54 protein-coding genes, 1 tRNA gene and 1 riboswitch (1 of these 56 only partly in view) are annotated in these 55428 nt (G+C 73.2%); of the genes, 27 read left to right on the top strand and 28 right to left on the bottom strand.

Features of this window, described 5'->3' with window-relative positions; genetic code table 11:
• Positions 1 to 213 precede the first annotated feature (213 nt).
• On the top strand, positions 214 to 1107 hold the full coding sequence (locus ACIP67_RS18075) for a hypothetical protein (protein ID WP_401692741.1): 894 nt from the start codon (positions 214 to 216) through the stop codon (positions 1105 to 1107).
• Here the strand turns inward: ACIP67_RS18075 and ACIP67_RS18070 are convergent.
• Positions 1097 to 1381, bottom strand: a complete 285-nt coding sequence (locus ACIP67_RS18070; protein ID WP_389521368.1) for a DUF4031 domain-containing protein — start codon at positions 1379 to 1381, stop codon at positions 1097 to 1099. The genes ACIP67_RS18075 and ACIP67_RS18070 overlap by 11 nt on opposite strands.
• A 7-nt stretch (positions 1382 to 1388) precedes the next feature.
• On the bottom strand, positions 1389 to 1817 hold the full coding sequence (locus ACIP67_RS18065; protein WP_401692927.1) for a hypothetical protein: 429 nt from the start codon (positions 1815 to 1817) through the stop codon (positions 1389 to 1391).
• 142 nt (positions 1818 to 1959) lie between these two features.
• On the opposite strand from ACIP67_RS18065, the gene ACIP67_RS18060 reads away from it, so the two are divergent.
• The 3 genes from ACIP67_RS18060 (at position 1960) to ACIP67_RS18050 (ending at position 5846) form a co-directional block, all read left to right on the top strand.
• A complete protein-coding gene (locus tag ACIP67_RS18060) occupies positions 1960 to 2856 on the top strand; it encodes a MurR/RpiR family transcriptional regulator (RefSeq protein WP_401692740.1) in 897 nt (298 codons plus the stop codon).
• 136 nt (positions 2857 to 2992) lie between these two features.
• The gene (gene murQ / locus ACIP67_RS18055; RefSeq protein WP_401692739.1) at positions 2993 to 3928 is read left to right on the top strand and encodes an N-acetylmuramic acid 6-phosphate etherase; all 936 of its coding nucleotides are present in this window, start codon (positions 2993 to 2995) and stop codon (positions 3926 to 3928) included.
• 16 nt (positions 3929 to 3944) lie between these two features.
• Positions 3945 to 5846: a PTS transporter subunit EIIC gene (locus ACIP67_RS18050; RefSeq protein WP_401692737.1), complete on the top strand. Its 1902-nt coding sequence runs from the start codon at positions 3945 to 3947 to the stop codon at positions 5844 to 5846.
• Here the strand turns inward: ACIP67_RS18050 and ACIP67_RS18045 are convergent.
• Complete coding sequence (locus ACIP67_RS18045) at positions 5797 to 6006, bottom strand: hypothetical protein (RefSeq protein ID WP_401692736.1); 210 nt, start codon at positions 6004 to 6006, stop codon at positions 5797 to 5799. The two genes, ACIP67_RS18050 and ACIP67_RS18045, sit on opposite strands and share 50 nt — an antisense overlap.
• A 220-nt stretch (positions 6007 to 6226) precedes the next feature.
• Here ACIP67_RS18045 and ACIP67_RS18040 point away from each other — a divergent pair, with 220 nt between their 5' ends.
• Complete coding sequence (locus ACIP67_RS18040) at positions 6227 to 6793, top strand: hypothetical protein (protein WP_401692734.1); 567 nt, start codon at positions 6227 to 6229, stop codon at positions 6791 to 6793.
• Between the two features lie 92 nt (positions 6794 to 6885).
• Here the strand turns inward: ACIP67_RS18040 and ACIP67_RS18035 are convergent, their stop codons facing one another.
• Positions 6886 to 7536, bottom strand: a complete 651-nt coding sequence (locus tag ACIP67_RS18035) for a response regulator (RefSeq protein WP_401692732.1) — start codon at positions 7534 to 7536, stop codon at positions 6886 to 6888.
• A complete protein-coding gene (locus ACIP67_RS18030; RefSeq protein WP_401692730.1) occupies positions 7533 to 8714 on the bottom strand; it encodes a sensor histidine kinase in 1182 nt (393 codons plus the stop codon). Before ACIP67_RS18030 ends, ACIP67_RS18035 begins: the two co-directional genes overlap by 4 nt.
• A gap of 157 nt (positions 8715 to 8871) precedes the next feature.
• Here ACIP67_RS18030 and ACIP67_RS18025 point away from each other — a divergent pair, with 157 nt between their 5' ends.
• Both ACIP67_RS18025 and ACIP67_RS18020 read left to right on the top strand, forming a co-directional pair.
• Positions 8872 to 9507 carry a VanZ family protein gene (locus tag ACIP67_RS18025; RefSeq protein ID WP_401692729.1) on the top strand — a complete coding sequence of 212 codons (636 nt, stop codon included), beginning with the start codon at positions 8872 to 8874 and terminating at the stop codon, positions 9505 to 9507.
• Between the two features lie 163 nt (positions 9508 to 9670).
• On the top strand, positions 9671 to 10411 hold the full coding sequence (locus ACIP67_RS18020) for a DUF4232 domain-containing protein (RefSeq protein ID WP_401692727.1): 741 nt from the start codon (positions 9671 to 9673) through the stop codon (positions 10409 to 10411).
• A gap of 72 nt (positions 10412 to 10483) precedes the next feature.
• Here the strand turns inward: ACIP67_RS18020 and ACIP67_RS18015 are convergent, their stop codons facing one another.
• Positions 10484 to 12031: a carboxylesterase/lipase family protein gene (locus ACIP67_RS18015; protein ID WP_401692726.1), complete on the bottom strand. Its 1548-nt coding sequence runs from the start codon at positions 12029 to 12031 to the stop codon at positions 10484 to 10486.
• Positions 12032 to 12355: 324 nt separating this feature from the next.
• The gene (locus tag ACIP67_RS18010; RefSeq protein ID WP_401692724.1) at positions 12356 to 13483 is read right to left on the bottom strand and encodes an NADH:flavin oxidoreductase; all 1128 of its coding nucleotides are present in this window, start codon (positions 13481 to 13483) and stop codon (positions 12356 to 12358) included.
• Between the two features lie 317 nt (positions 13484 to 13800).
• On the opposite strand from ACIP67_RS18010, the gene ACIP67_RS18005 reads away from it, so the two are divergent.
• Positions 13801 to 14694: a glycerophosphodiester phosphodiesterase gene (locus ACIP67_RS18005; RefSeq protein ID WP_401692722.1), complete on the top strand. Its 894-nt coding sequence runs from the start codon at positions 13801 to 13803 to the stop codon at positions 14692 to 14694.
• A gap of 196 nt (positions 14695 to 14890) precedes the next feature.
• Here the strand turns inward: ACIP67_RS18005 and groL are convergent, their stop codons facing one another.
• The 4 genes from groL to thrC form a co-directional block, all read right to left on the bottom strand.
• The gene (groL, locus tag ACIP67_RS18000) at positions 14891 to 16513 is read right to left on the bottom strand and encodes a chaperonin GroEL (RefSeq protein WP_401692721.1); all 1623 of its coding nucleotides are present in this window, start codon (positions 16511 to 16513) and stop codon (positions 14891 to 14893) included.
• Positions 16514 to 16901: 388 nt separating this feature from the next.
• Entirely contained in the window at positions 16902 to 17105 is a 204-nt protein-coding gene (locus ACIP67_RS17995) for a cold-shock protein (protein ID WP_004986573.1), read from the bottom strand.
• Between the two features lie 452 nt (positions 17106 to 17557).
• Positions 17558 to 17833 carry a MoaD/ThiS family protein gene (locus tag ACIP67_RS17990; RefSeq protein ID WP_401692719.1) on the bottom strand — a complete coding sequence of 92 codons (276 nt, stop codon included), beginning with the start codon at positions 17831 to 17833 and terminating at the stop codon, positions 17558 to 17560.
• A gap of 88 nt (positions 17834 to 17921) precedes the next feature.
• Positions 17922 to 19235 (bottom strand): threonine synthase, encoded by a 1314-nt coding sequence (gene thrC / locus ACIP67_RS17985; protein WP_401692718.1) that lies wholly within the window; start codon positions 19233 to 19235, stop codon positions 17922 to 17924.
• Positions 19236 to 19253: 18 nt separating this feature from the next.
• Positions 19254 to 19423: riboswitch (SAM riboswitch) on the bottom strand.
• A gap of 169 nt (positions 19424 to 19592) precedes the next feature.
• On the opposite strand from thrC, the gene ACIP67_RS17980 reads away from it, so the two are divergent.
• On the top strand, positions 19593 to 20537 hold the full coding sequence (locus ACIP67_RS17980; protein ID WP_389521341.1) for a glucosyl-3-phosphoglycerate synthase: 945 nt from the start codon (positions 19593 to 19595) through the stop codon (positions 20535 to 20537).
• Positions 20538 to 20645: 108 nt separating this feature from the next.
• Positions 20646 to 22064 carry a trehalose-6-phosphate synthase gene (locus ACIP67_RS17975; protein WP_401692717.1) on the top strand — a complete coding sequence of 473 codons (1419 nt, stop codon included), beginning with the start codon at positions 20646 to 20648 and terminating at the stop codon, positions 22062 to 22064.
• On the opposite strand, the gene otsB is transcribed toward ACIP67_RS17975, so the two are convergent.
• From otsB to ACIP67_RS17960, 3 genes are all read right to left on the bottom strand, one after another.
• Positions 22028 to 22912: a trehalose-phosphatase gene (gene otsB, locus ACIP67_RS17970; protein WP_401692716.1), complete on the bottom strand. Its 885-nt coding sequence runs from the start codon at positions 22910 to 22912 to the stop codon at positions 22028 to 22030. The two genes, ACIP67_RS17975 and otsB, sit on opposite strands and share 37 nt — an antisense overlap.
• A 146-nt stretch (positions 22913 to 23058) precedes the next feature.
• Positions 23059 to 23298 carry a DUF3263 domain-containing protein gene (locus ACIP67_RS17965; protein ID WP_401692715.1) on the bottom strand — a complete coding sequence of 80 codons (240 nt, stop codon included), beginning with the start codon at positions 23296 to 23298 and terminating at the stop codon, positions 23059 to 23061.
• A gap of 22 nt (positions 23299 to 23320) precedes the next feature.
• Entirely contained in the window at positions 23321 to 24544 is a 1224-nt protein-coding gene (locus ACIP67_RS17960; protein ID WP_401692926.1) for an extracellular solute-binding protein, read from the bottom strand.
• A 306-nt stretch (positions 24545 to 24850) separates the two neighbouring features.
• On the opposite strand from ACIP67_RS17960, the gene ACIP67_RS17955 reads away from it, so the two are divergent.
• The 3 genes from ACIP67_RS17955 (at position 24851) to ACIP67_RS17945 (ending at position 28058) form a co-directional block, all read left to right on the top strand.
• Positions 24851 to 25792, top strand: coding sequence for an ROK family protein (locus tag ACIP67_RS17955; protein ID WP_401692714.1), 942 nt, complete (start codon positions 24851 to 24853; stop codon positions 25790 to 25792).
• Complete coding sequence (nagA, locus tag ACIP67_RS17950; protein ID WP_401692712.1) at positions 25792 to 27000, top strand: N-acetylglucosamine-6-phosphate deacetylase; 1209 nt, start codon at positions 25792 to 25794, stop codon at positions 26998 to 27000. Before ACIP67_RS17955 ends, nagA begins: the two co-directional genes overlap by 1 nt.
• A 137-nt stretch (positions 27001 to 27137) precedes the next feature.
• Entirely contained in the window at positions 27138 to 28058 is a 921-nt protein-coding gene (locus ACIP67_RS17945) for a 1-phosphofructokinase family hexose kinase (RefSeq protein ID WP_401692710.1), read from the top strand.
• A gap of 3 nt (positions 28059 to 28061) precedes the next feature.
• Here ACIP67_RS17945 and ACIP67_RS17940 read toward each other — a convergent pair whose 3' ends face one another.
• Both ACIP67_RS17940 and cdgB read right to left on the bottom strand, forming a co-directional pair.
• Entirely contained in the window at positions 28062 to 29021 is a 960-nt protein-coding gene (locus ACIP67_RS17940) for a carbohydrate-binding protein (protein WP_401692708.1), read from the bottom strand.
• 142 nt (positions 29022 to 29163) lie between these two features.
• A complete protein-coding gene (cdgB, locus tag ACIP67_RS17935) occupies positions 29164 to 30834 on the bottom strand; it encodes a diguanylate cyclase CdgB (RefSeq protein ID WP_401692707.1) in 1671 nt (556 codons plus the stop codon).
• A 467-nt stretch (positions 30835 to 31301) separates the two neighbouring features.
• Between cdgB and ACIP67_RS17930 the strand changes: the two genes are divergently transcribed.
• Both ACIP67_RS17930 and ACIP67_RS17925 read left to right on the top strand, forming a co-directional pair.
• Positions 31302 to 31820: a flavin reductase family protein gene (locus tag ACIP67_RS17930; protein WP_401692925.1), complete on the top strand. Its 519-nt coding sequence runs from the start codon at positions 31302 to 31304 to the stop codon at positions 31818 to 31820.
• 81 nt (positions 31821 to 31901) lie between these two features.
• The gene (locus tag ACIP67_RS17925) at positions 31902 to 32420 is read left to right on the top strand and encodes a GNAT family N-acetyltransferase (protein WP_401692923.1); all 519 of its coding nucleotides are present in this window, start codon (positions 31902 to 31904) and stop codon (positions 32418 to 32420) included.
• A gap of 24 nt (positions 32421 to 32444) precedes the next feature.
• On the opposite strand, the gene arfB is transcribed toward ACIP67_RS17925, so the two are convergent.
• On the bottom strand, positions 32445 to 32882 hold the full coding sequence (gene arfB / locus ACIP67_RS17920) for an alternative ribosome rescue aminoacyl-tRNA hydrolase ArfB (protein WP_401692705.1): 438 nt from the start codon (positions 32880 to 32882) through the stop codon (positions 32445 to 32447).
• 182 nt (positions 32883 to 33064) lie between these two features.
• On the opposite strand from arfB, the gene ACIP67_RS17915 reads away from it, so the two are divergent.
• The gene (locus ACIP67_RS17915) at positions 33065 to 33640 is read left to right on the top strand and encodes a TerD family protein (RefSeq protein WP_401692704.1); all 576 of its coding nucleotides are present in this window, start codon (positions 33065 to 33067) and stop codon (positions 33638 to 33640) included.
• A gap of 103 nt (positions 33641 to 33743) precedes the next feature.
• Positions 33744 to 34406 (top strand): class I SAM-dependent methyltransferase, encoded by a 663-nt coding sequence (locus ACIP67_RS17910; protein ID WP_401692703.1) that lies wholly within the window; start codon positions 33744 to 33746, stop codon positions 34404 to 34406.
• Positions 34407 to 34431: 25 nt separating this feature from the next.
• Here ACIP67_RS17910 and ACIP67_RS17905 read toward each other — a convergent pair whose 3' ends face one another.
• The 3 genes from ACIP67_RS17905 to ACIP67_RS17895 all read right to left on the bottom strand — a co-directional run bounded on the left by ACIP67_RS17905 (position 34432) and on the right by ACIP67_RS17895 (position 35726).
• Complete coding sequence (locus ACIP67_RS17905) at positions 34432 to 34611, bottom strand: DUF397 domain-containing protein (RefSeq protein ID WP_401692701.1); 180 nt, start codon at positions 34609 to 34611, stop codon at positions 34432 to 34434.
• 72 nt (positions 34612 to 34683) lie between these two features.
• A complete protein-coding gene (locus ACIP67_RS17900) occupies positions 34684 to 34860 on the bottom strand; it encodes a DUF397 domain-containing protein (RefSeq protein WP_401692700.1) in 177 nt (58 codons plus the stop codon).
• An 11-nt stretch (positions 34861 to 34871) separates the two neighbouring features.
• Entirely contained in the window at positions 34872 to 35726 is an 855-nt protein-coding gene (locus ACIP67_RS17895) for a helix-turn-helix domain-containing protein (RefSeq protein ID WP_401692698.1), read from the bottom strand.
• 220 nt (positions 35727 to 35946) lie between these two features.
• Here ACIP67_RS17895 and ACIP67_RS17890 point away from each other — a divergent pair, with 220 nt between their 5' ends.
• The 3 genes from ACIP67_RS17890 to ACIP67_RS17880 are packed head-to-tail and all read left to right on the top strand — an operon-like array spanning position 35947 to position 37899.
• Positions 35947 to 36372: an ATP-binding protein gene (locus ACIP67_RS17890; protein WP_401692697.1), complete on the top strand. Its 426-nt coding sequence runs from the start codon at positions 35947 to 35949 to the stop codon at positions 36370 to 36372.
• Positions 36369 to 37349, top strand: coding sequence for a GNAT family N-acetyltransferase (locus ACIP67_RS17885; protein WP_401692695.1), 981 nt, complete (start codon positions 36369 to 36371; stop codon positions 37347 to 37349). Before ACIP67_RS17890 ends, ACIP67_RS17885 begins: the two co-directional genes overlap by 4 nt.
• 49 nt (positions 37350 to 37398) lie before the next feature.
• Positions 37399 to 37899 carry a hypothetical protein gene (locus tag ACIP67_RS17880; RefSeq protein WP_401692694.1) on the top strand — a complete coding sequence of 167 codons (501 nt, stop codon included), beginning with the start codon at positions 37399 to 37401 and terminating at the stop codon, positions 37897 to 37899.
• Between the two features lie 76 nt (positions 37900 to 37975).
• Here ACIP67_RS17880 and ACIP67_RS17875 read toward each other — a convergent pair whose 3' ends face one another.
• Positions 37976 to 38671 (bottom strand): pentapeptide repeat-containing protein, encoded by a 696-nt coding sequence (locus ACIP67_RS17875; protein ID WP_401692692.1) that lies wholly within the window; start codon positions 38669 to 38671, stop codon positions 37976 to 37978.
• Positions 38672 to 38859: 188 nt separating this feature from the next.
• Between ACIP67_RS17875 and ACIP67_RS17870 the strand changes: the two genes are divergently transcribed.
• From ACIP67_RS17870 to ACIP67_RS17860, 3 genes are all read left to right on the top strand, one after another.
• Positions 38860 to 40020 carry an NAD(P)-binding protein gene (locus tag ACIP67_RS17870; RefSeq protein ID WP_401692690.1) on the top strand — a complete coding sequence of 387 codons (1161 nt, stop codon included), beginning with the start codon at positions 38860 to 38862 and terminating at the stop codon, positions 40018 to 40020.
• 44 nt (positions 40021 to 40064) lie between these two features.
• Positions 40065 to 41045: a zinc-binding dehydrogenase gene (locus tag ACIP67_RS17865; protein WP_401692689.1), complete on the top strand. Its 981-nt coding sequence runs from the start codon at positions 40065 to 40067 to the stop codon at positions 41043 to 41045.
• Between the two features lie 109 nt (positions 41046 to 41154).
• Positions 41155 to 42651, top strand: a complete 1497-nt coding sequence (locus ACIP67_RS17860; RefSeq protein WP_401692687.1) for an MFS transporter — start codon at positions 41155 to 41157, stop codon at positions 42649 to 42651.
• Between the two features lie 167 nt (positions 42652 to 42818).
• On the opposite strand, the gene ACIP67_RS17855 is transcribed toward ACIP67_RS17860, so the two are convergent.
• The 4 genes from ACIP67_RS17855 to ACIP67_RS17840 form a co-directional block, all read right to left on the bottom strand.
• Positions 42819 to 44225 (bottom strand): NAD(P)/FAD-dependent oxidoreductase, encoded by a 1407-nt coding sequence (locus ACIP67_RS17855; RefSeq protein WP_401692686.1) that lies wholly within the window; start codon positions 44223 to 44225, stop codon positions 42819 to 42821.
• A 379-nt stretch (positions 44226 to 44604) separates the two neighbouring features.
• Positions 44605 to 45864: a ferritin-like domain-containing protein gene (locus tag ACIP67_RS17850; RefSeq protein ID WP_401692684.1), complete on the bottom strand. Its 1260-nt coding sequence runs from the start codon at positions 45862 to 45864 to the stop codon at positions 44605 to 44607.
• Positions 45861 to 47852, bottom strand: coding sequence for a GMC oxidoreductase (locus ACIP67_RS17845; RefSeq protein WP_401692682.1), 1992 nt, complete (start codon positions 47850 to 47852; stop codon positions 45861 to 45863). Before ACIP67_RS17845 ends, ACIP67_RS17850 begins: the two co-directional genes overlap by 4 nt.
• Before the next feature lie 14 nt (positions 47853 to 47866).
• Complete coding sequence (locus ACIP67_RS17840) at positions 47867 to 48412, bottom strand: hypothetical protein (RefSeq protein ID WP_401692680.1); 546 nt, start codon at positions 48410 to 48412, stop codon at positions 47867 to 47869.
• Between the two features lie 289 nt (positions 48413 to 48701).
• Here ACIP67_RS17840 and ACIP67_RS17835 point away from each other — a divergent pair, with 289 nt between their 5' ends.
• Positions 48702 to 49967 (top strand): hypothetical protein, encoded by a 1266-nt coding sequence (locus ACIP67_RS17835; RefSeq protein WP_401692679.1) that lies wholly within the window; start codon positions 48702 to 48704, stop codon positions 49965 to 49967.
• A 55-nt stretch (positions 49968 to 50022) separates the two neighbouring features.
• Here the strand turns inward: ACIP67_RS17835 and ACIP67_RS17830 are convergent.
• A tRNA-Thr gene (locus ACIP67_RS17830) sits at positions 50023 to 50095 on the bottom strand.
• 206 nt (positions 50096 to 50301) lie between these two features.
• Between ACIP67_RS17830 and ACIP67_RS17825 the strand changes: the two genes are divergently transcribed.
• The 3 genes from ACIP67_RS17825 (at position 50302) to ACIP67_RS17815 (ending at position 53280) form a co-directional block, all read left to right on the top strand.
• On the top strand, positions 50302 to 51390 hold the full coding sequence (locus ACIP67_RS17825) for an ABC transporter ATP-binding protein (protein WP_401692677.1): 1089 nt from the start codon (positions 50302 to 50304) through the stop codon (positions 51388 to 51390).
• Positions 51391 to 51617: 227 nt separating this feature from the next.
• Positions 51618 to 52076, top strand: a complete 459-nt coding sequence (locus ACIP67_RS17820) for a hypothetical protein (protein WP_389521613.1) — start codon at positions 51618 to 51620, stop codon at positions 52074 to 52076.
• A gap of 472 nt (positions 52077 to 52548) precedes the next feature.
• Positions 52549 to 53280, top strand: coding sequence for an NDP-sugar synthase (locus tag ACIP67_RS17815; protein ID WP_401692676.1), 732 nt, complete (start codon positions 52549 to 52551; stop codon positions 53278 to 53280).
• 111 nt (positions 53281 to 53391) lie between these two features.
• On the opposite strand, the gene ACIP67_RS17810 is transcribed toward ACIP67_RS17815, so the two are convergent.
• Positions 53392 to 55278, bottom strand: coding sequence for a DoxX family membrane protein (locus tag ACIP67_RS17810; protein WP_401692921.1), 1887 nt, complete (start codon positions 55276 to 55278; stop codon positions 53392 to 53394).
• A 123-nt stretch (positions 55279 to 55401) separates the two neighbouring features.
• Positions 55402 to 55428, bottom strand: the 3' portion of a protein-coding gene (gene rlmB, locus ACIP67_RS17805) for a 23S rRNA (guanosine(2251)-2'-O)-methyltransferase RlmB (RefSeq protein ID WP_401692675.1). The gene runs 915 nt beyond the window's last position; only the last 27 of its 942 coding nucleotides appear in the window; its start codon lies beyond the right edge, outside the window; the stop codon is at positions 55402 to 55404.

Here is a 55428-nt window from a genome sequence, read left to right as displayed (position 1 = left end):
ACCGGGACAGGCGGTGACGTACGCGCCCCGCACGGGCGGCCGACGCGGGCCGGGCGGCCTACGTGATTGTGCTGCCCGGGCGGCCTCGACCTGGCGTAGGCGGGGCCCAACCTCGGGCTTTCCCCCTCCGCGCTCCCCCGCCCGCTTCCGATAATGCCGTACGGCCGCGCCGTCGCGCGCGGACCGCGTACGCCGGGGGAAGCGGGGAGCGTCATGAGCAGCAACGGCCCGTCCACGCCACCGGACCCGCCCGGCCCCCCGCTGCCGGACCCCGACCACCACCGGCTGGCCCGGCGGAGCGTGCGCTGGACGATCATCGGCGTGGTGATCAGCACGGTCCTCGCCGTGATCGGCCTGTACATCGACGCGGAGCGGTCCGACGGCGCCGACTCGGGGGGTACGACGAGCAGCGGCGGCCACACCGGCTCGGGCGGCACCGACTCCGGCGGGGACGCGGACTCGGGCGGCGACTCCGGCGGCGACGCGGACTCCGGGGAAGACACCGGCCCGAGCGACAGCCCCAGCCCCGTCGACGTCACCGACGGGGGCGGCTCGGACGCGTCAGGCACCTCCGACGCGGGCGGCACATCGGACTCGGGCGGCGCGTCCGGCTCCGGGGACACGTCCGGGGACAGCGGCTCGGACGGCGGCTCGGACGGCCTCACCGACGCCGAGCACGCCCTGCGCGACTCGCTCAACAGCGACCAGTGGTCGCGCGACAGCTGCACGCGCACCCTCTGGCCGGGGTCGGACGCGGCCCTGTTCTGCACGGTGACCACCACGGACGAGTCCGGCGCCGCGTTCACCGGGAAGGCCAGCGTCGTGGCGTACGCGACGAAGAGCGCCCGGGACGCCGTCTTCCAGCAGTACGCCTCCCGGGTGCAGGCGGGCGACTGCGAGACGCAGACCAACGTGTACGGCAGCTGGTCGGAGAACGACAGTCCCGGCGAGGCCGCGGGCGACGTGGTCTGCTACCTGGCGACCTCCGGGCAGTACGTCTTCCTGTGCAGCTACTACGACCGTCCCACCCTCGTCCAGGTCACCGGCCCCGACCAGGGGAGCCTCGTCGCCTGGTGGCACACGATGGACCGGGTGTTCACCGGCTGACGCCGCCGGCCCGCCCCTTCCCCTTGCGCCGCCGCAGGCCCGCCCGGGTCAGCAGCCGCACCACCTCCCGGCTGCCGACCTCCACCGCGCCGGCCGCCACCGCATCGGCGTACCGGTGCGAGGGCAGGTCGTAGTGGTCGCGTTCGAAGGCCCGCCGGGGGACACCCAACCGCTCGGCGAACGCGTGCAGTTCGTCGAAGGAGACGTCACTGACGAGGTGGGACCACAGGCGTCCGTGCCCCGGCCAGGTCGGCGGGTCGATGTAGAGCGTCACCGGCGCCTCACGAGGACGTCCGCCCGCCGGTCGCCGAACCCAGCGCGCCCACCGCCGCGACCCGCACGCCCGCCTTGTGGCACACCCAGTGCGGATCGGGCCCGAGTTCGGGCTCCACGTCGAGGGCGTGCGGGTCGCCGGAGCCGCACACCGGGCACAGCGGCCAGCGCCCGTACCGCTCCAGCAGCGCGTCCTGCACGTCCTGCGCGACCAGCCCCGCGACGAACTCCACGCCGTCCGGCCACTGTCCGACCCACCACCGCCGCTGCGCGACGGAGTCCTCGACCAGGGAGACCACGTCCGCCGCCGCCACCTCGCCCGCGGCCAGGTCGGCGAGCACCAGGGCGCGCGCCGCGTGCAAGGCCTGCTCCAGGGGGCTGACGGGGGTGGGGGACGGCGTCCCGGACGCCGCGTCGGAGGATGCGCCGGAGGGCACGTCGGCGGGTGTGCCGGAGGGCACGTCGGCGGGTGTGCCGGAGGGCACGTCGGAGGATGCGCCGGAGGGCGTGTCGGAGGGGTCCATGTCCCCATTGTGCGCACTCTTGACCGCCGCACCGAGCTGAAAATACGTTTCGGAGGTGACGCAGGACGTGAAGGACGTTTTCGGCGGCGCCCCGGCCTCCGCGCTGGCCTCGAAGATCCGTACGCTCACCCCGTCCCTGACCCGCTCCATGCAGCGCGTCGCCGAGGCCGTCGCGAGCGACCCGGCGGGCTGCGCCGCGCTGACGGTCACCGGCCTCGCCGAGCGCACCGGCACCAGCGAGGCCACCGTCGTGCGCACCGCCCGACTGCTCGGCTACCCCGGCTACCGCGACCTGCGGCTGGCCCTCGCCGGCCTCGCGGCGCACCAGCAGTCGGGGCGGGCGCCCGTCATCGCCACGGACATCGCCGTCGACGACCCGCTCGCCGACGTCGTCGCCAAACTCGCCCACGACGAACGGCAGACCCTCGCCGACACCGCCGCCGGCCTGGACACCGTCCAGCTCGGCGCGGTGGCCGACGCGGTGGCCGCCGCCCGCCGCACCGACGTCTACGGCGTCGGCGCGTCCGGGCTGGTCGCCCAGGACCTCGTCCAGAAGCTGCTGCGGATCGGCCTGGTGGCCCACGCCCACGGCGATCCGCACCTCGCCGTCACCGGCGCCGTGCAGCTGCGGGCGGGTGACGTCGCCGTCGCCGTCACGCACTCCGGGTCGACCGGGGACGTCGTCGAGCCGCTGCGGGTGGCGTTCGAGCGGGGGGCGACGACCGTCGCGATCACCGGACGGCCGGGCGGGGCGGTCGCGCAGTACGCGGACCACGTGCTGACGACGTCCACCGCGCGGGAGAGCGAGCTGCGGCCCGCGGCGATGTCGTCGCGCACCGGACAGCTGCTGGTGGTGGACTGTCTGTTCGTGGGAGTGGCCCAGCGGACCTACGAGACGGCGGCGCCCTCGCTGGCCGCGAGCTACGAGGCGTTGGCCCACCGGCACCGGTGAGCCGTGGACCGTAGGAGTGACCGTTCGGGGCGTCCGCGGGTCCGGCGCGGCCTGTCGCGCGGTTCCCCACGCCCCTTGCGGGCACGCTGCACCACTCCCTGATCACCTTGCACCGCACCGGAGAGAACCTCTTCCCATGACCTCCGCCTCCCGCCCTCACGGCCTCCGCGCCCAGCTCGACTCACTCACCACCGAGGCCTTCCGCCCGGACCTGGCCGAGATCGACCGGCTGCCCACCCTGGACATCGCCCGGCTGATGAACGGCGAGGACGCCGCCGTACCGGCCGCCGTCGCGCGCCAGTTGCCGGCCGTCGCCGCGGCCGTCGACGCGATCGCCGCGCGCATGGCCCGCGGCGGACGGCTCGTCCACGCCGGCGCCGGCACCGCCGGCCGGCTGGGGGTGCTGGACGCCTCCGAGTGCCCGCCCACCTTCAACACGGCCCCCGGCCAGGTCGTCGGGCTGATCGCGGGCGGCCCGCGGGCGATGGTCACCTCGGTCGAGGGCGCCGAGGACTCCCCGGAGCTGGCGGAGGCCGACCTGGCCGCGCTCGCGCTGACCGCCGACGACACGGTGGTCGCCGTCTCCGCGTCCGGGCGGACGCCGTACGCGCTCGGCGCCGTGGCGTACGCCCGCTCGCGCGGCGCCCTGACCGTCGGGCTGGCCTGCAACGCGGGCAGCGCGCTGGCGGCGGCCGCCGAGCACGGCATCGAGGTGGTCGTCGGACCGGAGCTGCTCACCGGGTCCACCCGGCTGAAGGCGGGCACGGCCCAGAAGCTGGTGCTGAACATGCTGTCGACGATCACGATGATCCGGCTGGGCAAGACGTACGGGAACCTGATGGTCGACGTCCGCGCCTCCAACGAGAAGCTGCGCGCCCGTTCGCGGCGGATCGTCGCCCTGGCGACCGGCGCGGGCGACGACGAGATCGAGCGGGCCCTCGCGGCGACCGGCGGCGAGGTGAAGCCCGCGATCCTGGTCCTCCTCGCGGGGGTGGACGGGCCGGCGGCCGCCCGCCTTCTGGAGGAGTCCGGCGGTCATCTGCGTGCCGCGCTCGCCGGGGCACGGCCCTGAGCCGCACCCTCGGGGGGTGCCCAACGATCCCCTTGCCACGGCCGGCGCGATCCTCCCCCTGGTCGGCGGCCCCGCGAACGTCACGTCCGTCGCCCACTGCATGACCCGGCTGCGACTGGGCCTGGCCGACCCGTCCCGCGCGGACGAGGAGGCGCTGCGGGCGCTGCCCGGAGTGCTCGGTCTGGTCGTGGCCGACGGAACGTACCAGGTGGTGCTCGGGCCGGGGGTGGTGACACGGGTGACGGCCGCGTTCGAGGAGCTGGTGGCGCGGCCGACGGCGGAGGAACCGGCAGGCCGGTCGACCGCGGAGGAAGCGGTGGCACAGGGAGACCGGTCCACGGCGGAGGAAGCGGTGGCACGGGGAGACCTGTCGGCCGCGGAGGAAGCGGTGGCACGGGGAGACCGGTCGGCCGCGGAGGAAGCGGTGGCACGGGGAGACCGGTCGGCCGCGGAGGAAGCGGTGGCACGAGGAGGCCGGTCCACGGCGGAGGAAGCGGTGGCACCGGGAGACCGGTCCACGGCGGAGGAAGCGGTGGCACCGGGGGGCCGGTCGGCCGCGGAGGAACTGGCCTCGCGGGGGGCCGCGTTGAAGGAGGAACGGCGGCGGCGCAACGCCACGCCCGTCAGGACGGCGCTGCGCCGCGTCGCCGCCGTCTTCGTGCCGCTCATCCCCGCCCTCATCGGCTGCGGAATCCTGGCGGGTGTCAACGGTCTGCTGCTGAACGCCGGCCTGCTGCCGTGGCTGACGCCCGCGCTGGCCGCCGTCGCCTCCGGCTTCATGGCGCTGATCGCCGTGTTCGTCGGCCACAACACGGCGAAGGAGTTCGGCGGCACACCGGTCCTCGGCGGCGCGGTCGCGGCGATCGTCGTGTATCCGGGGGTCGCGAAGGTCACCGTGGCCGGGGTGACGCTCGCCCCCGGCCAGGGCGGGGTCTTGGGCGCGCTGGCGGCCGCGCTGCTCGCGGCGTACGTGGAGCGGTGGTGCCGGGGACGGTTCCCGGACGCCCTGGACGTGCTGCTGACCCCCACCCTCACGGTCCTGGTCGCGGGCCTCGCCACGCTCTACGGCCTGATGTACGCGGCCGGCGCGGTCTCCTCGGCCGTCGGCACGGCCGCGAACTGGCTGCTGGCGACGACGGGCGCGTTCGCCGGGTTCGTCCTCGGCGGCCTGTTCCTGCCGCTGGTGATGCTCGGCCTGCACCAGGCGCTCATCCCCCTGCACACCGCCCTGATCGAGCAGCAGGGGTACACCGTGCTGCTGCCGGTCCTGGCGATGGCGGGCGCGGGCCAGGTCGGCGCGTCCCTCGCGGTGTACGTCCGCCTGCGCCACGACACGTCCCTGCGCACGACGATCAGGTCGGCGCTCCCGGCGGGCCTGCTGGGCGTGGGCGAGCCCCTGATCTACGGCGTCTCGCTCCCGCTGGGCCGCCCCTTCCTCACCGCGTGCGCGGGCGGGGCGGCCGGCGGGGCGTTCGTCGGGTTCTTCGCGATGCTCGGCGACCGGGTCGGCGCGACGGCCATCGGCCCGTCCGGCTGGGCCCTGTTCCCCCTGCTGGCCGGGAACCGGGGCTGGGGGACACTGCTCGGCATCTACGCGGGCGGGCTGCTGACGGGGTACGCGGTCGGCTTCGCCGCGACGTACGTCTTCGGCGTCACCGACCGCGTGCCGACCGGGTCCGGAGACCCGACCGGGTCCGAAGGCCCGACCGCCCCGGGAGACCGGACCGCTCCCAGAGACCCGACCGGCCTCGGAGACCCGGCCGGTCCCGGAGACCCGACCGGTCCCGGAGACCCGACCGATCCCGGAGACCCGACCGATCCCGGAGACCCGGCCGGTCCCGGAGACCCGACCGGTCCGGGAGGTCCGGCTACTTCCGGCGGGCCGTCCGGTGGCCCGACACCGTCGCGATCCAGGTGATGAAGTCACCCGGGTCCTGGTCGGCGCCGTGGCCGCCGTCCCAGTAGCAGAAGGTGTTCACGTCGTCGCCGAGGTTCTCCAGACGGGTGGCCAGGTTGGAGACGACCGACAGCGAGGTGTCGCTGTCCTTGGTGCCGACGCGCCTCCACATCGCACCCACGCCGGAGGCGCTGAGCCGCGGTGGCGCGGCCCCCGTGGAACGCGGCCCCGCCGACGAGCAGGGTCAGGCCGGCGGTGCGGGCGAGGATGATGCCGGTGCTGCCGCGGTCGCCGGAGCCGGTCTGTCGGTGCGGTGTGCGACGGTGGTGTCATCGCAGTCCGGCGGACGAGTGCGGGAAGCGCACGAGTACGGAAAGCAGCAGGGAACGGAGCCGCTCGCCATGAACCACGCCCAGCTCACCCACCTGGGCCGTGCCCTCCGCCTCCTCGGTGAGCACGGCGAGGCCCTCTCCTCGGACACCCCCGACGCCAAGTTGCACGAGGTCAGAGCCGATCTGCGGCGGGCCCTGGAGCTGCTGGACGAGAGCGCCGGCAGCGCCCCGCCCGCGACCCGTTGCGCCGAGCACCCGAACGGGCCCGTCGACGAGAGCGCCCCCGACCTGTGCCTGCTGTGCGAGACCCGCCGCCGGGCGGCCCGGCGCGCCGAGTTCAACGGCCCCGCCCCGCAGACCCCGCACCCGACCGCCCCCTCCCGCTACGGCACCCGCGCCGACCGCCCCCAGCCCCAGCAGCGCTGGCTGCCGGAGCTGTGGAACGGACAGGAGTGGCAGCTGTGCGGCACGCCCCGCCGCGACCGGCGCGAGGCCGAGGCGTACCTCGCCGCCGCCCGGCGCGGCTCCCGGCCCGCCATGGCCTACCGTCTGGTGCACGAGTTCACCGACTACGAGGTCCTGCGCGTCTGGGGCACCCCGGTCCGCGTGGACATCGAACCGCTGGGGAACGTCTGAGGCCCCTCCGGGCGAGGACGCGACGACCGCATCGGTCCGCCCCGCCCCGTCCCGCCCCGTCCGTGGGGGCCGGGCCGCCCCTCCTGGTCCGGTCAGCGGGCGAGGCCCGACTCCCAGGCCCAGGCCGCTGTCTCGACCCGGTTGCGGACACCGAGTTTGCCCTGGATGTTGGTGAGATGGGTCTTCACCGTGCCCGCGCTGATGTGCAGGGCGGCGGCGATCTCCGCGTTGGTGTGCCCGCGGGAGACGAGCACGGCGACCTCGGTCTCGCGCTGGGACAGGGGCGAGGGCCGGGCCGGGACGGCAGCGGCGGCGGGGCGGGCGAACTGCTGGAGCAGGCGCACGGTGATGGAGGGGCTGATGAGGGCCTCGCCGGAGGCGGCGGAGCGGACGGCCTCGGCCAGCAGGCGGGGCCCCGCGTCCTTGAGCAGGAAGCCGCAGGCACCGTGGTGCAGGGCCTGGTGGACGTACTCGTCGTCGTCGAAGGTCGTCACCATGACGACCTTCGGGATGTGCGCGGCCCCGGGACGGTGCAGGTGCCGCAGCGCCTCGATGCCGTTCAGCCGCGGCATGCGGATGTCCATGAGGACGACGTCGGGGCGGTGCCGGTCGGCCTGCTGGATCGCGGCGACCCCGTCGGCGGCCTGGGCGACGACCTCGATGTCGTCCTCGGCCGCCAGGATCATGGCCATGCCGGTGCGGACGATCGTCTGGTCGTCCGCGAGAAGGACACGGATGGTCATCGGAGCACCTGCCGTAGGGGAAGAGGGAGTTCGAGTGCGACCTGCCAGCCGGCCTCGGGGCCGGGTCCCGCGGTCAGTGTGCCCCCGGCGGCGTCGGTGACCTCGCGCAGGCCGCGCAGTCCGTAGCCGGTGCCGTCGGACGGGCGGTGGTGTCCGTCGTCGGTGATCCGCGCGGTCACCCGGCGGCGGGAGACGTCCAGGTGCACCTGCGCGGTGGTGTAGTCGCGGGCGTGCTTGCGGATGTTCGTCAGTGCCTCCATGACCACGCGTTCCACGAGGTGGGCGGCGTCCGCGGGGAGGCTGTCGGCCGGGCCCGTCTCGGTGAGGCCGACCCGGGCCCCGGGCAGCCGGCAGTCGGCGACGAGCGCGCGGACGGCGTCCGTCCCCGGCGCCCGCGTGTCCGGGACGGTGTCCTCGCGCAGGGCACCGACCATCTTGCGCATGGCGGTCAGCGCCTCCGCCCCGGTGGTCTCGATCAGCTCCAGGGCGTCCCCCACCGCCTGGGGTTTCCTGGCCGCGACGGCACGGGCACCCTGCGCCTGGACCACGATGCCCGATATGTAGTGGGCGACGAAGTCGTGCAGGTCGCGGGCGAAGGCGAGGCGCTGTTCGAGTCTGATCTTCTCCTCGCGCTGCCGGCGGGAGACGAAGACCAGACGGCCGGTGAGGCCGGAGGCCAGGGCACCGCTGGCCACCAGCGTCAGGATGAGCGCGACGACGCTGCTGCCCTCGTCCACCTCGATCACCAGCGGACGCAGGACGACGGCGGTCATGAGCAGCGGCAGGGCGACGGCGGTGCCGACCGGGGACCCCCGCCGCGCCGTCACATGGAGCAGCACCACCAGGGCGGTCGGCTCGAACAGGGTGTAGATGTCGGAGGCCTGGTCCAGGCCCGAACCGCCGCCCGACGCCATGCGCAGCCCGGCCGAGCAGGCCAGCGACACCAGGGCCACGGCGCACGCCGCCCACGCCAGCACCGCCGGGGGCAGCCTGACCCCCGCGGCCGGGAAGGCGACGACCGCCGCCGCGGCCGCCGACAGGTACAGCGACACCCCGGTGCCCTGATGCCCGAGGGCGCCGATGCCGAGGTCGACCAGCAGGGCCACGCCGAGGACGAGAAGCGACAGCGCGCTGCCGACGAACCGGCCGACAGCCGCGGCACGCGGTGATCTGAGCATGATCAGCACCCTATCCACGCCCGCCGACGGGCCCCCTCTGCCGAAAGTCGTAGCCGTACGCCGAGGAATGGATCTTTCGGGAGATCCGCCGGGCCTGGCCCCGGAAGGAAGCTGAACGACGTCAGCGCCGCTCGCCCCGACCGAAGGATCACCCCTCATGGACATCCGCTACCACCTGGACTCCGCACCCGTTCTCGGCCCCGCGCTCGTCCTGTTCGCGGCCGGCACCGCCGTCCAGGTGTGGCGCGGAGCGTGGAACGAACGCCGCGCCCTGCTGCAACTGGCCGCCGCCGTCTACGTCGCCGCCGTGCTGTCCCTGACGATCTTCCCGCTGGAGGTGACGTGGGGTGTGTACGCCAACCAGGCCCCCTGGTACGGCCAGATCAACTTCGTCCCGCTGCTCACCGCGGACATCACCATCGTCGCCAACGTCATCATGATGGTGCCGGCCGGCCTTCTGCTGCCTCTGATGTCCCGGCACGCCACCTCACCGAAGCGGGCGGCCCTGATGACGGCGGCGGCCGGCCTGTCCCTGGAAGCCGCCCAGCTGCTGTCGTACATCGCCCTGAACAACGGGCGTTCCGTGGACGTCAACGACGTCCTCGCCAACACGCTCGGCGGAGTCGCCGGCTACGTCCTGGCCACCCTCGCCCTGCGCGCGCCGGCCCTGCGCGGCCCCCTCCTCACGGCCTCGCTGCCCCGCTCCGCAGCGCTGCAGGACGACCGCCGGCGGACAGCGGCCGCCGGCGGTCCCCAGCCGGCCCCGATCGCGGCGCCCGTCGTCCGTCCCTGACCCCGCCCGCTCCCGCACCACCCCCGCTCCCGCACCACCCCCGCTTCCCGCGGAAAACGGCGGCTCACCCGCCTGCCGTCGAACACCTGCACGTCTCCCCATCCGTGATCACCCTGATCGCCATTGATCGTCCGTGATCGTCCGTAGAAGGAAACACACCATCATGAACCGCCGCCTGCGCAACGCTCTGGTCGTCACCGCCGCCGTCACCGCCGGCTTCCTGATGACCGCCTGCGAGGAGGACATGACCGGCGCCGCTCCCGTCGCCGCGTCCGACACCGGCACCACCGGGGCCACCGGTTCCTCCCCCTCGTCCGGCGAGGACCGGAGCAAGACCTCCACCGACAGCGGCACCGGCGGTTCGACGTCGACCGCGAACTCGTCCTCGGGCTCGGGCTCGGGCTCGGGCTCGGGCTCGGGCTCGGGCTCGGGCTCCAGCGGGGCCACCGGCACCGACTCCGCCGCGGACTCCTCCACGGAGGCCGGGGACAAGTCCGGCTACGGCCAGTCCTGCGGCACCAACGACCTGGTCTGGAGCGCCGAGGAGATGACCCAGGCCGGCGGCTACTACCGGATCAGCGTCAAGGCCCAGCCGGGCATCACCTGCGCCCTGCCCGGCGGCATACCCACCATCGCCTTCGGCTCGGGCGGCACCCAGGCCGGCCCCGCCGAGCAGGTCGCCGGCGACGAGATCACCCTCTCCGGCGACACGACGGCCTACGCCGGCGTCAGCCCGAAGACCACCAACGACGACTCCGGCACCGAGTACGGCACCGTCATCGTCACCGTCACCGACGGCGACCCCAACCCCCTCTCGCTCGAGGTCGGCAGCGTCCTCGTCGACGGGCCCCTCGTCACCAACTGGCACACCGACCCGCAGGACGCGGTCCCCTTCACCTCCTGAGACCCGTCCCTGGAACGGGCCGGGCGGGCGCGCGGTGTGCGGCGACGCACCGCGCGCCCGCTCCCGTCGGTCTCAGGACCCCAGCAGCGGCAGCGGCGGGAAGTCGTGGTCCTCCCACAGGCGGCGCGAGGTCTCCTCCGGGTAGGGGCGGACCTCCGGCCGCGCGTCCAGGACCTGCACGAGCCGCCGTTCCGTGTCGTAGGCCGGCCAGCCCGGGTCGCCGGTGCCCGCGAACGCCGTCCAGGCACCGCGCATGAAGGACGACAGGGCCCTCGCCTCCTCCGTCACCTCCGCGTCCCCGAACAGCAGGGCCCCGAGGTCCGCCCGGTAGGTGCCGAACAGCAGGGGGATGTCCAGGCCGTGGCAGGCGCCGAAGGCGCCGTCCAGGGCGGGGGCCGGCCAGGTCAGCTCGTAGACGTGGGCCCGGCCGCCCCCCGCGGCCTGCGCCTCGGCCAGCCGCAGGGAGGGCATGTGGAACAGCCAGTCCGACTGCACCCGCTCGTACAGCTCGCCCGGCCCGGCCTGCGGGAAGGCGGTACGGTACGCCCGCTCCCCCGCCTCCCCGCCGCCCGGCCCGAACATCCGCAGTGCGTCGGTCGCCTGATCCTCGGTCACCTTTCCCAGCCGCCCGGCCATGGCCACGAAGAGGCGGTACTCCTGCGCGTTGTGCCCGACGAGCAGCTCGACGTCCCGGCCCGCGCCCGCCGCCAGCGCCTGCCAGGGGGTGACCGGCAGGACCTCCCCGTCGACGACCGGCGAGAACGGGGTGACGGTGGGCGCGACCCGGCCCCACCGGTCCACGCGCGCCGCCATCTTCTCGCCCAGCGCCGCGCCCGCCTCGGGCAGCACCCGCGGATCGACGGTGGCCAGGTCGGCGACGGTCGGGCGCAGCCCGGCCTCGGCGGCGATGGCGGCGGCCAGGTCACGGGCCAGTTCGTCGGAGAAGTAAGTGCCGGGGACGCTCTGCGCGACGGCCCGCCCGAACAGGCCCCGCGCGCTCGGCACGGCCAGCAGCGCCGCCACCGAACCGGCGCCCGCCGACTCCCCGAAGACGGTCACCCGGCCCGGGTCCCCGCCGAAGGCCGCGATGTTGTCCCGCACCCACTCCAGGGCGGCGACCTGGTCGAGCAGACCCCGGTTGGCGGGGGCGCCGTCGATCCGGGCGAACCCCTCTATGCCGACCCGGTAGTTGAGGGTGACGACGACGAGGTCTCCGGCGCGGGCGAGGTGCTGGGCGTCGTAGCCGGGGCTGCCGGAGTGGCCGATCTTGTAGGCGCCGCCGTAGATCCAGACCATCACCGGGCGGGGCGTGGCGGAGGGACGCGGGTCCGGCGTCCACACGTTCACCGTGAGCCAGTCGTCGCCGCTGGGGGCGGCTCCCCCGGGACCGAGGAGGCCCGCCTCCTGCGGGGGCGGCGGGCCGAAGGCGTCCGCCTCCCGGACGCCCTCCCAGGGGACGGGCGGGCGAGGGGCCTGGAAACGGGCCGCTCCGACCGGGGGCGCGGCGAACGGGATGCCCCGGAAGACGGCCAGACCGTCCTCCCGGCTCCCGCGCACCGCTCCGGCGGCGGTCCGTACGACGGGTGCGGACGCCTGCTCCCGGTGTTCGGCTGTCGTCATCGCTTCGCCACTCCTCACTGCGGGGCTTCAGGGGCTCTCCGGGGAACGGAGCGACGGCCCGGAAAGTGCCGGACGGCCGCCGTCCCGCCGGTGCGGGTGGTCCGTGGCGAGGCACCCGGCGGCCGATGCGCCGCACCCGCGCCGACCGCCTCGCCACGGACCACCCGGCCCCACGAGCCACCAGCCCCACGGACCACCAGCCCCCCAACGGACCACCTGGCCCCACGGACCACCCGGCCCCGCGGACCACCGGCCCCACGGACCACCCCCCCCCAACGGACCACCCGGCCCCACGGACCACCGGCCCCGCGGCGCGGGAAGGGCTCAGCTCAGCGTGCGCAGCGCGGCCGCGTCGTAGGGCTTCAGCTCGTCGAAGCGGCCGGAGAGGACCTTCGCCGCCCACTCCGGGTCCTGGAGCAGGGCGCGGCCGACGGCGACCAGGTCGAACTCGTCGCGCTCCAGCCGGTCGAGGAGGTCGTCGAGGCCCTTGACCGGGGCGCCCTCGCCCCGGAAGGCGTGCAGGAAGTCGCCGTCGAGGCCGACCGAGCCGACCGTGATGACGGGCTTGCCGGTCAGCTTCTTCGTCCAGCCCGCGAGGTTGAGGTCGGAGCCGTCGAACTCGGGCACCCAGTAACGGCGGGTGGAGGCGTGGAAGACGTCCACACCGGCCGCGGCGAGCGGGGTGAGGACGGCCTCCAGTTCCTCGGGGGTCTCGGCGAGCCGGGCGTCGTAGGCCTCCTGCTTCCACTGTGAGTAGCGGAAGACGACCGGGAAGTCGGGGGAGACCGTCTCGCGCACCGCGGCCACGATCTCGGCGGCGAACTTCGTGCGGGCCACGGGGTCGCCGCCGTAGGCGTCGGTGCGGCGGTTGGTGCCCGCCCACAGGAACTGGTCGATGAGGTAGCCGTGGGCGCCGTGGATCTCGACGCCGTCGAAGCCGATGCGCTCGGCGGCCGCGGCCGCCTCGGCGAACGCGCCGATGACGTCGTCCAGGTCGCGCTGGGTCATCGCCTCGCCGGTGCCCTCGGTGCCGTCGACACGGAGGCCGGAGGGGCCGACGGCCGGGGCGTCCGCGAAGGGCGGCTGGCCCTGCTTGCGGACCATGCCGATGTGCCACAGCTGCGGCACGATCGTCCCGCCGGCCGCGTGCACGGCCTCGGCGACCCTCGCCCAGCCCGCGAGCTGCTCCGCACCGTGGAACCGCGGCACCCGGTCGCTCAGTCCGGCCGACGGGTGACCGACGTACGTCCCCTCGGTCACGATCAGACCCACGCCGGCGCCCGCGCGGCGCGCGTAGTACGACACGACGTCGTCGCCGGGAATGCCGTCCGGGGAGAACATGCGGGTCATGGGCGCCATCGCGATCCGGTTCGGGACGGTCAGGCCCCCCAACGAGACCGGACGGGAGAGGATCTCGGCGGCACGGGAGGCGGCGGAAGCGGTGACGGTCACGTGGGGGCTCCTAGGGTCTGTCGCCGGGGGACCAATCGGTATGTGCACATGCATCGAGTACCTGCGAGCACGTCAACCCGCTCCGGCACGCCCGGCATTCCGCATCCGGCCACCCCGCCATGTGATCCCGCCCACGCCCACACCCCGACATCCCGACGCCCCCTCGGCAACTCCTCTCATTTCCCAACATTTCATCGTCAATTCGCCTTCCGTTACGGGATGTTCCCGGCTCTCCTCACGTGGAGCAGCACCGCTGGGCACCTCGTCGCCGACCGTCCCAGGCTCGTGGTGGAACCCGATCCGAAAGGCCATCACCCATGCCCGTGCACGGTTTCGCCCTGACGTCCGCCGCCCTCGCCCTGTCCTCCGTGTCCCTCCTCGCGCCCTCCCCGCACTCCGCGCCCGCCGCCGCGGCACAGGCCACGCCCCTGGTCATCGGCCACCGCGGCGCGGCCGGCCTCGCCCCGGAGAACACCCTGGAAGCCGTCGACCGGGCCGACCGGGCAGGCGCCGACTGGGTCGAGGTGGACATCCAGCGCAGCAAGGACGGTGTGCTGGTCGTCCTGCACGACCAGGACCTCGTCCGCACCACCGACGTCCGCACGGTCTTCCCGCACCGCTCCCCCTGGAAGGTGGGCGACTTCACCATGGCGGAACTGGGCAGGCTCCGCGCCGGGGCCTCGCCCCAGTGGAAGAAGACCGCGTACACGTCGGCCCGCATCCCCACCCTCGGCCAGGTGCTCGACCGGCTCGACCGCAACGGCCAGGGGCTGCTGCTGGAGGTGAAGTGGCCGGGGAACCACCCCGGCCTCGCCCGGGACATCCTGAAGGTCCTCGACCGGAAGGGCTGGCTGGACGCCCACCACGTCGACAACCGCCTCTACGTGATCAGTTTCCTGGCCGGTGCCCTGAAGGAGGTCCGCGCCAGGCGTCCGGACATCAGGCTGGGCATCTGCGACGAGACCCCGACGTCCGGCGAGCTGGCGTCGTACGCGACGTTCGTGGACGTCATCAACCCGGACCACCGTGCCCTCACCCAGGCCTATGTGCGCAAGGCGCAGGCCCTGAAGGGCCCGCACGGCCGGCCGCTGAAGGTGTGGCCGTGGACGGTGAACACCGCCGGCCCGGCCCACCTCCTGCGCGACTGGCACGCGGACGGCATCACCACCGACGTCCCCGACACGATCGGGAAGGCGCTGGGACAGGGCTGACGGGGGATCACCCGCCGCGCCCGACGGGACTGCCCGGGAACGCCCGGAACGCACTACACGCCCGGGAAAAGCCGGGAACACCCGGGAAAGCCCGGGAAAGCCCGGGAAAGCCCGGGAAAGCCCGAGGGCGGCACCCCCTGTCGGAACAGGGGATGCCGCCCTCGGTACCGCGGACGGGTCCGATCCTCGAAGAGGATCAGAAGTCCATGTCACCGCCCGGCATGCCGCCGCCGGCCGGGGCAGCGGCCTTCTCCGGCTTGTCGGCGATGACGGCCTCGGTGGTGAGGAACAGCGCGGCGATCGACGCGGCGTTCTGCAGCGCGGAGCGCGTCACCTTCGCCGGGTCGATGATGCCCTCGGCGACCAGGTCGACGTACTCGCCGGTCGCGGCGTTCAGGCCGTGGCCCGGGGTCAGGTTGCGCACCTTCTCCACCACGACGCCGCCCTCGAGGCCGGCGTTGACCGCGATCTGCTTCAGCGGGGCCTCGAGCGCCAGCTTGACGGCGGCGGCGCCGGTGGCCTCGTCGCCCTCGAGCTCCAGCTTCTCGAAGACCTGGGAGGCCTGGAGCAGGGCCACGCCACCACCGGCGACGATGCCCTCCTCGACGGCCGCCTTCGCGTTGCGGACGGCGTCCTCGATGCGGTGCTTGCGCTCCTTGAGCTCGACCTCGGTGGCGGCACCGGCCTTGATGACGGCCACGCCGCCCGCGAGCTTGGCCAGGCGCTCCTGGAGCTTCTCGCGGTCGTAGTCGGAGTCGCTGTTCTCGATCTCGGCGCGGATCTGGTTCACGCGGCCCGCGACCTGCTCGGAGGAGCCGGCGCCGTCGACGATGGTGGTCTCGTCCTTGGTGATGACGACCTTGCGGGCCTTGCCCAGCAGGTCGACGCTCGTGTTCTCGAGCTTGAGACCGACCTCCTCGGAGATGACCTCGCCGCCGGTGAGGATGGCGATGTCGTTCAGCATCGCCTTGCGGCGGTCGCCGAAGCCCGGGGCCTTGACCGCGACGGACTTGAAGGTGCCGCGGATCTTGTTGACGACCAGGGTCGACAGGGCCTCGCCCTCGACGTCCTCGGCGATGATCAGCAGCGGCTTGCCCGACTGCATGACCTTCTCCAGGAGCGGGAGCAGGTCCTTGACGTTCGCGATCTTGGAGTTCGCGATCAGGATGTACGGGTCGTCGAGGACGGCCTCCATACGCTCCATGTCGGTGGCGAAGTACGCCGAGATGTAGCCCTTGTCGAAGCGCATACCCTCGGTGAGCTCCAGCTCCAGACCGAAGGTCTGGGACTCCTCGACGGTGATGACGCCTTCCTTGCCGACCTTGTCCATGGCCTCGGCGATGAGCTCGCCGATCTGGGTGTCGGCGGCGGAGATGGAGGCCGTGGAGGCGATCTGCTCCTTGGTCTCGACGTCCTTCGCCTGCTCCAGCAGGGCGGCGGAGACGGCCTCGACGGCCTTCTCGATACCGCGCTTCAGGGCCATCGGGTTGGCACCGGCGGCGACGTTGCGCAGACCCTCCTTGACCAGGGCCTGGGCGAGAACGGTCGCGGTGGTCGTACCGTCACCGGCGACGTCGTCCGTCTTCTTGGCGACTTCCTTGACCAGCTCGGCGCCGATCTTCTCGTACGGGTCCTCGAGCTCGATCTCCTTGGCGATGGAGACACCGTCGTTGGTGATCGTGGGCGCGCCCCACTTCTTCTCGAGGACGACGTTGCGGCCCTTGGGGCCGAGCGTCACCTTCACGGCGTCCGCGAGCTGGTTCATGCCGCGCTCGAGGCCGCGCCGCGCCTCCTCGTCGAACGCGATGATCTTGGCCATGTGAAGTGGTCCCTCCAGGACTGGGGGTGATTCCTTCGGACCGCGCCCGCGCCCGCGACGGACGGCTCGCCTGCCTCGTGGTTCCTTCCCCACCCGGCCTGCGGGCCTCACCGACCCGGTCCTTCGTTGTCACTCTCACCTTCAGAGTGCTAACGCCAATGATTAGCACTCGGGCATGCCGAGTGCAAGCGCCTCGGGGGGATCGGCCCGGGGGCGAACCGGACGAAGGCGCCTTCACCGCCCCGGTGGCGCGGGACCCGGGGGCCCGGAGCGCCCCCCGCCCCGAGGTCACGAAAGGCCCCGGGGGACCCGGCGCGGCGCGGGCAGCACGAAGGGCCCGCGCCCCCGTCGGGGTGCGGGCCCTTCGTTGGAAAACGTTGAAAATCGTTCAGGCGGTGACGCGAACCATGTCGGCCTGCGGGCCCTTCTGACCCTGCGAGATCTCGAACTCGACCCGCTGGCCCTCTTCCAGGGTGCGGTAGCCGTCCATCTGAATCGCGCTGTAGTGGACGAAGACGTCCGCACCACCGTCGACCGCGATGAAGCCGTACCCCTTCTCCGCGTTGAACCACTTGACGGTGCCCTGAGCCATGCCTAACTCCCCTATTACTGGCCCTTGCACAGATCCACACTTCGCGGATCCGGGTCAGACCTCACCCCCCAGCTGATTGGGGGCGTGCGCCGGAACGCGTCGACCGCGGCCGAATGTATCTGTCCCACTGCCGTCTGCAACAGGTCAATCGGACGAGAATTCCGGACGTCAGCGGTCCGAAATATGGTGAGAATTCTCCCGAATTCAGGGCAATTCGGGCCACATAAAGGGAACAGAAGGCGCAAAATACCTGCACACTTTGGCTACTTCTCACCGCATGTGAAGTCGGGGCTCATATGCGTTCGGCATGCGATGGGCGGCGCGTTCCCCAACTGTACCGCGCTCAACCACATTGAATTGCCTCCTCCGCTTCTCTTGCGGAGGAGGCAATTCAATGAACTCTGGGTAATCTGTGTTACCGAGGGTTACTACCGGTGGGTACGGAGTGGGCGTCAGCCGCCGGCGACGGCCGGGATGATCGAGACGCCGGCGCCGTCCGGGGTCGCCGTCTCCAGCCCCTGCTCGAACCGCACGTCGTCGTCGTTGACGTACACGTTGACGAACCGGCGCAGCTTGCCCTGGTCGTCGAGGACGCGCGCGGCGATACCGGTGTGGTTCTTCTCCAGGTCGGCGATGACCTCGGCGAGGTTCGCGCCGTCGGCGGCGACCTCGGCCCGACCGCCCGTGTAGGTGCGCAGGATGGTGGGGATGCGGACGGTGACGCTCACTGTGTTTCCTCCGGACGGGTAGGCGCCCTGCGGGGGCGCGGGGAACTGCGCGACCAGCCCCCGCGGCCCGCAGACGAACAACTGCCTCTCAGGCGAGACCGGCCTCGTGGAACGCCTCGAGGGTGGGGCGGATGGTGGCCGTCGGGCCGGTCCCGGCGACCGCGTCCAGCGTCTTGAGGCCGTCTCCGGTGTTGAGCACGACGGTGGTCAGCGTCGGGTCCAGCAGACCGGCCTCGATCAGCTTCTTGGTGACGCCGACCGTCACACCGCCCGCCGTCTCGGCGAAGACGCCCTCGGTCCGCGCCAGCAGCTTGATCGCGTCGACCACCTGCTCGTCGTTCACGTCCTCCACGGCACCGCCCGTGCGGCGCGCGATGTCGAGGACGTAGGGGCCGTCGGCCGGGTTGCCGATGGCGAGGGACTTGGCGATGGTGTCCGGCTTCTGCGGACGGACCACGTCGTGGCCGGCCTTGAAGGCCACGGACACCGGGGAGCAGCCCTCGGCCTGGGCACCGAAGATCTTGTACGGCCGGTCCTCGACCAGACCGAGCTTGATCAGCTCCTGGAGCCCCTTGTCGATCTTCGTGAGCTGCGAGCCGGAGGCGATCGGCACCACGATCTGGTCCGGGAGCCGCCAGCCGAGCTGCTCGCAGATCTCGTACGCGAGCGTCTTGGAGCCCTCGGCGTAGTAGGGCCGCAGGTTGACGTTGACGAAGCCCCAGCCCTCGCCCGCCGGATCGCCGATGAGCTCGGAGCAGAAGCGGTTGACGTCGTCGTAGTTGCCCTCGATGCCGACGAGTTCGCCGCCGTAGACCGCGGCCATGACGACCTTGCCCTGCTCCAGGTCGTGCGGGATGAACACGCAGGAGCGGAAGCCGGCGCGGGCGGCCGCGGCGCCGACGGCGCCGGCCAGGTTGCCGGTGGAGGAGCAGGAGAGGGTGGTGAAGCCGAAGGCGCGGGCGGCCTCCAGGGCCTGGGCGACGACACGGTCCTTGAAGGAGTGCGTCGGGTTGCCGGAGTCGTCCTTGACGAACAGCTTCCCCGCCTCGACGCCCAGCTCACGCGCCAGGTTGTCGGCCTGGACGAGCTTGGTCCAGCCGGGGTTGAGGTTGGGCTTGTCCGCCACGTCGGCCGGGACGGGCAGCAGCGGGGCGTAGCGCCAGATGTTCGCGGGGCCCGCCTCGATGCGCTTGCGGAGCTCCTCCGGGTCGTGTCCGGAGAAGTCGTAGGCGATCTCCAGCGGGCCGAAACACTCCTCGCAGGCGAAGACCGGGCCGAGGGGCACGCGGTGACCGCACTCGCGACAGGAGAGCGCCGCGGCCGGACCGAGGTCGACGGAGGGGGCGGTACCGGAGGGGGCGGTGACGGAGGGGGTGGTGCTTGCAACTGTCTGCGCAGCCATGTGAGGCGAGGCCCTTTCTCCTCATCTTCCCCACGACGCATCTCGCCGTGAGACGGAATTGGCACCTTCCCGAGCCGGGAGCCTCGCGGGGATCGTCGACTGCCCGTGGCAGTGATCCGTGAACGAGACCGGCTGGAGGGTTGCCGGGGCTTCATCGGGCCGTGTCCCTCTGCCCCTCTGGATGAGCGGTATGTGGTTGTGGACGCGGGCGACCCCGGACATGCGATGGTCATCCGCGTTGTTCAAGACTGTAACCGAAGGCCAGGACAGTTGAGGGAGACGTCCGAACCGCGAGATGGATCACACTGTCACCTTGTATGTACCTGGTGTGATCACAACAGTGAGGAGCCGCAGACCGTGCTGGAAGAAGTCGAGCGCTGGCTGGCCGCCCGCTCCTGGTCCGTGACCGATCGGCCGCTGCACCGGATCCTGGCCGCCAAGCGCGCCTCGGGCCAGACGGTGTCCGTCGTGCTGCCCGCGCTGAACGAGGAGGAGACGGTCGGCGACATCGTCTCCGTCGTCCGCCACGACCTCATGCACCAGGTCCCGCTGGTCGACGAGATCGTCGTCGTCGACTCGGGATCGACCGACCGCACCTCCGAGGTGGCCGCGGCGGCCGGGGCCCGGGTCGTCCACCGGGACACGATCCTGCCCCGCCTCCCGGCCGTGCCCGGCAAGGGCGAGGTCCTGTGGCGCTCGCTGCTGGTCACCACCGGGGACATCGTCTGTTTCGTCGACGCCGACCTGAAGGAGTTCTCCTCCGACTTCGTCTCGGGCATCGTGGGACCGCTGCTCACCGATCCGGGCGTCGACCTGGTCAAGGCCATGTACGACCGCCCGCTGGCCGGCGGCGCCGGCCAGGGCGGCCGGGTGACGGAGCTGATGGCCCGCCCGCTGCTCAACATGCACTGGCCGCAGCTCGCGGGATTCGTGCAGCCACTGGGCGGCGAGTACGCGGCCCGCCGCCGCCTGCTGGAGCAGCTGCCCTTCCCCGTCGGGTACGGCGTGGAGCTGGGCATGCTGGTCGACGCCCTGCACCTGGTGGGCCTGGACGCGCTGGCCCAGGTCGACGTCGGGGTGCGCAAGCACCGCCACCAGGACGGGCAGGCGCTCGGCCGGATGGCCGCGGCGATCTACCGCACGGCACAGCTGCGGCTGGCCCGCGGGCACCTCGTCCGCCCGTCCCTGACCCAGTTCGAGCGGGGCGCGGACGGCTTCGAGCCGCGCACCTACTCGGTCGACACGGAGGAGCGGCCGCCGATGGCGGAGATCGCCGAGTACGCGACCCGCAAGGTCGCGTGACCCGGCGGTGACGCCCCTCCCCGACGCGCCGTATACGGCCGGACACGACCGGTTCACGCCCCGCGTCCGTACGTTTGAGCGGATCGGGTCCGGGCTAGGTTGAGGCGTATGGCTTCCACGCACGGTGCTGCTGCTCAGGTGCTGGTCGCGTCCAACCGCGGCCCGGTCTCGTACACCGTCGGTGAGGACGGCTCGCTGCACGCCAGACGCGGCGGCGGCGGGCTGGTCTCCGGGCTGTCGGCGATCGGCCCGGACGCGGGCGCCCTCTGGGTGTGCTCGGCGCTGTCCGACGGCGACCGGGAGGCGGTCCGGCGCGGGGTCGGCGAGGACGGCGTGCGCATGCTGCCCGTCCCGGCCGACGTGCACGCCGACGCGTACAACGGCATCGCCAACTCGGTGCTGTGGTTCGTCCACCACCTGCTGTACCAGACCCCGCTGGAGCCGGTCTTCGACGCGGAGTTCCGGCGCCAGTGGGCCTCGTACGAGACGTACAACCGCGCCTTCGCCGAGGCGCTGGCCCAGGAGGCGGCGCAGGGGGCCGCGGTCCTCGTCCAGGACTACCACCTGTGCCTGGTGCCGGGGATGCTCCGCGAGCTCCGCCCCGACCTGCGCATCGGCCACTTCTCGCACACGCCGTGGGCGCCGGTGGACTACTTCGGGCTGCTCCCCGGCGACATCCGCGTCCAGTTGCTGCGGGGCATGCTCGGCGCGGACCGGCTCGGCTTCCTGACCCGCCGCTGGGCGGACGCGTTCGCCGCGTGCTGCGAGGAGTTCACCGGCGGCACGGGCGGCACGGAGATCGGCGTGCACGGCCTGGGCGCCGACGCCGACTTCCTGCGCGCCCGCTCCCGCGAGCGGGACGTCGAGGAACGCCTGGCGGCCCTGCGCGAGGAGATCGGCACGGCCCCCGAGGGCGGCGCCCGCAAGGTGATCGTCCGGGTGGACCGGACCGAGCTGTCGAAGAACATCGTGCGCGGTCTCCTGGCCTACCGGCAGCTCCTCGACGACCGCCCCGAGTGGCACGAGCGGGTCGTCCACGTGGCCTTCGCCTACCCCTCCCGCCAGGACCTCGCCGTCTACCGCGACTACACGGCCGAGGTGCAGCGGCTGGCCGGGGAGATCAACGAGCGGTACGGCTCCGCGGGCTGGACCCCGGTCGTGCTGCACGTGAAGGACGACTTCGCCCGCTCCCTGGCGGCGTACCGCCTCGCGGACGTGGCGCTGGTCAACCCCATCCGCGACGGCATGAACCTGGTCGCCAAGGAGGTCCCGGTCGTCTCCGACCGGGGCTGCGCGCTGGTGCTGTCCCGGGAGGCCGGCGCGTACGGCGAGCTGCGCGAGGACGCGATCACCGTCAACCCGTACGACGTCCTGGAGACCGCCCGTGCCCTGCACGAGGCGCTGACCATGGCGCCGGAGGAGCGGGCGCAGCGCACCAAGCGGCTGGCGGCCGCCGCGACCGCGCTGCCTCCGGCCCGGTGGTTCCTGGATCAGCTGGAGGCGCTGCGGGGGACGCGGGCCAGCTGATCCGCCAGCGCCCGCAGCAGGCCCACCACGCCGGCCGGGCCGTCGACGACCAGGTCGGCGCGCTCGGCGAGTTCCGTGACCTCCGTGCTGCCGCTGGCGACGAGCAGGCCGGGGACGCCGTCGGAGCGGAGCTTCTCCACGGCGGCGAAGGCGGGCAGGTCGCCGAGGTCGTCACCGGCGTAGAGAACGGCCCCGGCGCCGGTCTCGCGGGCGTGCTCCAGCAGCGCCACGCCCTTGTCCACGCCCGGCGGCCGCAGCTCCAGGACCATCCGGCCCGGCTCGACGATCAGTCCGTGGCGGGCGGCGAGGTCGCCGAGGGGCTGCCGTACGGCCTCGAAGGCGGCCTGCGGGTCCTCGGCCCGGCGGGTGTGCACGGCGACGGCCCGGCCCTTCTCCTCCACCCAGGTCCCCCGCCACGCGCCGGCCGCCTCCAGCACGCCCGGCAGCTCGGCACGGACCGCGGCGACGCCGGGGTGGGGGGCGGGGGCGCTGACCGTGTCGGTCCGGGCGTCCCACCGTTCGGCCCCGTAGTGGCCGAGCACGGTCAGGTGCTCCAGCCCCGGCACACCGGCGAAGCCGCCGTTGCGCACGGCCACGGCGGCGGGGCGGCCGGTGACGACGGCGACCGAGGCGACCTGCGGGGCGAGCCGGGCGAGGGCGGGAACGGCGTCCGGGTGCGCCCGCGCGTCGTCCGGGTTCTCGACGATCGGCGCGAGCGTGCCGTCGAAGTCGAGCCCGACGAGCGTCCCGGCGGGCCGGGCGAGAATCGCGCGCAACGCGTCCCGTCCGACGGCGGTGACGGGTTCGGGAAGCGCGGGTTCCGTGGAGTGAGTCTCTGGGGTGCCCATACGGCGACGATAACCGGCAGCAGCCGCCCCCTCACAGCGCCGGCCGGGCAACTCAGCCCGTCCGGCGTTTGAGGACGAGGCCCGTTCAGGGCCGACCGGGGGCGCGGGGGCGGAGCCCCCGCGTACCGCGTGCGGGCCGCACCGCCTCAGCGTTCGGCCCGCCGCCCCTCCCTCACCCGCCGCAGCCGATTCACCGTGACCGGATCGTGGGCCAGCGCCCGAGGATCGTCCAGCAGCGCGTTGAGCAGCTGGTAGTAGCGGACCGGGGACAGGTCCAGCTCCTCACGGATCGCCCGTTCCTTCGCCCCGGGCGCGGAGATCCCGCGCCGTTCCAGGGCGAGGATGTCCCGCTCCCTCGCCCCCAGTTCCGCCTCTGGCCGCTGCATGCCCGCACCGTAACCCAACGGCTCAGCCGGTGGCGCCGCTCTCCGCGGTGGTCGCCGTCGCCTCGATCTGGCCGAGGACGCCCGCCGGGCTGCCGTCGGCGGTCACGGCCTGGCCGATCCGCTTCTTGATGTCCGCGCTGACCGTCGCCCACGAGGTCCGCCCCACCGGATACAGCTCGGACGACGGGAGCTGGTCCAGGAACGGCTTGAGGTCCGCGTCCTCCGACGCCGTGCTCATGACCTGGGAGGCGGAGGTGGTGACCGGCAGCAGGTCGTACTCGCGGGAGAAGGAGAGGACGTTCTCCTCGCTGTAGACGAAGTCCAGGAACTCACCGATCTGCTCGGCGTGCCCGTTCTGCTTGAAGGCGGTCATCCAGTCGGCGACGCCCAGGGAGACCTTGGAGGGGCCGTCGACGCCGGGCATCGCCACCATGCCGAACTCGACGCCCTTCTTCTCGGCCGCCTTCATCAGCGAGGGATGCCCGTTGAGCATGCCGACCTTCCCGGCGGTGAACGCCTCGAAGGCGTCGGCCCGGTTGAGCTTGCCCGGCGCGACCGGCCCGGTCAGGCCCTCGCCGACCAGCTCGTTCTTCAGCCAGGTGAACGTCTCGACGTTCTCGGTGGAGTCGATGCTGTAGCCGGTAGCGGTGCTGGTGTAGCCGCCCCCGCCGCTGAGCAGCCACTGCATGGTCTCGGCCTGTGCCTCCTCGGAGCCGAGGGGCAGCGCGTACGGGTAGGCGACGCCCTCCTCCTTGAGCGCCTCGGCGTCCTCGGCGAGCTCGTCCCAGGTGGTGGGCGGGGTGATCCCGGCCTTCTCGAAGAGGGTCTTGTTGTAGAACAGCAGCCGCGTCGAGGAGGCGAACGGCATGCCGTACTGCACGCCCCGCACCTCGCCCGCGTCGGCGAGCTGCGACACGAAGTCGGCCTGGACGGGGATGGAGAGGACGTCACCGGCCTTGTAGAGCAGGTCGTCGGCGGCGTAGTCGGCGTACGAGCCGATCTGCGCCATGTCGGGCGCCTCGCCGTCCTCGACCATCTCCTTGACCTTGCGGTCGACGTCGTTCCAGGAGTGGACGGTGACCTCGACCTTGATGCCGGGGTGGTCCTTCTCGAACTCCTCGACCAGCGCGTCCCAGTACTTCTCGGAGCTGTTGGCGCTGCTGTCGCCGTAGTCGGCGGCGACGAGTCTGAGGGTGACGTCTTCGGAGTCGCCGGTGACCCCGCACCCGGCGAGGACCGCCGTCATACCGAGGGCGGATGCCACCGCGATCGTTCCTGACCTGCCTGCCCGCCACTGCACTGCGCTTCGTCTCCCCAACTGCTTCGTGCGTCCGTTGTCCGCACTCTGGACAACTGATTGCTCATACCAATGGACCGGAATCCGAACTAAGGTCTACACCACACCTGTGGACTAGACCTCTCGCGGGCCTCGCGCCACCCCCACGCAGGCACCGGACGGGCTCCGGACGGGCCCCGCCGGACCCCCCACAGCACCCCCAAAGCCTCGTAAGTGGACTAGACCTCTCCCGGTTCTGGGGCCACACTGTCCCCCGTGAGACATGTCATCGCCCTCGATGTGGGCGGCACCGGGATGAAGGCCGCCCTGGTCGGAGCGGACGGCACGCTGCTGCACCGGGCCCGCCGGGCCACCGGACGCGAGCACGGCCCCGACGCGGTCGTCGCCGGCATCCTCGACTTCGCCGCCGAGCTGCACGCCCACGGCGCCGAGCACCTGGGCGAGCCCGCGGCGGCCGCCGGGATCGCCGTCCCCGGCATCATCGACGAGGCCCGGGGAGTGGCCGTCTACGCGGCCAATCTCGGCTGGCGGGACGTCCCCCTGCGCGCCCTGCTCGCCACCCGCCTGGGCATCCCGGTCGCCCTCGGCCACGACGTGCGCACCGGCGGCCTCGCCGAGGGCCGGATCGGTGCGGGCCGGGGCGCCGACCGCTTCCTGTTCGTGGCGCTGGGCACCGGCATCGCGGGCGCCATCGGCGTCGACGGCAGGGTCGAGGCGGGCGCGCACGGCTTCGCCGGCGAGATCGGCCACATCGTCGTACGGCCCGGCGGAACGCCCTGCCCGTGCGGACAGCGCGGCTGCCTGGAGCGGTACGCGTCCGCGGCGGCGGTGAGCGAGGCGTGGGCGGCGGCCTGCGGCGATCCGGGGGCGGACGCGGCGGACTGCGCGAAGGCCGTCACGTCCGGCGACCCGGACGCCGTCCGGATCTGGCAGGAGGCCGTGGACGCCCTGGCCGACGGCCTGGTCACCGCGCTCACCCTGCTGGACCCCCGCACGCTCGTCATCGGTGGCGGGCTCGCCGAGGCGGGGGAAACCTTGTTCACACCACTACGGAACGCCGTCCGGCGGCGCCTCACCTTCCAGAAACCGCCGACGATCGCCCCCGCCGCCCTGGGCGACACCGCCGGATGCCTGGGCGCGGGGCTCCTGGCCCGGGATCTCCTGAAGACGACCGACGGTACGGAGGTAACGCCCTGATGGTCACCCACGCAGAGGCGCGGGGAACTGCGCGACAAGCCGCACACCACCCGCGGCCCGCAGCCGGCGAGGCGCCCTTCGTCCTCTCCGGCGCCGACGTGGTCCTCCCCGGCGGAACGGTCCGCGGCGGCCGGGTGATCGTCGACGGCACCCGCATCGCCGCCACGGCCCCGGACGGCGTCCGGGTGATCGACGCGAGGGGTCACTGGCTGGTCCCCGGCTTCGTCGACCTGCACAACCACGGCGGAGGCGGAGCCTCGTTCTCCGGCCCGGCCGAGGACGTCCTGCGGGCCGTCCGCACCCACCGCCGGCACGGCACCACCACCCTGGTCGCCTCCACCGTCACCGACGACATGGACCTCCTCGTCCGGCAGGCGGGACTGCTGTCGGAGCTGGCCGAGCAGGGCGACATCGCGGGCATCCACTTCGAGGGCCCGTTCATCTCGCCGTGCCGCAAGGGCGCGCACTCCGAGAAGCTGCTGCGCGACCCGGACCCGGCGCAGGTGCGCAAGCTGATCGACGCGGCGCGCGGCCGGGCGCGCATGGTCACGCTGGCCACGGAACTGCCGGGCGGCCTGGACTCCGTACGGCTGCTCGTCGAGCACGGCGTGATCGCCGCCGTCGGCCACACGGACGCCACGTACGAGCAGACCGTCGAGGCGATCGAGGCGGGCGCCACCGTCGCCACCCACCTCTTCAACGCGATGCCCGTCCTCGGCCACCGCGCCCCCGGCCCGGTCGCCGCGCTGCTGGAGGACGAGCGGGTCACGGTCGAGCTGATCAACGACGGGGTCCATCTGCACCCGGCCGCACTGGAGCTGGCGTTCCGTCACGCGGGCGCGGGGCGCGTGGCGTTCATCACGGACGCGATGGACGCGGCCGGCAGCGGCGACGGCCGCTATCTGCTCGGCCCGCTGGAGGTGGAGGTCAGCGAGGGCGTGGCCCGTCTGGTGGACGGCGGTTCCATCGCCGGCTCCACCCTCACCCTGGACCGCGCCTTCCGACGCGCGGTGACGGTGGACCGCCTCCCGGTCGAGGACGTGGTCGAGGCGCTGTCCGCCACCCCGGCCCGGCTGCTGGGCCTGGACGACCGCGTGGGCTCCCTGGACCCCGGCAAGGACGCCGACCTGGTCCTGCTGGACGAGGACTTCGGCCTGAAGGGCGTGATGCGGCGAGGGGAATGGGTGGTCGATCCCCAACTGGCCTGAAACGTCCGCTCGCTGGGAGACGGTGGCCGGGCCGGGGTCTGGGCCGCCCGCCGTCTCTTTGGCATGATCGAGCCCCCGGAAACCCGGGAAGAAGGAAAGAGAAGGCGAACGCGCGCCATATCGGGGGAGGTCGGCCGGTGATCCTCACGGTCACGCTCAACACCGCTCTCGGCATCACCCACCGCGTCCCGGCACTGCGCCCGCACACCAGGCACCGGGTGACCGAGGTGACGGAACGCCCCGGCGGCAAGGGCCTGGACGTGGCGCGGGTGCTGGCCGCGCTGGGACACGAGGTGACGGTCACCGGCTTCGTGGGCGGGGCCACCGGGCGGGAGGTGCGCGACCTCCTCACGGGCGTCACCGACGCCCTCGTCCCGGTCTCCGGCACGACCCGCCGCACGGTCGCCGTCGTCGACGAACGCACCGGTGACACCACCCGGTTCGACGAACCCGGCCCCGTGATCGCACCCGCCGAGTGGTCGGCCTTCCAGCGGACGTACGAGGCCCTGGTGGCCGGGGCCCGGGCGGTCGCCCTGTGCGGCAGTCTGCCGCCGGGCGTGCCGGTCGGCGCGTACGCGGGGCTGGTGCGCACCGCGCGCGCCGCGGGGACGCCGGTCCTGCTGGACACCGGTGGGGAGCCGCTGCGGCGCGCGGTCGCCGCCCGCCCGGACCTGATCACGGCGGACGCCGCCGAACTGGCCGAACTGACCGGCTCGCACGAGCCGCTGCGCGCCACGGAGGACGCCCGCCGGCGCGGCGCCCGCGCGGTGGTGGCGTTCCTGGGTCCGGAGGGCCTGGTCGCGGCGGCCCCGGAGGGCCGCTGGCGGGCCGTCCCGCCCGTCCGCCCGCGCCGCACCCCGGCGGGCGCGGGCGGCCGCGTCACCGCCGGACTGCTGTCGGGCCTGGTGGACCGGCTGCCCTGGCCGCAGCGCCTGGCCCGCGCGGTCGCCCTGTCCGCGGCGACCGCGCTGTCCCCGGCGGCCGGCGGGTTCGACCGGACCGCGTACGAGGAACTGGTGGCCCGGGTGGCGGTGACCGGCGAGGCCGGCGCGGCCTGAGCGTCAGCTCTCGACCTGCCCCTGCTTCAGCCACAGCTGGTCCAGGAGCACGTTGCACTTGTCGCCGTTCTCGCAGGAGAGGCTGACGGTGTTGGTGCCCTTGGTGAGGGCCGGATAGGCGTAGGTGGTCGTCCAGCCCTTGGCGAAGTCCCCGTCGGCGGCGTGCGCGTAGTTCTTCATGCTCAGCGGGGTGCCGAACTTCTTGCCGTTGATGGTGAGCGTCATCGACTGGTCGTCGCCGGCGGTGCTGTAGTGCGCGAAGAGGGTGTAGGTGCCCTCCTCGGGGATGCCGTCGACGGTCCAGGTCACGGAGTTGCCGACGGCGTTGAGATTGGCGACGTAGATGCCGCCGTCCGCCTGCGCGCCCTCGACGTCGGAGGCCAGCGCGGCGGTGCCGCCGAGGCGCAGGGCCTTGGCGTCGATCGTCGGCAGTTCGGCCTCGTCGCTCGCGTCGTCGCCGCCGGACTCGCTGGGCGAGGCGCTGGCGGTGGCGGTGGGGGCGGTGGACACCTGGCCCGCGTCGTCCTGGCTGTCGTCGTCTCCGCTGCCGTTGGTCATGACGACGGCGATGCCCACGACGACCGCGGCGAGGACCGCGACGGCGCCGATCAGCAGGCCCTTGGTGTTGGGGCCGCGGCCCCGGCCGCCGGAGGGCGCCGACCGGCGTCCGCCGGTGGGTGCGTTGCCGCCGGGGGCGGTTCCGGGCGCGGTGTGGCCGTTCGGCTGCCCGTACGCACCCTGCTGCGGCACCGTCGGCTGGCCGTACTGCCCGTACTGCGCGGTCTGCTGCTGCGGCTGCTGCCCGTACCTGCGCTCGCCGACGGTGCGCACGCGGCTGACGGAGTTCGGGTAGCCGTAGCCGCCCGAGGGGGGCTGGGCTCCGTTGGCCTGGCCGTCGGCGTAGAGATAGCCGAACGGGTCGTCGTCCTCGGGCGTGCTCGCGCCGTTGTTGCCGGGCGTCATCCTCTCGTACTCCTCAACAGGTGCGGGGCGGATGCGTACGCGTGTGAATAGGTGCGGAGAAGAGCGAGCCTACCCGGTCCGCGGGCCACGAACGGGTGACGCTGATCGCACGAACTCGCCCATCAGGTCCCTGACCTGCGGATCATCCGGCCCGCCTGTGCTGTTTGGGACGAGATCGTTTCTCGACGTACATCCGCTCGTCCGCCGACTTCAGGACTTCGTCGGCGGTCATCCCGCAGTGCGCCCAGCCGATGCCGAAGCTGGCGCCGACGCGCACGGCCCGGCCCTCGGCGCGGATCGGCTGGATGATCTCGTTGCGCAGGCGTACGGCGAGGTCCTCGGCGTCGGCGCGGCCGAGTCCGTCGGCGAGGATCACGAACTCGTCGCCGCCGAGCCGGGCGACGGTGTCGCCGTCCCGGACGCCGTGGGAGAGCCGTCGGGCGACCTCGACGAGGACGGCGTCGCCCGCGTTGTGCCCGAACCGGTCGTTGATCGACTTGAAGCCGTCGAGGTCGCAGAAGAGGACCGCGAGCCCCTTGGTGCCGTCGTCGCGGCCGCTCTCCTCGGGGGCGACGGTGTGCACGTGGTGATCGTAGGCGTCGTAGGTCTCGCCGCCGGGGGACGGGTAGTCGAAGCCGTGGTCGCCGCCGGTGCCGAAGGCGGGGTGGTCGTAGGCGGCGTCCATCGCGTCGACGGCGGTGGGGTGGGTGGACTGCGGGCGCCGGCAGAGCCGGGCGGAGAGGCGGGAGCGCAGTTCCGCGGAGTTCGGCAGGCCGGTGAGGGAGTCGTGGGAGGCGCGGTGGGCGAGCTGGAGCTCGCGCCGCTTGCGTTCCTCGATGTCCTCGACGTGGGTGAGGAGGAAGCGGGGCCCGTCGGCGGCGTCGGCGACGACGCTGTTGCGCAGCGAGACCCACACGTAGCTGCCGTCGCGGCGGCCGAGGCGGAGCTCGGCGCGGCCGCCCTCGGCGGAGGTGCGCAGCAGGGTGCCCATGTCCTCGGGGTGGACGAGGTCGGAGAAGGAGTAGCGGCGCATCGCGGAGGCGGGGCGGCCCAGCAGGCGGCACAGGGCGTCGTTGGTGCGCAGGACCCGGCCGTGCTGGTCGCCGCCCAGCTCGGCGATGGCCATGCCGGAGGGGGCGTACTCGAAGGCCTGCCGGAAGCTTTCCTCGCTGGCGCGCAGGGCCTGCTGCTCGCGTTCGAGCCGGACCAGGGCCCGCTGCATGTTCGCCCGCAGACGCGCGTTGCTGATGGCGATGGCGGCCTGGAAGGCGTACATCTGGAGCGCCTCGCGGCCCCAGGCGCCGGGCCGCCGGCCGTTGCGGGGCCGGTCCACGGAGAGGACGCCGATCAGTTCGCCGCAGGCGCCGCCGCCGGGCGCGGCGGGCATGTACATGGGCGCGAAGAGGCGGTCGGAGGGGTGCCACTCGTCCTCGAAGCGCGGGGCGGGCCCGTCGGTGTACCACTGCGGGACGTCGTCGTCGTCGAGGACCCAGCCCTCGGTGTGGGATATGAAGACCAGGTCGCCCCAGTTCTCGCCCATGCCCAGGCGCCGCTCCCAGGACTCCCGGGAGCCGACCCGGCCGGTGATGAGGGCCTCGGCGGCGGAGTTGCCGGAGAAGGCGGCGACGACCAGGTCGCCGTCGGGGCGTACGAGGTTGACGCACGCCAGCTCGTAACCGAGCGCGTTGACCACTCCGTCGGCGACGGTCTGCAGCGTGTCGGCCAGGCTCCGTGCCGTGTTCATGTCGGCCATGACCTGGTGCAGCTGTCGCAGGGACGCAAGACGGACGTACGGCTCCGACTCGGTCTCCATGCTTCGCCCTCCCCCCGAGACTTCGCAGCGAATCAAGGGTTGTCTTCGGCGTGACGTCGTTTCTCTTCGTCGTGTCTGCCGTTGTTCCGACGCCGTTCCGACGCCGTTCTGCCGGGTGTCTGAACCAGTGGCGTCTCCGCCACTGAATCACAGCGTGCTCCCCACTCGGTACACAGGGTCAACAATTCCCGACTCTTGTGACTCAAGTCACATAAAAACGTGAGCAATTACGTGGAGATTCCGCGTCTCCCCTGTGCGTTTACTGAGCACATGGCCGTGCACGGCCGAGCGTACGCGAATCCGTCGGCAGACCTACGACCCGTCCTACGACCGTCCCTCGACCGCTCTCGGGCGGAGGTCCGATGCGGCGCGGACCACGCGGACACTAGCCTCCAGACGTGCCTCCAGACGTGTCCAAGACGCTCCCCGCCCCCGCCGCCCCCGCCGCCTCCGGGCATGCTGAGGGGGTGAGCGACGACGAGTTCCGCGCCGCGATGTCCCGGCTCGCCGGCGGTGTGGTCCTGGTGACCTCGCAGGAGCCGCCGCTGGACCCGGACGACCCGCGGGCGCCCGAGGGCGAGTACGCCGGCATGACGGCCACGGCGTTCCTGTCCGTCTCCCTGGACCCGCCCCTGGTCCTGGTCAGCCTGCGCACCGGCTCCCGCATGGACGACCTGCTGGACGAGCAGCCGCTGTGGGGCGTGTCGGTCCTCGCCGAGAGCCAGCGTCACATCGCCGGCCGCTTCGCGATGAAGGGCCGCCTCAGCGACCGCCTCCTCTTCGAGGACATCCCGTACACCCGTGGCGAGGCCACCGGCGCGCCCCTCCTCGGCGGCGCGCTGGCCACCCTGGAGTGCCGCACCGAACAGCGGGTGGCGGCGGGGGACCACACCCTCGTCATCGGCCGGGTGCTGCGGGCCCGGGTACCGAGCACGGAAGGCGGTCCGCTGCTCTATTTCAAGGGCCGTTACCGCCAGTTGAACTGAACGGCAATTCAGTGGCCGGACGCCGCTCGCACGCCCTACGGTGCCCGGATGACGAGCAACCGGGGAACGGCGGCGGGAACGATGACGACAACGTCGGGAACGACGGCGGGAACAACGGCGGCCGCGACGGGAACGACGTCTTCCGTCCGGCTGGAGGAAATAACTCCCGCGAATATCGAAACCGCGCTCGCCATTCGGGTCCGGCCCGATCAGGAATTCGCGGTCTCCCCGGTGGTGAAGTCCCTCGCGCAGGCCTACGTGTACCCCGCGGCCGCCTGGCCCCGCCTGATCGTCGACGGCGACCGACCGGTCGGTTTCCTGATGGCGTTCTTCGACATCGATTGGAGGCAGGACGGCGGCAGCCTCGTCCGCTCCGGCCTGTGGCGCCTGAACATCGCCGCGCGGGAGCAGGGCCGCGGCTACGGGCGCTTCGCGGTGCGATCCGTCGCCGCGGAGATCCGCCGCCGCGGCGGCACCGAGATGTACGTGACCTGGCACCCCGGCGAGCACGGCCCCGAGGGCTTCTACCTGGGCCTCGGCTTCCGGGACACCGGGGAGCGGGTGAAGGGGGAGACGGTGGGGGTGCTGGCACTGACCTGAGCGGGCCCGCCGGTCGGGCCCCGGTCAGCCCCAGTCCCGCCCGGCCCTCCCCCGCTTGGTCTGCGACCGCTGCTTCTTCTCCCGCAGCCGGCGTTCGTTGATCCCGCGCGGGATGCGGGTGGCCCGGCGCGGCTTCGGCGGGGGTGCGGTGGCCTCGGCGAGGAGGGCGGCCAGGCGTACGGCGGCGGCCTCGCGGTTGCGCCACTGGGAGCGGTGCTCGGAGGCGCGTACGCTCACCACGCCGTCGACCAGGCGCCCGGCGAGCCGCTCCAGCGCCCGCGCCTTCCACACCTCGGGCAGCGCCTCGGTGCGGGCCAGGTCGAAGCGGAGCTCGACCTGCGAGTCACTGGTGTTGACGTGCTGCCCGCCGGGCCCCGACGACCGCGAGAAACGCCACATGAGCTCGGCCTCGGGGAGCGAGACGGAGCCGCGGACGGGATAGGGACCGGACATGCCGTACATGTTCCCGCCTGTGACCGGTCCACGTCACCCCAATATCCGGACCGGCCCGGCCCGCCTCCTCCGATTCGGTAAAGAAAGTAAAGACACGGGGAACCTTGGGCACCCTTCGCCGCGTTCATAGGGATAGCTGTAGCTTCGTGGCGCACGAAGCCTCTACGCACCGAGGGAAAGGACTCCCAACCATGGCTGTAAGCCTGTCCAAGGGTGGCAACGTCTCGCTCACCAAGGAGGCTCCGGGCCTGACCGCCGTCACCGTGGGCCTCGGCTGGGACGTCCGTACGACCACCGGCACCGACTTCGACCTGGACGCCTCCGCGATCGCGGTGAACACCCAGGGCAGGGTCTACTCGGACGCCCACTTCGTCTTCTTCAACAACAAGCAGACCCCGGACAACACCATCGTCCACACCGGCGACAACCGCACCGGCGAGGGCGCGGGCGACGACGAGGCGATCAACGTCAACCTGGCGGCTCTCCCGGCCGACATCGACAAGATCGTCTTCCCGGTCTCCATCTACGACGCGGAGAACCGCTCGCAGAACTTCGGCCAGGTCCGCAACGCCTACATCCGCGTCGTCAACCAGGCCGGCGGCGCGGAGGTCGCCCGCTACGACCTGTCCGAGGACGCGGCGACCGAGACCGCCATGGTCTTCGGCGAGCTGTACCGCAACGGCGCGGAGTGGAAGTTCCGCGCGGTCGGCCAGGGCTACGCCTCGGGCCTGGTGGGCATCGCCCAGGACTTCGGCGTGAACGTCTGACCGACGGTTCGTCCCTGTCGCACGGGGAGCCCCTCGCCTTTCCGGCGGGGGGCTCCCCGCGCCGGCGGCATTCCTCAGGCTGCGGTCTTCGCGGGAGGCCGGCATGACCGTCCAGCACAACTTCGACAGTGAACGCGTCGTCTGGGACGCCTACGCCGAGTCCACCAGGAAGAGCGTGTCCGAGTCGGCCCCGGCCTTCGGGTGGACCCAGTACGAGCATCACGGGCCGGGGCCGGAACTCCTCGGCGATCCCGCCAGCGCTCTTGAGATCGGGTGCGGCACGGGCCGGGCTCTTGCCTTCCTGGCACAGCAGGGCGTCAAGGCGCGCGGCGTGGACATGTCGGCCGTCATGGTCGCCAACACCTCTGAGCGTTGGGGGCCACTCGGCGTCGAGTTCGTATGTGCGGAGGTTCTCGACTTCCTCGCCAGGGACACGCGAACGTATGACGCCGTCTACTCGATCTTCGGTGCCGCGTGGTTCAGCGATCCGCACAAGCTCTTCCCTCTGGTACGTGAGCGCATGAATCCGAAGGGCGTATTCGCTTTCTCCCAGCCGCCGGCCATTCCGGGAGCATACGGCCCGCAGGGCATGTACAAGGGCGGCTTCGCCGGTCCTGCGACCTACACCTACCGATACAGCTACACGCCCGCCATGTGGACGGACATGCTCACAGCAGCGGGCTTTTGCCAGGTCTCAGCGCAGGTGGTCGACGCACCCGAGCCTGATTACTTCGGCACCTTGATCGTGCGGGCTCTGGTGCCGTAGCCCGTCGCGCTAGGGGAAAGGGCGTTCAGCCTGTTGCGGCGTCGACGTACCGCAAGAGACCCAGCAAGCCTGCGGGAGCCAGTTCGAGTACATCGTCGGGATCCTCGCTCTCGCGGAGGAGGAGGTGAGGTCCGGCGTCGGATATTTCAAGACAGTTTCCGCCCTCCACTCCCGAGAAGGACGACTTCTCCCACTGCTCGGACACGTGTGAACCTTCCAGAACTCTCGGGCTGCGGAGTCGCGTACGACACCGCTGCCGCCGGATGGAGCGCCCTTCCTACACCTCGGCTTTGAGGTGGCGTATCAGTCCCAGGAGGCCTGTGGGGACCAATTCGATCACGTTGCCGGGGGCCTCGCTCTCGCGGAGGAAGAAGTGGCTCTCGGCGCCGGTGACTTCGAGGCAGTTCTCTCCGCCCGCCCCGGAGAAGGAGGACTTCTGCCACTGCTCAGACATGGTGAAGGACCTCATAGTTCTCGTGCGATGTCTTGGACGAACCGGCGGGAGCGCTGGACGTCGAGCGCTGCGCGCTCCGCGAGGTCGAGCAGCGTCCCGTACTTCTTGAGCTGTGTCCCCACACCCAGGAAGACCCCACCCACCGCGCTGTCCACCTGCACGGTGTCCAGTTGAGGGACGACGCCGCACGCGTAGAAGACGGGCTGGGTGGCTTCGACGAACCTCTCGTTGTCGAAGGGAATGACCCGCAGGGTGACGGCCGGCCGCTCGGACGCCTCCAGCAAGTGTTCCAGTTGCGCGCGGGCGACCTTCCGGCCGCCGATCCGCATCCTGAGTGCAGCCTCATGCATGACCACGGTGAAGGGCGGCGGGGCGACTCGTTCGAGGATCTGGCGACGCTTCAGCCTGAACTCCACGCGTAGGTCCATCTCATCGGCAGGCAGAGCGGGAATGTGTCCACCGTAGATGGCCCGGACGTAGTCCTCTGTCTGGAAGACGCCGGGGATCGTCATCGGCTGGAGCGCGCGAAGGTGCGTGGCGTGGTGCTCCAGCTCGGCCATGTCCAGGAACCCGGGCGCCAGGACTCCCCTGTAGGCCTCCCACCACCCTTGCCCTCGGGACTCCCGGGCGACAGCACACAGGGCATCGACCAGTTTCACGTCGTCGCACGAGTAGAAGACCGCCAGCCGCCGGATACGTTCCTCGCTGACACCGAGACGCCCCGCCTCGATGTGGCTGATCTTCGCCTGGTCGGTCGACAGCAGACCGGCAGCCTCGCGAGCCGTCCTCCCTGCGAACTCCCTCAACTTTCGCAGTTCCGAGCCCAGTCGGACCTGTCGGGCGGAGGGGTTTTCTCTCAGTGGCATGGGTCCCGTTCCTCTCGCGTCCGAGTCTGCCGTGCCGATGCAGGGCAGGTCCACTCGCCCGGGTGAACCCCTCGGGGCAACCTTGCCCCGGAGCAAGGTTGCTCCCTACCTTCGGTATGTCAGCGCGCGGCACGCCAGTGAACCCGCAGTGCAGGCACCCCACGGTGTCCGAGCCACGGTGGCCCGTCGCGCACACCCTCAACAGATCGGAGTCGGAGCCATGGACACCACCGCGCAGACCTACCACCTCACCACCCCCAACTCCCCCCTCAGTCCCCGCATCTGCCGCGACACCGTCGCCATACTCCTCACCACCAGCGGCCACGCCCCGCACCTCGCCGACACCGCCCGCACCCTCGTCTCCGAGGTCGTCACCAACGCCGTACGGCACACCTCGACGCCCACCATCCACCTCACCACCTCGGTCACCGGAGACGGTGTGCGGGTGGCCGTGTACGACGACGGCCCGCTGCCGGACCTCGCGCCGCCCACGCCCACCGCCGGTGACGAGAACGGCCGCGGCTTACTGCTCGTCCAAGCCCTGGCGCAGGCCTGGGGCGCGGGACCGGCCCGTGATCCCGGCGGACCCGGCAAACACATCTGGTTCGAGTTGCCGGCCGATCCGCCCACTACCCTGCACGCGTGATCCTCAGCCCCCTTCCCCTCACCCCGGACCACCGCATCCCCGCCGCCGTCCTCGCCGAGCTCACCGCCCTCTACGCCTCCCAGCGCGCGTTCCACGCGCTCAGCGGTGACTTCCCCGGCCCGGACGGCATCCGGCCGGAGCAGGTGGCGGCGTCGCTGGCGGAGGAGGTGGCGCACCCGGACGGGGAAGTGCTGCTCGCCCGGAGCGAGGGGCGGCTCGTCGGGGTCGTGACCACCCTCGGGCGCCATCCCGACCCCGCCGACCCCGACCCCTGGATCGGGCTGCTGATGGTGGACGCGGCCGTGCAGGGCCGGGGGCACGGGCGCCGGATCGCCGAGGCCGTCGAGGACCGTTTCCGCGCCGCCGGCCGCGACGCCGTACGGCTGGCCGTGCTGGACGCCCATCCACGGGGGCTCGCCTTCTGGCAGGCGCTCGGGTACGAGGTCGTCGACCACCGGTCCGACCTGCGGCTCGGCCGGCCCTGCGCCGTGCTGCGCAAGCCGCTGCGCACCCCCCGGCGCGCGGCCCGCGTCGCCGTGGTCGCCCCCGACGGGTCGGTCCTGCTCCTCCGGTACGACAACGTCGAGGTCGGCGTGCACTGGGCGCTGCCCGGCGGCGGGCTGGAGGAGGGCGAGTCGCCGCGCGAGGGCGCCCTGCGGGAGCTGACCGAGGAGACCGGATGGACGGACCTGGAGCCCGGACCGCTGCTGTGCACCTGGGAACACGACTTCACCCGGGTCGCCTCCCGCGGGGGGACCCGCGTGCACATCGCCGTCCGCCAGCACGAGCACGTCTACGTCACACCGGGCCCACGCCGTGAGCCCTCCGGCGCCGACCTGGCCGCCGCGCACGCCGCCGACTCCATCCTCGCCTGGCGCTGGTGGACGCGGGAGGAGCTCGCCGAGGAGGCGGAGCCGGTGTGGCCGGCCGGGCTCGCCCGGCTGCTGGACGAGTGGGACGCCGCCCGTCGGCCGTGATCCCGCCACCCGGCGCGGCGCGGGCGCGGGGCGTGACACCATCGCCTACGTGCTCGACATCGGCTACGCCCTCTCCAACCGCTTCCCCGACCCCCCGCAGACCGACTACCGCCGCGCGGACGTCCACGCGCTGCGGCACGACCTGTTCTGCGGGGACGTCTACCTCGCCGACACCAAGGCGGACCGGGAGCTGTCCACAGCCTGGGGATGGGTGCCGGTGCTCGACTTCGCGTGGGCGCTGTGCGACATCGTGGAGCGGATCGACCGGGATCCGGCGGGCTCCCGCGCCTCCCGCCCGCAGTACGCGGAGCTGGACTTCACCGAGTCGACCGACCGCATGCTCTTCGAGCGCCGCTTCGGCTGGGTGGACGTCGAGGCCGACTGGATGCCGGCCGAGGAACCCCCGCTGACCTTCTCGCACACGGAACTGCGCCGCGAGGCCCGCGACTTCCTGCACGACCTGATCGCCGACCTGGTCGACCTCCACGAGGACCTGGGCGAGAACCCGGCGATCTGGACCCTCCAGGCGAAGTTCCCCCGGGTGGGGTGACCACCGGACGGCCCCGCCTCGGGTACCTCGGGTCCGCAACCGGCCCCCGGCGCCCGTCCTCACCCGAACCCCCGCCTCAGCCCTCCACCCTGATCCCCAGCTCCGCCGCCAGCACCGGCGCCAGGTCCAGCAGCTGCGCCGCGCTGATCACCGCGCCCGCCAGCCGGTCGACGCCGCCCGCGACGCCCAGTTCCGTCGCGCCGCGTAGGTCCACGTCGGTCAGGGTGGCCGCGCTGAAGTCCGCCGATCTCAGGGCGCAGTCCACGAACTCCACCCGCTCCAGCCGGGCGCCCCCGAAGTCGGGCTCGGCCAGGACGCAGCCCTCGAAGACCACGTCCCGCAGCCGGGCCTGACGCAGGTTCAGGTAGTCGATCTTGCCGCCGCGCACCAGGACCCGCTCCCAGACCGCACCGTGCGCCTGGGTGCCGCCGAGGCGGGCGTCGACGAGCTCGACGTCCCGCAGGGCCGACCCGGCCAGGTCGGTGCCGACGCCCCGGACGCCGGTGAGGACCGAGTCGAGGAGACGGGCACGGGACAGCCGTGTCCCGTCCAGGGCGCAGCCGGTCAGCGCGCAGTCCATGAACCGCGCCCCCGCGCCGTCCTGCCCGGTGAGGTCCGTCCCCGCGAACTCCACCCCGTCGTAGTCCCCGTCGGGCTCCACCTCCCCGCCCCCGTAGGCCTCCAGCGCCGGCAGCCGCACCTCCGGCCGCCGCGCCCCCTTCACCCTGCCCGCACCCGTACCCGTCCTCGCGCCTGTACCCGTCCTCGCCATGCCCCCATCCTGCACCCCGCCACTGACAATCCCCCGGCGACGGCCGCATGCCCGCGCCGACACCAGCCACATCCCCCCGCCCCCGCCCCCGCCGCCGGCACCGGCGCCGGCGCCGGCGCCGATGTCACGAACCGGCGCGCCCCGCCGTCGTACCGGTACAGGCGCCCCCGACCGGCAAGGAGCCCTCCATGCGCCATCTCACCGTCATCGGCGGCGGCCTCGCCGGCCTCACCGCCGCCATCGCCGCCGCCGAGGCCGGCGTCACGGTCACCCTGCACGAGGCCCACCACACCCTCGGCGGGCGGGCCCGGACCGCCCCGGCCCCGTACCGGACGAACGAGGGCCCGCACGCCCTCTACAACGGCGGCCCGCACTGGACCTGGCTCCAGCAGCGCGACCTCATCGGCCCGCTGGCGCCCCTCCCGCCCCTGGAGGGCGCCCGCCTCCGACTGCGGTACCGGGGCGTGCTGCGCCGCACCCCTCCGTTCGCGATGCTCAAGCTGCTGCGTCCCGGCATCCGCCGCGCCCCCGTCGACGCCGACTTCCTCACCTGGGCGGCCGAACTGGCCGGCGAGGAGGGCGCCCGCGCCGCCGCCCACTATTGCGCCGTCGCCCTCTTCCACCACGACCCCGGCGCCCTGTCCGCCGCCTTCGTGCAGGAGCGTCTGCGCCGTGCCACCAAGCTGCCGCCCGAGGCGCACTACCCGCGCGGCGGCTGGGACTCCCTCGTCGACCGGATGGCGGCCCGCGCCTGGAACCTGGGGGTGCGCATGGAAACCTGCTCCCGCGTCGACACGCTCCCCACCGGCGCCCCGGTGATCGTCGCCACCTCCCTCGACGCCGCCCGCCGTCTCCTGGGGGACGAGTCGCTGACCTGGCCGAGCGGGCGTACGGCGCTGATCGACCTCGCGGTCCGCACCCGGCGCGGCGACGCCTTCGCCGTCTCCGACCTGGACGCGCCCGGCTGGATCGAACGGTTCACCGCCCAGGACCGCACCCTCGCCCCGGCCGGCGAGCAGCTGATCCAGGGCCAGGTCCCGATCGGCCCGCACGAGTCCAGGGCCGCGGGCGTCGCCCGCGCGGAACAGCTCCTCGACCTCGGCCTCCCCGGCTGGCGCGACCGCGTCACCTGGCGGCGCGAGGCCGTCGCCGACGGCCGTACGGGCGCCGTCGACCCGCCCGGGACGAGCTGGCGCGACCGCCCCGCCGTGGACCGCGGCGACGGCGTCTACCTGGCCGGCGACCAGGTCGCCGCCCCCGGCGTGCTCTCGGAGGTGTCCTTCACCAGCGCCCTGACGGCCGTCTCCCTGGCCCTCGGCCGGAACACCCTTGACCTCGAGCATGCTTGAGGTCGAACAGTGGGTCCGTACACGTCGGACGACAGGGGGACCCCATGCGCGCCATCCGTCTGCACACCTTCGGCCCCGCCGAGAACCTGACCTACGAGGAGGTCGAGGACCCGCGCCCCGCCCCGGGCCAGGTCCGCGTCGCCGTCCGGGCCGCCGGAGTGCACCTGCTCGACGCCGCGCTGCGGGAGGGCAGGCAAGGTCCTCTGCCGGAGCCGACCGTCCTGCCGACCGTCCCGGGCCGTGAGGTCGCCGGTGTCGTCGACTCGCTCGGCGACGGCGTCGACGCGGCGTGGCTCGGCCGCCGGGTCGTCGTCCACCTGGGCTTCGTCCCCGGGGGCTACGCCGAGCTGGCCGTCGCCGACGTGACCCGCCTCCACGAGATCCCGCCGAACCTCGACGCCGCCCAGGCCGTCGCCATGATCGGCACGGGCCGTACGGCGATGGGGATCGTGCAGTTCGCCGAGCCGGGCCCCGACTCCGTGGTCGTCGTCCCGGCCGCCGCCGGCGGCATCGGCACCCTGCTCGTGCAGTACGCCCGGAACGCGGGCGCCACCGTCGTAGGCCTGGCGGGCGGCCCGCGGAAGACGGCCGCCGTCCGGGCGGGCGGCGCCGACCTCGCCGTCGACTACACCGAGCCGGCCTGGCCGGAGAAGGTCCGCGCCCACCTCGGCGGCCGGCCCGCGACGACCGTCTTCGACGGCGTCGGCGGCGACGTGGCCCGCGAGGCCACCGCCCTGCTCGGTCCCGGCGGCCGGCACATCGTCTTCGGCCGGTCGGCCGAGGGGCTGCGCGACGGCACGCCGTACCTCGTCGAGGGCGTCTCCGAACAGGTCCTCGGCCCGGTGATGCTGGAGCGGGCGGGCGGCCCCGACCCGTTGCGGACCCTGGAGCTGCGCGCCCTCGCCGAGGCCGCCGCCGGCCGCCTCACCCCGGCCGTCCAGCGCTTCCCGCTGTCCGAGGCGGCCGCCGCCCACCGGGCGCTCCAGAGCCGGGGTACGACGGGCAAGGTGGTCCTGGAACCCTGACCACGACCACGGGCGGGCCGCCCGGGTCCCCGGCACCGCCCCCGGACCGGGCCCGGGACACGGCCGCATCCGGAGTGCGCACCCGTCCGTTCTGTGATCTTCTGTCCGCGTGAGTGGCGCCTGGACAGAGGAACCCGACGCGGAACCCGACCCCCGCCGCTGGTGGGGCCTGTGGACCATCGCCCTGGCCCAGCTCATGGTCGTCCTGGACGGGACGATCGTGAACATCGCGCTGCCCTCCGCGCAGCGGGACCTGGGCATGTCGGACGGCGACCGCCAATGGGTGATCACGGCCTACGCCCTCGCCTTCGGCGGCCTGCTCCTGCTCGGCGGCCGGATCTCCGACCTGGTGGGGCGCAGACGCACCTTCGTCATCGGCCTGATCGGTTTCGCCGCCGCCTCCGCGTTCGGCGGCGCGGCCACCACCGCGGCCATGCTGTTCGGCGCCCGCGCCCTCCAGGGCGTCTTCGCCGCCGTCCTGGCCCCGTCCGCCCTCAGCCTGCTGACCACCACTTTCACCGACCCCCGGGAACGCGGCCGGGCGTTCGGCATCTACGGCACGCTCTCCGCCAGCGGCGCCGCCATCGGCTTCATCGTGGGCGGACTGCTCACCGAGTACCTCACCTGGCGCTGGTGCCTGTACGTCAACGTGCCCGTCGCGGTCCTCGGCGTGGTCGGCGCCCTCACCCTCCTGCACGACCGTCACGCCCGTGCGGGCACCCGCCTGGACGTGCCCGGCGTCCTGCTGGGGTGCGGCGGGCTGGTCGCGATCGTCGCCGGCTTCGGCGAGGCGGAGCCGCGCGGCTGGACCGACCCGCTGGTCCCGGCCCTGTTCGCGGCCGGGATCGCGCTGCTGACCGTGTTCGTGTGGTGGCAGACGAAGGCGGCGGTGCCGCTGCTGCCCCTGCGCGTCCTGAAGGACCGCACCCGCGTGGGCTGCTACCTCACCATGGCCCTGGCGGTCATCGGCATGTTCGGGATGTTCCTGTTCATGACCTACTACCTCCAGACCGTCCTCGGCTACTCCCCCGTGCGCACGGGACTCGCCTTCCTCCCCATGACCGCCTCGATCCTCACCGGCTCCACCCAGATCTCGGCCCGTCTGATCCACCGCGTCCCGCCCCGCGCCCTGATGGTGCCCGGCATGCTCCTCGCCGCCACCGGCATGCTGATCCTCACGCGGATGACGGTGCACAGCGACTACGCCACCGACATCCTGCCCGCCCTGGTCCTGATGGGCCTCGGCATGGGCCTGACGTTCATGCCGGTCTTCTCCACGTCGACCGCGGGCGTCGCCCCCGAGGACTCCGGCGTCGCCTCGGCCATGCTGAACACCTCGCAGCAGGTCGGCGGTTCCATCGGCACGGCGCTGCTGAACACCGTCGCCACCTCCAGCGGCGCCGCGTACGTCGCCGCCCGCCTCGGCGACCCGCACCGCCCGGCGGACCTCACCGCGCAGGGCACGGTGCACGGCTACACGGTGGCCATCTCCTGCGCCGCCGCCATCATGCTGCTGGCCTCGCTGTCCGCGGGGCTCCTGGTCACGGCGAGGCCGCCGCGACAGTACGCCGCGACGGACGCGCCGGTGCCGGAGTCGGTGGCCTGACCGGCGGCAGCGGGCGCTCCTGCGGCAGCGGGCGCTCCGGGGACAGCGGGCGTTCCCGGGACAGCGGGCGCTCCGGTGCCGGCGGGCGCTCGGGGCCAGCGGGCGCTCCCGGGCCAGCGGGCGCTCCGGTGCCAGCAGGCGCTCCAGAGCCAGCAGGCGCTCCAGGGTCAGTGCCGGCCCGCCACCCGGTCCGCCACCCGCGCCAGCCGCGACGAGCCCGCGCTGTGCCGGGCGGCCTCCCGCCGGTCCGCCGCCCGGTAGGTGGCGTACATGCCCTGCACGCCGAGCCAGCGCAGCGGCTCCGGCTCCCACCTGCGGACCCGGTGGCCGACCCACGGCAGGCCGGTCAGCCCGGTCGGACCACCCTGCCCGGAGTAGAGCCGGACCAGGTCGCACAGCGTGCGGCCGGCAAGGTTCGCGGTGGCGACGCCGGAGCCGACGTAGCCGCCCGCCCAGCCCAGACCGGTCGAACGGTCCAGGGTGACCGTCGCGCACCAGTCGCGGGGCACGCCCAGCACCCCCGACCAGGCATGCGCGACGCGCACCCCGGCGAGGGCCGGGAAGAAGCCGGTCAGGATCTCCCGCAGCGCCGCCACCGTCGGTTCCTGCGTCCGCCCGTCGCTGTCGGTCCGCGAGCCGAAGCGGTACGGCACCCCGCGCCCGCCCAGCGCGATCCGTCCGTCGGCGGTGCGCTGCGCGTACATGTACGCGTGCGCCATGTCCCCGAGGGTCTCCCGGCCCGTCCAGCCCACCGCCTCCCACTGCCCGGCGCTCAGCGGTTCGGTGGCGATCATCGACGAGTTCATGGGCAGCCAGGTGCGCTTCTGGCCCTTCAGCGACGCGGTGAACCCCTCCGTGCAGCGCAGCACGTACGGCGCGCGCACGGTGCCGTACGGCGTGACGGCCTGCCGGGGCCGGATCCCGGTCACCGGGGTCGCCTCGTGGATCGTCACCCCGAGCGCCTCGACGACCGCCGCCAGCCCCTTGACCAGCTTCACCGGGTGCACCCGCGCCCCGTGCGGCGTCCACGTCGAGCCGACCGCGCCGGCCACCCGGATCCGCTCCGCGGTCTCCCGCGCCCCGTACAGCTCGCGGTCCTTCTCCCCGAACGCCAGCTCGTGCGCGTGGAAGTCCCGCAGCCGGGCCAGTTGCGCCGGCGTCCGCGCCACCTCGAGCACACCGCCGCGGTGGACGTCGGCCTCGATGCCCTCCTCCCCGGCCACCCGGACGACCTCGGCGACCGTGTCGTTCATGGCCCGCTGGAGCCGTACGGCCGCCTCCCGCCCGTGCAGTCGCGCGTACCGGTCGCGGCCCGCGATGCCGTTGTACAGCCAGCCGCCGTTGCGCCCGGAGGCGCCGTAGCCGCAGAACCGCTGCTCCAGGACGGTGATCCGCAGGGACGGCGCCGCCTTCTTCAGGTAGTACGCGCTCCACAGGCCCGTGTAGCCGCCGCCGACGATCACCACGTCCTCGTCGGCGTCACCGGCCAACGGCTCCCGTACCGCGGGGAGGCCGTCGTCCGCGTACCAGAAGGAGACCCCGCCGTTCACGACACCGCTCATCGAGCTGCTCATGGCCGGACGCTACCCGCCCGGACCGCGGCTGTCCCCTTCGGATTTCGTGGTTCTCCCGCAGGTGGGCACGGCCTCCCGACGCGGCCTACGGGCGTGACCGCGCACGGACTGCGGGGGCACGGGCCCCGCCCGTAGGCCGCGCGGCCGGAGCCGGTCACGGCCCAGCCGAGGGGCGGGCAGGCACCGGCCGCGAGCTTCCCGGCGCCTTTACGGCACCCGTAGGCACCCGCCGGTCCGTGGGCACCTTTGCCGCGCCGTCCCACAGGCACCTGCGCCGCGCCCACCGGCCCCACAGGCACCTGTGCCCCGCCCACCGGCCCCACAGGCACCTGCGCCGCGCCCACCCGCCCCACAGGCACCTGTTGCCGTGCCCGCCGGTCTACCAGTTCCGCTGCCGCAGCTCCCGTGCCTGTCGGGCCGCCTTCTCCCGGTCGCCGGGCGGCAGGTAGGAGAAGCCGGGGCAGAGGGTGTGCGCCGGGTCCGCCGGGTTCGGGGTGCGCATCAGGGAGACCGCCCGGTGCTTCAGCGCGTACATGCCGTGGACGGCCACCGTCAGCGCCTGCGGCTCGCCCGCGAACGCGCGGTACAGACCGTCGACGAGCAGCGAGTACGCCAGGTCGAACTCGACCAGCGCCGCGGTCTCGGGACCGCCGTCCGCGGTGTCTCCGGTGCCCGGGAGGTGCAGCGCCGGGTGGACGGCGCCGTAGTCGACCAGCACGGGCGCACCCCCGGGCTCCTCGTCGGACGACTGTCCGGGGAGGAACCGGCGGCCGGCCTGGAGCTCGCGCAGACGGGCGTAGGACGAGGACGTCCACCGGCCGGAACGGCGCCCGTCCGCGGCGGCGGCCTGTCCCGGCTCGCGCTCCGGGACGGGAAGGACCTCCGGGACGCGAAGGGCCTCCGGGACCGGAAGGACCTCCGGGGCGTGCAGGACCTCCGGGGCGTTCAGGACCTCCGGGGCGTGCAGGACCTCCAGGGCGTGGAAGACCTCCGGGGCCCGCGGGGGCAGGCACCCGTCCCCGTCCACGACGGTCCTGATCGCCTTCAGTGCGGAGGCCCGGTCGTGCACCTCGACCACCCGGCCGGCGCCGCCGTAGTACTGGGTGTCCGGCACCTGGCCGCGGTGCCGGAACATCGCGTCCGGGCAGATCTCCGGGTCCTCCAGGGCCGTCGCGATCGCGTGGTGGAACGCGCCGACGGTGCGGTGGCCGCGCCCGCCTGCTCCCGGGGCGGCGGCGGAGGGCGCGCCGGGAGAACGCGGGCGCGCGATGCGGACCAGGGCGTCCACGGCCCGCGGGGAGAGCGGCAGCAGCTCCAGCGTGCCGAGGCCGGGGACCACGGGGCTGTCCGTCGGGAAGCCGGGCGGCAGCGGGCTCAGGTGCTCGTGGCCCTGGAAGGCGACCGGTTCGGGGCTCGGCGTCCCGCCCAGGGCGTTGAGGACGTTCGCCGCGAGCGTCATGTGGAGCATCTCCCGCATGACCGCGCCGCGGACGACCCGCACCGCTTCGGTGTTGTGGCCGTCCCGGACGGAGCAGAGGGCGGTGAGGTGGACGGGGATGGTGCCGAGGCGGAGGCCGACGGCCAGCTGGAGCGCGGCCTTCAGCTCGGCCGGCCTCGCGATCGGGGTCGGCTCGGTCACCTGTCCCCTCCTTTCAGTTCCCCGGCGATCCGGTCGCCGGTGCGGATGGCCAGCGCGGTCATGGTGAGCGTCGGGTCGGAGGTGCCCAGCGTCGGCATGCTGCCGCAGCCGACGACGTAGAGGTTGTCCAGGTCGTGGCTGTGCTGGTGGCTGTCGACGACGGAGGACTGCGGGTCGTCGCCCATCCGGTGGGTGCCCACGGCCTGGCCCGCGCCGCGCACCCAGTAGGTGACGCCGTCGTACTCGACGGCCGACGGGTCGCGCGGGTCGTAGTGGGTGAAGTCGCCGGCCTCGTACAGCGGCCGCCGCTGCGTCTCGGCGATGCCGAGCCGCCGGAACAGCTGCCGGCCGGCCTCCGCCGCCCACGGCAGGGAGGAGCGCACGTACGCGGAGAGCCCGTAGTGGATCACCGGCCGGTGCTTGCCCAGCGCGTCCCGGTACCGGTCGTCCACCGAGACCCGGTTGGCGGGCTCCGGGTCCTGTTCCAGCTCCCAGGCGATCCGCACCTGCCGGGGCAGGATCTCGCCGATCCGCCGGCGCAGGTCCTTGCCGTGGAGCCGGGCCCTGCCGTCCCTGCCGCCGCCGACCAGGTCGTGGACCGTGGAGTACGGCGCGTTCTCCGGGTCGCTCCAGCCCCAGTTGCCGATCTCGGCGCAGAAGGCGGTGCGCTCCTTGCGGAAGGGGCCGTCGCGGAAGGCGGGGATGCCGGAGGTCGACGCCGGGCCCCGGAACGCGCCGGCGTCGTCCTGGAGCAGCCCCCAGGTGAGCAGCAGCGGATGGTCCATCAGGTTGCGGCCGACCTGGTCGCTGTTGTTGGCGGCGCCCGAGGCGAGCAGCAGGGTGGCGTTCTCGACGGCGTTGGCGGCCAGGACGTACGTGTCGGCGGTCACCGTGTGGTCCGTCGGCGCGGTGCCGTTGTCGTAGTACCTCTTGTAGCGCAGCCCGGTGACCGTGCCGGTCTCGCCCGGCCGCTGGGTGTGCAGGACCTCCGTGACGACGCACCGGCTGCGCACCGCGACCCGCGCCCGGGCCCGCTGCCCGTCCCCCGGGGCGCGGTCGGGGTGGCGGACGACCAGCCGGTGCAGGGTCTTGAGCGCGTTGTACTTGGCCTGCGCGGGGCAGATCGGGACGCAGCTGGAGTTGCCCTCGCAGCGCTGCCCCCGCTCGGCGTCGCCGACGGCTCCGACGACCTCGTACGCCGGGTGGGCCGGGGTGGAGTTGCGGGCGGCCGGGGTGTTGGTGATCCTCAGGGTGAAGGCGTGGACGGTGCCGTCCCGGCCCTTCAGCTCGACCGTCATGCCGTCGGCGAGCTTGGCGAGGTACCGGTCGAGGTGGCTGGAGGGGATGCGCTCCATCGGGAAGCCGTAGGCGCCGTCCGGGAACCTCTTGGTGTCGGCGGCCGCGAAGAACGCGGCGGGGTCGGCGGCGAAGCCGGGGTAGCGCTGGTCGGCGACGTTCGCGGCGACGCCGATGACGTCCCACTCGGCCCGCTCGTAGTACGGCTTCAGCTCCTCGTAGGTGAGCGGCCAGTCGACGCCCCGGCGGTACGTCGAGTACGTCCGGAAGTCCTGGGGCAGCATCCGCAGGCAGGTGCCCGTCCAGCGCAGGCTGCCGCCGCCGAGGGTGCGGACGTAGTCGCTGCCGAAGGGGAGCGGGCCCATCTGCACGAAGTACCCCTGGTCGGCGGGCGCCTTGGTCCGCTTGCCGTCCATGACCGGCCTGCGGATGTCCCGCACGTCCGGCTGTGGCGCCGAACCGCTCGCCGGGTAGGGCGAGTTGGGGACCTTCTCCAGGGCCTGATGGTAGGCCTCGACGTACGAGTCGTAGGTGTCGGCGCTCATGGCCGTGGCCCGGCCGGCCTCCAGGACCAGGACGCGGGGGTGCCGGGGCGGGGTACGGTCCGCGGCCCGCTCGACGACCGTTCTGGCGACCGTGGCCGCCGCGATGCCGCCGCCGACGATCACCAGGTCGAAGTGCTCGCTGCTCATGCTCGTCTCCGAAGTCACAGGACCGGGGGCAGGTAGGGGGGTTCGGCCCAGGAGCCGAAGCCGGGCGCCTTGGCGCCCATCGGGTGCGCTCCGGCGGCGGCCCAGACGAGGCCCTCGCGGTAGCCCTGCGCGGAGACGACGTGCTCGACGTCGCCCGCGGTCGTGCCGTCGACGTCGCCTGCGGTCGTGCCGTCGACGTCGTCCGCGGTCGTGCCGTCGGCGTCGCGGTGGCCGCGGGCGAGCGGGTACCAGACGCCGAGGTACCAGAGCTTGATCAGGCTGACCGCGACCGGCCCGAAGCGCGGGCTGTCGATCACCTCCGCCTCCAGCGCCTCACGGCCGCCGTCCCTCCGGTCCGTCTCCAGTGCCTCGGCGGCGGCCCACAGCAGCCGGCCCGTCTCCGGCTCGCCGATGATCCGCAGCAGGGTGTCGTAGTAGGTGCCGATCAGACCGGTGCCGGCCAGCTCGGCCCGGTCGAAGCCGGTGAGGGCGACGGAGAGGTCGGTGAAGATCTGCTGGGGTGCGGGGCGCGGGGCACCCGGGAGCCCTTGACTCGTCATAACCCCCTCAATCGCCACGAAACCGACACAAGTAACCGCGACGGCACCCCCTCCCCCCGACCTGCGGGAACACCGGGCGACCGCCACGACGTGCACGGATGTGCCGCCCCGGGAGGCGCACGCGCCCCCACCCCACTTCACCCACCCGGAGCAGACACCCCGGCGGCAAACCCGCCGTCCGGGCGGCACCAGGTGAACAGATGGCCACCGGACGCGTCACCCCGTCGCACGGACGGACGACGGACCTCCCCCGAAGGGACTGTCACAGGCTCCGGCTATCGTCGGCCGCATGGATCAAGGTGCACTGCTCGCGGAACTGGAACAAGCCGGGCGCGACAAGGAGTTGACCGCGCGGATCGTCCGCCGTCTGGCCGAGCCGGGCGCCGACGCCGCGCCCGGTCTGGTCGCCGCGCTGGGCACGGCGAGCCGGCAGGCGATGTGGGGGCTGCGGGACGCCCTGCGCCTGATCGGCCCGCCCGCCTTCGACGCCGCGGTGGCGGCCCGCGCCCGGGCCGAGAAGGTGCCCGAGTGGTGGGAGCTGGGCCATGTGCTGCGCGGCTTCGACGAGCGGTGCCTCCCGCAGTACGTGACCGCGCTGTCGCACCCCATGAAGGAGATACGGCAGCAGGCGCTGGGAGGCCTGGAGAACCTCGGCGAGGCAGCCGCCGGCGCCGTCGCGGCCGTCCTGCCGTTCCTGAACGACCGGGACAGCTTCACGCGCTACAAGGCCGAGAGGACGATCCGGGCCATCGGCCGGCAGGCGGGCCCCGAACTGCGGGGCATCCGCCGCACGGGCCCCGCCCGGCTGCGCCGGCACGCGCTGAGCGCCCTGGCCCTCATCGGCGGCGAGGCCGCACTCGACGAGCGGGACCTGCGCGCCCTGGAGCGGCTCGTCCGCGTCAAGTCGGCCCAGGACACTCCGCGGGACCTGCCCGAGCACCGCTGGCTGGCCGTCCCCGGCGCGACCTACGAGGGCCTCTTCGACGCCATGGGGCTGCACGACAGAAGGCCCTGCACGATCGCGATGGGGCTGTCCGCCATGGGCGACGACACGGCGGTCGTCACGGCCCCCGACGGCACGAGGCGCACGGCGTACCGCGTGTTCGTCACGCCGGAACTGGACGGCTGGCGGCTGATCTACGCCGACACCCCGCTGTGGGAGATGCACTGGGACGTCAACGCCCTCCTCCGCCGGATCAGCGCGGCGTGCGGCCAGGCCCAGTTCTTCTTCCAGGACGACCACAGCGACTCGATGGTCTGGATCCTCGCCCTCGACGGAGCGGTGCGCCGCAGCTACTGGCGCTACGGCGAACCGGAATGGCAGGGCGACCCCCTGGACTGGGAGGAGCCCCTCAGCGAGGACCCGGACTTCGACCCCGACGACGACCACGAACCGAACGCCACCCTGGCGTCCAGCGTCGACGCCGCCGCCCGCGAACTCTCCCTCGACCCGACCGGCGTCGGCCAGCACACCCCCCTGCGCGGCCACGGCTGGCTGGCGATCACGGAGGAGGGCGTGGGCCACGGCCCGTTCACCGGAGTGCTGCGCATCTAGATGCACCGTCCGGACTCCGCGTACGCCCCGCCCGGACCGGGCGGGGCTGGGACAGAGCCCCCTGTCGGACTCGAACCGACGACCTTCGCTTTACAAGAGCGGTGCTCTACCAGCTGAGCTAAGGAGGCCTGCACACAGGTGCCCGTGCAGTGTACCCAGCCCACGGGGGTGCCCCGTCGAAAATTTCCTCGAAGTTCACATCGTCCGAGGTACTGACAGATCAGGCGAACGCCGGGTACGGTCCTGAGCCAGTTCACCCGTGTGGACTACACCAACCACCTTCCTACAACGGATCGTCCGGCACGTTCCTGCCGGTAGAAGGGGGCCCATCACCATGGCCACTGTCACGTTCGACAAGGCGACCCGCGTTTACCCGGGTTCCACCAAGCCCGCCGTCGACGCGCTCGACATCGAGATCGCGGACGGCGAGTTCCTCGTCCTGGTCGGCCCGTCCGGCTGCGGCAAGTCCACCTCGCTCCGGATGCTCGCCGGTCTCGAGGACGTCAACGGCGGCGCCATCCGCATCGGCGACCGCGACGTCACCCACCTGCCGCCCAAGGACCGGGACATCGCCATGGTGTTCCAGAACTACGCGCTCTACCCGCACATGACGGTCGCCGACAACATGGGCTTCGCGCTCAAGATCGCCGGCGTCAACAAGGCGGAGATCCGGCAGAAGGTCGAGGAGGCCGCGAAGATCCTCGACCTCACCGAGTACCTGGACCGCAAGCCGAAGGCCCTCTCCGGCGGTCAGCGCCAGCGTGTCGCGATGGGCCGCGCCATCGTGCGTGAGCCGCAGGTCTTCCTCATGGACGAGCCGCTGTCCAACCTCGACGCCAAGCTCCGCGTGTCGACGCGTACGCAGATCGCCTCGCTCCAGCGCCGCCTCGGCATCACCACCGTCTACGTCACCCACGACCAGGTCGAGGCCCTGACGATGGGCGACCGCGTGGCGGTCCTCAAGGACGGTCTGCTCCAGCAGGTCGACACCCCGCGCAACATGTACGACCGCCCCGCGAACCTCTTCGTGGCCGGCTTCATCGGCTCCCCGGCGATGAACCTCGTCGAGGTCCCGATCGCCGACGGCGGCGTGAAGTTCGGCAACTCGGTGGTGCCGGTGCAGCGTGACGCGATCGCCGCCGCCACCGACAAGACGGTCACCGTCGGTGTCCGCCCCGAGCACTTCGACGTGGCCGGCGCCGACTCCGACCAGGGTGTCGCGGTCACCGTGAACGTGGTCGAGGAGCTCGGCTCCGACGCGTTCGTCTACGGCACCGCCCGGGTCGGCGGCGAGGACAAGGACCTGGTCGTCCGTGTCGGCGGCCGTGACGTCCCGGAGAAGGGCAGCACGCTGCACGTCGTCCCGCGCGCGGGCGAGAGCCACGTGTTCTCGACCTCCACGGGCGCGCGCCTCTCCGACTGAGTTCGGCCGAGGACACACCACGGGGTGAACCCCCGGTTCGACGAGAAGGGCCCCGCGGATCGCCGCGGGGCCCTTCTCGTCGTGGTCGAAGACCCCGCACACCGGGTGATTCCGACACAGCGCGTCAACCCCTTACCCAAAAAGAGGCACTGCCCCATCCCCCGACCGGGTGACGCGACGTTGCCACACCGTTACCCCGCGCTACCCTCACACGCGTGAAGCACTCCGTGAAGCACTCCAGCACCCCACAGACGCGACGCGGCCGGGGCCCCGCCCGGCGGATCGGCCGCTCCCTCGCCCTCGTCCTGCCCGTCGTCATGGTGCTCTCGGGGACCCTCGCGGTCACCCGGGTCAACTGGACGGGGAACCCCTCTTCCGACTCGGTGCTCACCGCCGCCGACGTCTCCACCGGGCACCGCGCCGCGCAGGGCGCCGCCAAGGCCCCGCAGGACGTCCTGCGCGACCGGCTGCTGGCCGAGCTGCACGAGAAGGACCCGGGCGTGGCCCTGACCCACCTCCAGGCAGCGGTGAACGGCAAGCCGTCCCTCGCGAAGCACTGCGCCGACATCGCCCGCGCCCTGGGCCGCGCCGCCGTACGCGTCTACGGCCCCTCCCGCGCCCAGTCCTACTCCCGCCCCGTCTGCGACACCTCCTTCGCCTCGGGCGTCCTGGCGGCACACAGCTAGGCATCCCCTGCACGGACGAGCCCGACCCGGCGGCCGGGACATCGGCGCCCCTGCTGCCGGCGGCCGGGGGTACCGGGGCCCGGGCCACGGCCTGTGCACCGTCGGCGCCCTGGCCTGTGCACAGGCCGGGGCCGCGGCCGGATGAGTCGGGCCGGGTCCTCGGCGCACTGGCCTGGGGCCTCGCCCCCTGACCGACCCCTGACGGGCAACCGCACCGGACGCCCGGCCGAGCACCGGTGCCCGTACCGCTCACGTGCCGCCGCACATGTGCCGCACACCTGCCACCGCACACGTGCCGCCGCACTCCCTCCCCACCGGACGCCTGCCACCGCACTCCCACCGGACACGCGCCGGACGCCTGCCCCGTCCAGCCCCCTCCCTCCTCCCCCTCCCCCTCCCGCTCCCCCCGGGCGCCGTCCGGCCGTCCGGGGGACCCGCACGCGGCCAAAAGGGTGCCGCGTACAGTGCGGGCATGACCCATCCGCACGCCGCGTCCCGCCCCACGCAAGCCGTCGTCCTGGCCGGTGGCCAGGGGTCCCGGCTGCGTCCCTACACCGACGACCGGCCCAAGCCGATGGTCGAGATCCCGGGGACGGGAACGCCGATCATCGGGCACCAGCTCCGCTGGCTCGCCGAGGAGGGCGTGACGGACGTCGTCGTCTCCTGCGGCCACCTCGCCGGCGTTCTGCAGAACTGGCTGGACTCCGCCGATCTCCCCGTGAAGGTCACCACGGTCGTCGAGAGCGAGCCCCTCGGCCGCGGCGGCGGCCTGAAGTACGCGGCCGCCCGCCTCCCCCACCCCGACCGGCCCTGGTACGCCACCAACGGCGACATCTGGACCCGCTTCTCGCTGCGCGACATGGCGGACTTCCACACCGAGCGCGACGCCGTCGCGACCCTCGCACTGGCCCGGCCGCGCATCCCGTGGGGCGCCGTGCAGACGGACGGCTTCGGCCACATCACCGACTTCATCGAGGCCCCGCCCACGACGTACGAGATCAACGCGGGCGTCTACGTCTTCTCCCCCGAGTTCGCCGGCCTGCTCCCCGAGCGCGGCGACCACGAGCGGACCACGTTCCCCCACCTGGCCCGCGAACACCGCCTGGCCGGCTTCCCGATCCCGCAGGGCGCCTACTGGCGCGCGATCGACACCGCGAAGGACCTCACGGAGGCCGCGAGGGAACTGGCGGCGCTCGGCCGCTGACCGAGCCCGCCCGTAACGGTCATGACGACGGGGTCCCGCGCGTTCTCACGCGCGGGACCCCGTCGTCGTGGGGACGAGTGGCTCGTCCGTCGTGGGGACGAGTGGCTCGTCCTAGCCGCCCAGGAGGCCGCCCACCAGGCCGGGCCGGCCGGAGGAGGGGGAACCGCCGTCCTCGGAGCCGCCGGTCGAGCCGCCGCCGGAGCCGGTGGATCCGCCGGAGGTGGGCCCGGAGCTGGTGCTGGGCGCCTGCTCGACGGGGGTGGACACCTGCGGCGGGGCCTCACCACCGGTGCCCTGGGTCTGGCTGGGCGCGCCGGTGGTGGCGCTCTCCGTGTCCTGGGTGGCGCCCGGAGCGGACTCCTCGTCCCGCGTCGGCGCCTGCGAGGTGGCGTCGTCCTGGGGGGGCGCGGTGGACGCGGACGGCTTCTCGCCGGGCCGCTGCGGCCGGTCGGACTCCTCGGGAAGCGGGGAGCCGGGCAGTTCGTTGCGCGGGGCCTCGCCCGGGCCGGGCACGACCACCCGGTCGGCGTCCCGGACGGCACCGCCGAGCAGGGACCCCACGAGCAGGGTGAGTCCGACGACGATCGTGGTGACGAGGGCGCCGCGGCGCAGGACGTAGCGGCGCAGGTCCCACAGGTCGGCGCGCGGGCCCAGCCGGCGCCAGGCGCTGCCGGCGAGCCGGCCGTCGATGGAGTAGACGGGGGCGCCGGCGATGATCAGCGGCGACCAGGCGGCGAGGTAGATGATGTCGGGGGTCTCGTAGACCGGGACGGTCTTCCAGCTGACGGTGACGAGGAGCGCGGCGGAGAGCGTCGCGCCGCCGACGGCGGCGACCCGCTGCCAGCAGCCCAGGACCGTGAGGACGCCCACGACGACCTGGAGGAAGGCGATGACCAGCCCGGAGCCGACGGGGTGGTGCAGGGCGAACTGGCGCAGCGGCTCGGCGACCTCCCACGGGTGCAGGGTGTTGAGCCACTTCACCATGGAGCCGCGCTCGCCGCCGTCGAAGTAGACGGGATCGCACAGCTTGCCCATGCCGGCGTAGACGGAGATGAAGCCGAGCAGGACGCGCAGCGGGAGCAGGACCACGCCGAGGTTCAGCCGGCGGTCCGGGAAGTAGGCGTGCCGGACGGGGTCCTCGGCGTGCCGCCGGGACCGTGGCCCGGCCTGCGCCGCGACGGCTTCGACGAAGTCCTCGAAACCGTCACCCTCGAAGCCGTCGCCCTCGAAGCCGTTGCCGCCGAAGCCGTCGGCCTCGAAGCCGCTGTCGGCGTGACCGGACCGACCGTGGCCGGACCGACCGTGGCCCGAACGGCCGTGACCGGACCGGCCGTTACCGGGCCTGCCCCGGCCGGGCTGGTCGTAACCGGCTTCGCCGTAGTCGGGGGCGCCGTATCCGGTCTCGTCGTAGGCGGTCTGGTCGTAGGCGGTCTGGTCGTAGGCGGTCTCGTCGTAGGCGCTGCCCACGGTGCGCATCTGCGGCAGGATCCGCTGCTCGCCGGCGCCGGGTGCGCGCGGGGGGCCGACGACCGGGGTCTGGAGGGTCTGCGCGGTGAGATCGCCGTCATAGCCCTCGCCGACGCGGGGAATGACCTGGGTGGCGCCGGCATCGGTGGCGGACGCGTCGCCGTGGCCGACGCTGCCCGCCCGCACGGCCTGGAGGAGACGGTGTGCGCCGGTGTCGTCCGGGGCCGACCTGCCGCTCCAGACGACGGGCCGGCGGCGGGCCCCGGCCGGAGCGGCCGGGGCCGCCGTGCCCGTTCTGCCCGCCGCCGCGACGACGGGGATGCGCGCGGTGTCCTGGGTGGCGCTCAGGTGCCGGGCGATCCGCGGGGATTGGCCGCGCCGTGCCGACGCGCCCAACTGCACGCGGAAGCTCGCGTGACTGACGATGATCTGCGCCGGATCGCTCGGCACCTTCACCATGCTCAGCGCGGGAGCGTCGTCGAATCCCGACGAGCGGTCCCCCGTGGGTGTGCGGGGTGTTCTGGTGTCCACACTCATCTAACCGAGTGACGTGTGATTAGGACACTGCCGCGACCCGCCGGATCTGTCCGGACCCCGTCAAGGTTGTCCGACGCGCCGGAATTAACCCGTTCGGGTGAGCTGACGGACGGGCGTTCAGCCCCTTCGGCGCGCCGCCTCGTA

The sequence above is a fragment of the Streptomyces sp. NPDC088812 genome, assembly GCF_044750285.1.
Classification (GTDB): domain Bacteria; phylum Actinomycetota; class Actinomycetes; order Streptomycetales; family Streptomycetaceae; genus Streptomyces.
The sequence above is the reverse complement of the archived record's forward strand: the minus strand, read 5'-3'. Positions and strand labels throughout refer to the sequence as shown.

Excerpts from the sequence above, each read along its gene's own strand:
- ACIP67_RS17940 (WP_401692708.1), bottom strand. The coding sequence starts at position 29,021 with ATGACGCCCGGCAACAACGGCGCGAGCACGCCCGAGGACGACGACCCG.
- ACIP67_RS18075 (WP_401692741.1), top strand. The coding sequence starts at position 214 with ATGAGCAGCAACGGCCCGTCCACGCCACCGGACCCGCCCGGCCCCCCG.
- ACIP67_RS17965 (WP_401692715.1), bottom strand. The coding sequence starts at position 23,298 with ATGCAGCGGCCAGAGGCGGAACTGGGGGCGAGGGAGCGGGACATCCTC.
- ACIP67_RS17815 (WP_401692676.1), top strand. The coding sequence starts at position 52,549 with ATGACCCATCCGCACGCCGCGTCCCGCCCCACGCAAGCCGTCGTCCTG.
- ACIP67_RS17840 (WP_401692680.1), bottom strand. The coding sequence starts at position 48,412 with ATGACGAGTCAAGGGCTCCCGGGTGCCCCGCGCCCCGCACCCCAGCAG.
- ACIP67_RS17845 (WP_401692682.1), bottom strand. The coding sequence starts at position 47,852 with ATGAGCAGCGAGCACTTCGACCTGGTGATCGTCGGCGGCGGCATCGCG.
- ACIP67_RS18005 (WP_401692722.1), top strand. The coding sequence starts at position 13,801 with ATGCCCGTGCACGGTTTCGCCCTGACGTCCGCCGCCCTCGCCCTGTCC.
- cdgB (WP_401692707.1), bottom strand. The coding sequence starts at position 30,834 with ATGGAGACCGAGTCGGAGCCGTACGTCCGTCTTGCGTCCCTGCGACAG.
- ACIP67_RS17975 (WP_401692717.1), top strand. The coding sequence starts at position 20,646 with ATGGCTTCCACGCACGGTGCTGCTGCTCAGGTGCTGGTCGCGTCCAAC.
- ACIP67_RS18015 (WP_401692726.1), bottom strand. The coding sequence starts at position 12,031 with ATGACGACAGCCGAACACCGGGAGCAGGCGTCCGCACCCGTCGTACGG.
- ACIP67_RS17835 (WP_401692679.1), top strand. The coding sequence starts at position 48,702 with ATGGATCAAGGTGCACTGCTCGCGGAACTGGAACAAGCCGGGCGCGAC.
- arfB (WP_401692705.1), bottom strand. The coding sequence starts at position 32,882 with ATGTACGGCATGTCCGGTCCCTATCCCGTCCGCGGCTCCGTCTCGCTC.
- ACIP67_RS17960 (WP_401692926.1), bottom strand. The coding sequence starts at position 24,544 with ATGACGGCGGTCCTCGCCGGGTGCGGGGTCACCGGCGACTCCGAAGAC.
- ACIP67_RS17875 (WP_401692692.1), bottom strand. The coding sequence starts at position 38,671 with ATGGCGAGGACGGGTACAGGCGCGAGGACGGGTACGGGTGCGGGCAGG.
- ACIP67_RS17865 (WP_401692689.1), top strand. The coding sequence starts at position 40,065 with ATGCGCGCCATCCGTCTGCACACCTTCGGCCCCGCCGAGAACCTGACC.
- ACIP67_RS18030 (WP_401692730.1), bottom strand. The coding sequence starts at position 8,714 with ATGCTCAGATCACCGCGTGCCGCGGCTGTCGGCCGGTTCGTCGGCAGC.
- ACIP67_RS17900 (WP_401692700.1), bottom strand. The coding sequence starts at position 34,860 with ATGTCTGAGCAGTGGCAGAAGTCCTCCTTCTCCGGGGCGGGCGGAGAG.
- ACIP67_RS17925 (WP_401692923.1), top strand. The coding sequence starts at position 31,902 with ATGACGACAACGTCGGGAACGACGGCGGGAACAACGGCGGCCGCGACG.
- ACIP67_RS18020 (WP_401692727.1), top strand. The coding sequence starts at position 9,671 with ATGAACCGCCGCCTGCGCAACGCTCTGGTCGTCACCGCCGCCGTCACC.
- ACIP67_RS17855 (WP_401692686.1), bottom strand. The coding sequence starts at position 44,225 with ATGAGCAGCTCGATGAGCGGTGTCGTGAACGGCGGGGTCTCCTTCTGG.
- ACIP67_RS17890 (WP_401692697.1), top strand. The coding sequence starts at position 35,947 with ATGGACACCACCGCGCAGACCTACCACCTCACCACCCCCAACTCCCCC.
- murQ (WP_401692739.1), top strand. The coding sequence starts at position 2,993 with ATGACCTCCGCCTCCCGCCCTCACGGCCTCCGCGCCCAGCTCGACTCA.
- ACIP67_RS18040 (WP_401692734.1), top strand. The coding sequence starts at position 6,227 with ATGAACCACGCCCAGCTCACCCACCTGGGCCGTGCCCTCCGCCTCCTC.
- thrC (WP_401692718.1), bottom strand. The coding sequence starts at position 19,235 with ATGGCTGCGCAGACAGTTGCAAGCACCACCCCCTCCGTCACCGCCCCC.
- ACIP67_RS18035 (WP_401692732.1), bottom strand. The coding sequence starts at position 7,536 with ATGACCATCCGTGTCCTTCTCGCGGACGACCAGACGATCGTCCGCACC.
- ACIP67_RS17915 (WP_401692704.1), top strand. The coding sequence starts at position 33,065 with ATGGCTGTAAGCCTGTCCAAGGGTGGCAACGTCTCGCTCACCAAGGAG.
- groL (WP_401692721.1), bottom strand. The coding sequence starts at position 16,513 with ATGGCCAAGATCATCGCGTTCGACGAGGAGGCGCGGCGCGGCCTCGAG.
- ACIP67_RS18025 (WP_401692729.1), top strand. The coding sequence starts at position 8,872 with ATGGACATCCGCTACCACCTGGACTCCGCACCCGTTCTCGGCCCCGCG.
- otsB (WP_401692716.1), bottom strand. The coding sequence starts at position 22,912 with ATGGGCACCCCAGAGACTCACTCCACGGAACCCGCGCTTCCCGAACCC.
- nagA (WP_401692712.1), top strand. The coding sequence starts at position 25,792 with ATGGTCACCCACGCAGAGGCGCGGGGAACTGCGCGACAAGCCGCACAC.
- ACIP67_RS17825 (WP_401692677.1), top strand. The coding sequence starts at position 50,302 with ATGGCCACTGTCACGTTCGACAAGGCGACCCGCGTTTACCCGGGTTCC.
- ACIP67_RS17870 (WP_401692690.1), top strand. The coding sequence starts at position 38,860 with ATGCGCCATCTCACCGTCATCGGCGGCGGCCTCGCCGGCCTCACCGCC.
- ACIP67_RS17895 (WP_401692698.1), bottom strand. The coding sequence starts at position 35,726 with ATGCCACTGAGAGAAAACCCCTCCGCCCGACAGGTCCGACTGGGCTCG.
- ACIP67_RS17910 (WP_401692703.1), top strand. The coding sequence starts at position 33,744 with ATGACCGTCCAGCACAACTTCGACAGTGAACGCGTCGTCTGGGACGCC.
- ACIP67_RS17995 (WP_004986573.1), bottom strand. The coding sequence starts at position 17,105 with ATGGCTCAGGGCACCGTCAAGTGGTTCAACGCGGAGAAGGGGTACGGC.